The organism is Microvirga sp. GN3 (assembly GCF_055792825.1).
The window spans coordinates 1-50,791 of record NZ_JBVVAK010000056.1 but is presented as its reverse complement, the minus strand read 5'-3'; the positions used below and the strand labels follow the sequence as shown (position 1 = coordinate 50,791).

The 50,791-nt window shown below is 58.1% G+C and carries 44 protein-coding genes and 2 pseudogenes; 23 read left to right on the top strand and 23 right to left on the bottom strand.

The genetic code is table 11. The annotated features are described in order from the left end of the window. Window positions 1-231: 231 nt before the first annotated feature. The 8 genes from ACS5Q1_RS24290 to ACS5Q1_RS24255 form a co-directional block, all read right to left on the bottom strand. A complete protein-coding gene (locus ACS5Q1_RS24290; RefSeq protein ID WP_473100579.1) occupies window positions 232-2,784 on the bottom strand; it encodes a glycosyl hydrolase family 28-related protein in 2,553 nt (850 codons plus the stop codon). Between the two features lie 166 nt (window positions 2,785-2,950). Continuing rightward, the gene (locus ACS5Q1_RS24285) at window positions 2,951-3,397 is read right to left on the bottom strand and encodes a transposase (protein ID WP_473100578.1); all 447 of its coding nucleotides are present in this window, start codon (window positions 3,395-3,397) and stop codon (window positions 2,951-2,953) included. Between the two features lie 61 nt (window positions 3,398-3,458). Next, window positions 3,459-3,758, bottom strand: coding sequence for a helix-turn-helix domain-containing protein (locus ACS5Q1_RS24280; protein ID WP_473100577.1), 300 nt, complete (start codon window positions 3,756-3,758; stop codon window positions 3,459-3,461). Continuing rightward, entirely contained in the window at window positions 3,652-3,984 is a 333-nt protein-coding gene (locus ACS5Q1_RS24275) for a helix-turn-helix domain-containing protein (RefSeq protein ID WP_473100576.1), read from the bottom strand. Before ACS5Q1_RS24275 ends, ACS5Q1_RS24280 begins: the two co-directional genes overlap by 107 nt. 630 nt (window positions 3,985-4,614) lie before the next feature. Further along, a complete protein-coding gene (locus ACS5Q1_RS24270; protein WP_473100575.1) occupies window positions 4,615-5,766 on the bottom strand; it encodes an NAD-dependent epimerase/dehydratase family protein in 1,152 nt (383 codons plus the stop codon). A gap of 30 nt (window positions 5,767-5,796) precedes the next feature. Then, window positions 5,797-7,011, bottom strand: a complete 1,215-nt coding sequence (locus tag ACS5Q1_RS24265) for a polysaccharide biosynthesis/export family protein (RefSeq protein ID WP_473100582.1) — start codon at window positions 7,009-7,011, stop codon at window positions 5,797-5,799. Window positions 7,012-7,103: 92 nt separating this feature from the next. Then, window positions 7,104-9,395: a GumC family protein gene (locus ACS5Q1_RS24260; protein WP_473100574.1), complete on the bottom strand. Its 2,292-nt coding sequence runs from the start codon at window positions 9,393-9,395 to the stop codon at window positions 7,104-7,106. A gap of 42 nt (window positions 9,396-9,437) precedes the next feature. Next, window positions 9,438-10,223, bottom strand: a complete 786-nt coding sequence (locus tag ACS5Q1_RS24255) for a response regulator transcription factor (protein ID WP_473100573.1) — start codon at window positions 10,221-10,223, stop codon at window positions 9,438-9,440. Window positions 10,224-10,690: 467 nt separating this feature from the next. Here ACS5Q1_RS24255 and ACS5Q1_RS24250 point away from each other — a divergent pair, with 467 nt between their 5' ends. The 8 genes and pseudogenes from ACS5Q1_RS24250 to ACS5Q1_RS24215 all read left to right on the top strand — a co-directional run bounded on the left by ACS5Q1_RS24250 (window position 10,691) and on the right by ACS5Q1_RS24215 (window position 18,842). Then, window positions 10,691-11,704, top strand: a complete 1,014-nt coding sequence (locus tag ACS5Q1_RS24250) for a glycosyltransferase family 2 protein (protein WP_473100572.1) — start codon at window positions 10,691-10,693, stop codon at window positions 11,702-11,704. 274 nt (window positions 11,705-11,978) lie between these two features. Then, window positions 11,979-13,052, top strand: a complete 1,074-nt coding sequence (locus ACS5Q1_RS24245; protein ID WP_473100571.1) for an MraY family glycosyltransferase — start codon at window positions 11,979-11,981, stop codon at window positions 13,050-13,052. Beyond that, window positions 13,049-14,251 (top strand): glycosyltransferase family 4 protein, encoded by a 1,203-nt coding sequence (locus tag ACS5Q1_RS24240; RefSeq protein WP_473100570.1) that lies wholly within the window; start codon window positions 13,049-13,051, stop codon window positions 14,249-14,251. Before ACS5Q1_RS24245 ends, ACS5Q1_RS24240 begins: the two co-directional genes overlap by 4 nt. Before the next feature lie 458 nt (window positions 14,252-14,709). Continuing rightward, window positions 14,710-14,823 (top strand): annotated as a pseudogene (locus tag ACS5Q1_RS24235) (antibiotic acetyltransferase); the annotation flags it as partial. A 109-nt stretch (window positions 14,824-14,932) separates the two neighbouring features. Further along, window positions 14,933-15,619 (top strand): YdcF family protein, encoded by a 687-nt coding sequence (locus ACS5Q1_RS24230; protein ID WP_473100581.1) that lies wholly within the window; start codon window positions 14,933-14,935, stop codon window positions 15,617-15,619. 12 nt (window positions 15,620-15,631) lie between these two features. After that, window positions 15,632-16,909 (top strand): hypothetical protein, encoded by a 1,278-nt coding sequence (locus ACS5Q1_RS24225; RefSeq protein WP_473100569.1) that lies wholly within the window; start codon window positions 15,632-15,634, stop codon window positions 16,907-16,909. Between the two features lie 166 nt (window positions 16,910-17,075). Next, window positions 17,076-17,738, top strand: a complete 663-nt coding sequence (locus tag ACS5Q1_RS24220) for a class I SAM-dependent methyltransferase (RefSeq protein ID WP_473100568.1) — start codon at window positions 17,076-17,078, stop codon at window positions 17,736-17,738. Between the two features lie 105 nt (window positions 17,739-17,843). After that, entirely contained in the window at window positions 17,844-18,842 is a 999-nt protein-coding gene (locus tag ACS5Q1_RS24215) for a glycosyltransferase family 2 protein (protein ID WP_473100567.1), read from the top strand. A 19-nt stretch (window positions 18,843-18,861) separates the two neighbouring features. Here ACS5Q1_RS24215 and ACS5Q1_RS24210 read toward each other — a convergent pair whose 3' ends face one another. The 3 genes from ACS5Q1_RS24210 to ACS5Q1_RS24200 form a co-directional block, all read right to left on the bottom strand. Then, window positions 18,862-20,046 (bottom strand): glycosyltransferase, encoded by a 1,185-nt coding sequence (locus ACS5Q1_RS24210; RefSeq protein WP_473100566.1) that lies wholly within the window; start codon window positions 20,044-20,046, stop codon window positions 18,862-18,864. Between the two features lie 73 nt (window positions 20,047-20,119). Beyond that, complete coding sequence (locus ACS5Q1_RS24205; protein WP_473100565.1) at window positions 20,120-21,355, bottom strand: glycosyltransferase family 4 protein; 1,236 nt, start codon at window positions 21,353-21,355, stop codon at window positions 20,120-20,122. Further along, the gene (locus ACS5Q1_RS24200; protein WP_473100564.1) at window positions 21,352-22,908 is read right to left on the bottom strand and encodes a glycosyltransferase family 4 protein; all 1,557 of its coding nucleotides are present in this window, start codon (window positions 22,906-22,908) and stop codon (window positions 21,352-21,354) included. The genes ACS5Q1_RS24205 and ACS5Q1_RS24200 overlap by 4 nt, the downstream gene beginning before the upstream one ends. A gap of 29 nt (window positions 22,909-22,937) precedes the next feature. Between ACS5Q1_RS24200 and ACS5Q1_RS24195 the strand changes: the two genes are divergently transcribed. From ACS5Q1_RS24195 to ACS5Q1_RS24180, 4 genes are read left to right on the top strand one after another with little or no spacing between them, the layout of a single operon-like run. Further along, a complete protein-coding gene (locus tag ACS5Q1_RS24195; protein WP_473100563.1) occupies window positions 22,938-24,320 on the top strand; it encodes a glutamate-1-semialdehyde 2,1-aminomutase in 1,383 nt (460 codons plus the stop codon). A gap of 12 nt (window positions 24,321-24,332) precedes the next feature. Beyond that, on the top strand, window positions 24,333-25,694 hold the full coding sequence (locus tag ACS5Q1_RS24190) for a glycoside hydrolase family 140 protein (protein WP_473100562.1): 1,362 nt from the start codon (window positions 24,333-24,335) through the stop codon (window positions 25,692-25,694). Continuing rightward, window positions 25,691-27,070 (top strand): polysaccharide pyruvyl transferase family protein, encoded by a 1,380-nt coding sequence (locus ACS5Q1_RS24185; RefSeq protein WP_473100561.1) that lies wholly within the window; start codon window positions 25,691-25,693, stop codon window positions 27,068-27,070. Before ACS5Q1_RS24190 ends, ACS5Q1_RS24185 begins: the two co-directional genes overlap by 4 nt. Before the next feature lie 7 nt (window positions 27,071-27,077). Beyond that, window positions 27,078-28,400 carry a DUF4910 domain-containing protein gene (locus ACS5Q1_RS24180; protein ID WP_473100560.1) on the top strand — a complete coding sequence of 441 codons (1,323 nt, stop codon included), beginning with the start codon at window positions 27,078-27,080 and terminating at the stop codon, window positions 28,398-28,400. Between the two features lie 32 nt (window positions 28,401-28,432). Here ACS5Q1_RS24180 and rfbC read toward each other — a convergent pair whose 3' ends face one another. Then, a complete protein-coding gene (rfbC, locus tag ACS5Q1_RS24175; protein ID WP_473100559.1) occupies window positions 28,433-28,966 on the bottom strand; it encodes a dTDP-4-dehydrorhamnose 3,5-epimerase in 534 nt (177 codons plus the stop codon). 361 nt (window positions 28,967-29,327) lie between these two features. Between rfbC and ACS5Q1_RS24170 the strand changes: the two genes are divergently transcribed. From ACS5Q1_RS24170 to ACS5Q1_RS24160, 3 genes are read left to right on the top strand one after another with little or no spacing between them, the layout of a single operon-like run. Continuing rightward, entirely contained in the window at window positions 29,328-30,617 is a 1,290-nt protein-coding gene (locus ACS5Q1_RS24170) for a methyltransferase domain-containing protein (RefSeq protein WP_473100558.1), read from the top strand. After that, entirely contained in the window at window positions 30,617-31,429 is an 813-nt protein-coding gene (locus ACS5Q1_RS24165; RefSeq protein ID WP_473100557.1) for a glucose-1-phosphate cytidylyltransferase, read from the top strand. Before ACS5Q1_RS24170 ends, ACS5Q1_RS24165 begins: the two co-directional genes overlap by 1 nt. Then, a complete protein-coding gene (locus tag ACS5Q1_RS24160) occupies window positions 31,426-32,079 on the top strand; it encodes a PIG-L deacetylase family protein (RefSeq protein ID WP_473100556.1) in 654 nt (217 codons plus the stop codon). Before ACS5Q1_RS24165 ends, ACS5Q1_RS24160 begins: the two co-directional genes overlap by 4 nt. A gap of 37 nt (window positions 32,080-32,116) precedes the next feature. Here ACS5Q1_RS24160 and ACS5Q1_RS24155 read toward each other — a convergent pair. The 3 genes and pseudogenes from ACS5Q1_RS24155 to ACS5Q1_RS24145 all read right to left on the bottom strand — a co-directional run. Continuing rightward, a pseudogene (locus ACS5Q1_RS24155) lies at window positions 32,117-32,932 on the bottom strand (IS5 family transposase); the annotation flags it as partial. A 244-nt stretch (window positions 32,933-33,176) separates the two neighbouring features. Continuing rightward, on the bottom strand, window positions 33,177-34,001 hold the full coding sequence (locus ACS5Q1_RS24150; protein WP_473100555.1) for an IS5 family transposase: 825 nt from the start codon (window positions 33,999-34,001) through the stop codon (window positions 33,177-33,179). Window positions 34,002-34,186: 185 nt separating this feature from the next. Further along, a complete protein-coding gene (locus ACS5Q1_RS24145) occupies window positions 34,187-34,528 on the bottom strand; it encodes a hypothetical protein (protein ID WP_473100554.1) in 342 nt (113 codons plus the stop codon). A 346-nt stretch (window positions 34,529-34,874) separates the two neighbouring features. On the opposite strand from ACS5Q1_RS24145, the gene istA reads away from it, so the two are divergent. Together istA and istB are read left to right on the top strand one after the other, a co-directional pair. Next, window positions 34,875-36,389 carry an IS21 family transposase gene (gene istA, locus ACS5Q1_RS24140; protein ID WP_473100580.1) on the top strand — a complete coding sequence of 505 codons (1,515 nt, stop codon included), beginning with the start codon at window positions 34,875-34,877 and terminating at the stop codon, window positions 36,387-36,389. 13 nt (window positions 36,390-36,402) lie between these two features. Next, window positions 36,403-37,149, top strand: coding sequence for an IS21-like element helper ATPase IstB (gene istB, locus ACS5Q1_RS24135; protein WP_473100553.1), 747 nt, complete (start codon window positions 36,403-36,405; stop codon window positions 37,147-37,149). Between the two features lie 162 nt (window positions 37,150-37,311). Here the strand turns inward: istB and ACS5Q1_RS24130 are convergent, their stop codons facing one another. Beyond that, on the bottom strand, window positions 37,312-38,205 hold the full coding sequence (locus ACS5Q1_RS24130; RefSeq protein WP_473100552.1) for a LysR family transcriptional regulator: 894 nt from the start codon (window positions 38,203-38,205) through the stop codon (window positions 37,312-37,314). A gap of 137 nt (window positions 38,206-38,342) precedes the next feature. Between ACS5Q1_RS24130 and ACS5Q1_RS24125 the strand changes: the two genes are divergently transcribed. From ACS5Q1_RS24125 to ACS5Q1_RS24115, 3 genes are read left to right on the top strand one after another with little or no spacing between them, the layout of a single operon-like run. Further along, the gene (locus ACS5Q1_RS24125; protein ID WP_473100551.1) at window positions 38,343-39,071 is read left to right on the top strand and encodes an SDR family oxidoreductase; all 729 of its coding nucleotides are present in this window, start codon (window positions 38,343-38,345) and stop codon (window positions 39,069-39,071) included. Window positions 39,072-39,086: 15 nt separating this feature from the next. Next, window positions 39,087-39,455 carry an Atu4866 domain-containing protein gene (locus tag ACS5Q1_RS24120; protein WP_473100550.1) on the top strand — a complete coding sequence of 123 codons (369 nt, stop codon included), beginning with the start codon at window positions 39,087-39,089 and terminating at the stop codon, window positions 39,453-39,455. Window positions 39,456-39,500: 45 nt separating this feature from the next. Then, complete coding sequence (locus ACS5Q1_RS24115) at window positions 39,501-39,740, top strand: hypothetical protein (protein WP_473100549.1); 240 nt, start codon at window positions 39,501-39,503, stop codon at window positions 39,738-39,740. Between the two features lie 122 nt (window positions 39,741-39,862). On the opposite strand, the gene ACS5Q1_RS24110 is transcribed toward ACS5Q1_RS24115, so the two are convergent. Then, the gene (locus ACS5Q1_RS24110; protein WP_473100548.1) at window positions 39,863-40,858 is read right to left on the bottom strand and encodes a phasin family protein; all 996 of its coding nucleotides are present in this window, start codon (window positions 40,856-40,858) and stop codon (window positions 39,863-39,865) included. Window positions 40,859-41,286: 428 nt separating this feature from the next. Here ACS5Q1_RS24110 and ACS5Q1_RS24105 point away from each other — a divergent pair, with 428 nt between their 5' ends. Both ACS5Q1_RS24105 and ACS5Q1_RS24100 read left to right on the top strand, forming a co-directional pair. After that, complete coding sequence (locus tag ACS5Q1_RS24105) at window positions 41,287-41,706, top strand: CopG family transcriptional regulator (protein WP_473100547.1); 420 nt, start codon at window positions 41,287-41,289, stop codon at window positions 41,704-41,706. 97 nt (window positions 41,707-41,803) lie between these two features. After that, on the top strand, window positions 41,804-43,069 hold the full coding sequence (locus ACS5Q1_RS24100; RefSeq protein ID WP_473100546.1) for an extracellular catalytic domain type 1 short-chain-length polyhydroxyalkanoate depolymerase: 1,266 nt from the start codon (window positions 41,804-41,806) through the stop codon (window positions 43,067-43,069). 214 nt (window positions 43,070-43,283) lie between these two features. Here the strand turns inward: ACS5Q1_RS24100 and ACS5Q1_RS24095 are convergent, their stop codons facing one another. Both ACS5Q1_RS24095 and ACS5Q1_RS24090 read right to left on the bottom strand, forming a co-directional pair. Continuing rightward, window positions 43,284-44,069 (bottom strand): PRC-barrel domain-containing protein, encoded by a 786-nt coding sequence (locus tag ACS5Q1_RS24095; protein ID WP_473100545.1) that lies wholly within the window; start codon window positions 44,067-44,069, stop codon window positions 43,284-43,286. 577 nt (window positions 44,070-44,646) lie between these two features. After that, window positions 44,647-44,835, bottom strand: coding sequence for a DUF6894 family protein (locus ACS5Q1_RS24090; protein ID WP_473100544.1), 189 nt, complete (start codon window positions 44,833-44,835; stop codon window positions 44,647-44,649). 607 nt (window positions 44,836-45,442) lie between these two features. On the opposite strand from ACS5Q1_RS24090, the gene ACS5Q1_RS24085 reads away from it, so the two are divergent. Then, the gene (locus ACS5Q1_RS24085; protein WP_473100543.1) at window positions 45,443-45,871 is read left to right on the top strand and encodes a hypothetical protein; all 429 of its coding nucleotides are present in this window, start codon (window positions 45,443-45,445) and stop codon (window positions 45,869-45,871) included. Here the strand turns inward: ACS5Q1_RS24085 and ACS5Q1_RS24080 are convergent. From ACS5Q1_RS24080 to ACS5Q1_RS24065, 4 genes are all read right to left on the bottom strand, one after another. After that, a complete protein-coding gene (locus ACS5Q1_RS24080) occupies window positions 45,841-47,829 on the bottom strand; it encodes a S8 family serine peptidase (RefSeq protein ID WP_473100542.1) in 1,989 nt (662 codons plus the stop codon). The genes ACS5Q1_RS24085 and ACS5Q1_RS24080 overlap by 31 nt on opposite strands. A gap of 547 nt (window positions 47,830-48,376) precedes the next feature. Then, the gene (locus ACS5Q1_RS24075; RefSeq protein WP_473100541.1) at window positions 48,377-48,604 is read right to left on the bottom strand and encodes a hypothetical protein; all 228 of its coding nucleotides are present in this window, start codon (window positions 48,602-48,604) and stop codon (window positions 48,377-48,379) included. Between the two features lie 33 nt (window positions 48,605-48,637). Next, window positions 48,638-49,777: a DegT/DnrJ/EryC1/StrS family aminotransferase gene (locus tag ACS5Q1_RS24070; protein WP_473100539.1), complete on the bottom strand. Its 1,140-nt coding sequence runs from the start codon at window positions 49,775-49,777 to the stop codon at window positions 48,638-48,640. Between the two features lie 7 nt (window positions 49,778-49,784). Continuing rightward, the coding region (locus ACS5Q1_RS24065; RefSeq protein ID WP_473100538.1) for a Gfo/Idh/MocA family protein at window positions 49,785-50,791 on the bottom strand (1,007 nt) is incomplete at its 5' end.

Sequence of the window (50,791 nt, the reverse complement as noted above, 5' to 3'; positions counted from 1 at the left end):
TGGGCGGAGCGCCCCTCGAAATTCTCAAGGCGTACATCGAGAACCAGGGACGCGGCTGACGCCGCGTGCGCCTCTACATCCTCTCCCTCGAAGGGAGACCGCTTTCGACGCAAGGTTTGCTAAATCTGCCAGACGATGACGTCCCACTTTTTTGCTTGCGCACCATACAGTCTCCGAAGCGCCCATTGCATGGGCAGCCCCTGTCGCGCCGGAGAGATAGACCAAACCGAGTCACTGAATGCTTTGCAGAAACTCCCGCCGCCTTGGTGCGGAAGGCGAGGAGAATGGAGGAATGATCTGACCTCCAGCGAAGTTGCTCCAGTTGGATTTTATGTTCAGCCATGTCTGAAATGAATCAGTGCGAAATCCGACTGATCCATGTGCGGGCGCACTGCCCCGATCAAACTCATTGCGATATAGAACTGTATTGGTGAGGTGTGTTCCCGACGGAGGGGTCGGTTTGATCGGTCCTAAGGTCCAGATGAGTTTCAGCCCGCTGATTAAACCGAACTTTACGTCGCGGACGGTATTGTGTTCAAAGACAGATGCGGCGAATCTGCCCCCTTGAGTATCCCAGGTATCGAACGCTATGCCGAACCGCGACATAGAAGAAATTGCATTCCTACGGAACGCATTGCCGAAACCACCATAGACCCCCGGATTGGTATCAAATCCGAATGTCAGACCGGTATAGAGGCCGTTGTTCCCGTCTCTGATTTGATTGTTGGCTGCGAGCGTGAAGAACGGCGCTGACACACTGTCATGAGCACTACCAGATGTAGCCGCAACCATAAGACCATGCCGCATCTTGGATATTTGATTATTATCGATCACTATATCGTAACACGTGCCCCATACCAGGACTGAGGTGGAATTCGAATCGTGTTGGGAATGTGTTCCGCGGCCCTCGAAGACGTTGCCGTAAACGACAGCACGTTCCGCGATTGCTGTGAGGAAAAACAGGCTGGTTGTGGTGTCTGGCTGAATACGCCACGGCCGATCCAGATATACTGTTTTTCCCTCTACTGAGACGATCCTGCGTTTCTGACCGATACCACGACCACCGACAACAACAACGTCTTTGCCTCCAGGCGTTTCCTTGATGTCGACGGAGTTGAAGCTAACGCGGTTAGGGAAGGTCGCTGTGGCTTTGCCTTGCAGATTTACGGATCCGAACTCGAAGATGATTTGCTCTCCCTTGTTGCAGTCGACCTCCTCACAATCGCGTGGCGCACTATTGTGCGTCCTGTTCCCTCCGAAATACATGTTGCGGGTACTACCGAAATGGCCCTGAGAGACGAAGAGCCGCCCAATGCCATGTCCATCACTCCGACTCTCATCGGCATTTAAAAGCTGATTATCCACGAGAGCGAGGTCACGGCCGCCCCAAGCGGTGACCCCGCTCTCACCGTCGTTTGTCATCCGAAACGTCGAGCGACTAACAAAGACCTGACTGCTCGATGCTATGAATGTTCCGGATCCGACGATGTCCGTATCTTCAATCAATAACCCATTGGATCTGGCTTCAAGCGCCTGAGCTCCCCACGAGCTCAGGCGCGCGTGTGCGAATCGGATGTTTTTTCCCTGAACAAATATCATGGTGTGCGGCCCATGGTCGACTTGGTGATCGGCCACAATGGCGATGCGTTCGAAGTTTGCATTGTGAGATGCCTCCTGTGCATGCAGAAAGCCATGGCCACCAGCGCGAGATAGCGGAGCTGCGAGTTTCAGCAAACTGCGATCACGACCCTCGCCAAGCCATCGTACATTCGCCGGAACATTGAAGGTTCGCTGGACAGCATAGATACCTGCTGGGAACAGAATGGTCGAAGGTGCCATGGAAGCAGCGGTCTCAAGGGCAGCATCAATGGCAGCGCCATCATCGGTCCTTCCGTCACCTTTGGCCCCGAACTGCCTTACATTGATGGTCCGCTCGGATTGCGCGGCCCAGGGTGTCTGTGCCGTTATTGTCAGACGAAAGGGCCCGCTCCAACCAAACCACCCCCCATGCCCATTGTGAACCCACGTATCATAGGCACCAGCCGGCATGTCAGGTACTGTGAACTCTACACGGTATGGATTGACTGAGCTTGGTTGAATCCACCTGCCGCGGCCTCCTACGGGATGCAAATAGATAAATGATTGAACGGTTCCGTTAGACCGAGCTAAGTTGCGTCCATACACAGCGATGGACTGCCCGGCGACCGCTTGGTCTGGCCCAATCCACCAGCCCTCCGTGCGGTTGATGGCTACTGGCCGCCCGCGGTGTTCTCGATTCTTCGGCCAGAGGATATACATCGACCAGGCTGCAAGGTCCGATGGCAGCAGAACGGAGGCTGATACACTATCAATAGTGAGCGGCTCTAGTGTTCGTAGGGATGCGCCACGCTGTTCAGTCTGGGCAAAAATCTCGAAACTCGTGGTATCTGGATTCCCATCTGCCATCGCCATTGTAACGATCTCATCCGGACCAGCTGTCCTCAAGTTTTCACCAACGATTGGCCCCTTCTCGGAGATTGGTAGCCACGTGATATCGAAACGCTCAATACTGGGAGGCAAGATAGGTTCGGGCTGAGGTGCGCGGGCATCAATTGCGGCCTCGAAAGTATCCGGAGAAGATATCCATTCCTCCCTGGGAGCGACAGCCGCCGGTGCCTGAGCGTGGGCGGGAACCGTGCTGGTGCTGAGGACGCACAGCGTCAGGATTGCTAGGCCGATTCTGAACCACAGCCGTCTGATCCCCCGGGCGAATAGGGAATGCTCAGTCCAAGAAATGCAACGCATCTGCATGGCTCCAAATCATCGAGCCGATCTAGGGAAAAGCATGAGGAGAAATTGATAATGCGCCACCCCAATCAGTTTGAGGCCACCCTTCCTGAGAGGTACTGATTTAGCCCATCGGTCGGACGTTCTATCCGCTCGACCACGTGCCAGAGGTCGCTCATGATCTTCACGAAAGTCCTGCAACGGAGAGGCCAGCGTGCCGAAAGAAGCTGACGGTCATCTCGGGTCGGCGCTGCAGGCGGCCGAACTCGCGGCGCGCCAGACGGCGGAAATCGGCGACTGATCCAGGCAGCGCGTTCTCCATGGCTCGCTTGACGAGGGCATTGCACTGCTCCTCGAGATTGAGCTCAGGTGCATAGGCCGGCAGGGAGGCCATTGCAAAGTCCTGCGGATGGGCAGCAATGAAGGCGGTGGTGACCTGCGACCGATGCGCGTTGAGCCGATCCCAGATCACCAGCAGCGGCGTGCCAATCTGTCCCTGGGAGGAGCGCAGAGCCGAGATCACCGTATTGCTTGCGATGCTGGTGCGGAAGTGACGAGCATAGAGGCGTCCATCCGGCGTGATCGCCACGATGCTCGACACCTCCCGCCGCTTGCTCATCCGCTGGAGCACCGGGGTTAGCCTGCGCCGCGCCTAGGTCGGGCCCGGCCGGGCGCGGAAGCTGTGGCCGGTCTCATCCCAGAGGAGAAGCGTGCGGTGTTCCCGCTGGGCCATTTTTCAAAGCCATCCAGTCCCACTTGGGCCAGACGGCAATCACAAGCTCATCACGCTCTCGTGCTCGGGTGGCGGGGCGCCGGATGCTAAAGCCATGCGCCTTGAGTGGCCGTTCCAGATAACGCGGATGATAGTGGACCCCGAACTCGCGCTCAATCAGGACGCGCAATGCGCTTGAGGGTCCAGCGCTCGGTGGCAAAGCCCGCTGCCATGGCGCCTCGGTCGAGGAGCCACCCGAGGCGGGTCCAAGCCTTGTCATCAAGCGGCGGTGGTCGCCCTGTGACGGATCGCGCTTGCAGGCCGCACGGGCCCTCTTGGGTGAGGGTTGCAGCCCAGCGGCAGACACCGGCGCGACTTGCCCCCACGTGCCGGGCGATCTCGGCCTGAGAGAGATGTCCCTGGCGCAACAGCGTCGCGGCCACCAGGCGCCGCTCCTCCATCTGCTCCGGCGTCAGATGCGTCGGACGCCAAACGTTGCCATCCATCGCGCGCCTCCTCACGAGAACCGACACCGCCCTATGTTACACCGCATTGGTGAAGATCATTAGTGGCTCATATGCAGTCGGATCTGGTATAGTGATGTGTTGATCCTCGTGTTGCAGGGTGTCCCATGTCGCGCCACCGGAAAGATCCGCTGCGCCCGCTGTGGCTGTGTGCCCACGGCATAATGCCGTTGTACACGCCCGTGGGTGGCAGTTGGCTCAACATGGCCGAGTCGATCCAGCGCGTGCTCAAGCGGCAGGCCTCGCCGGGCAGCATCCCACCAGCCCTGCGGGGACCGGGAACTGGTTCGAGCAGACGGTACGCTGCTGGAATGCGCAGCCGACGCCGCTCTTCTGGAACGGCAAACGCCGGCAGCGGCGACGGCGCTCATCACAGGACCACTCCACCGGCTCGGGGGCTCCGGAGCCTGTATGTGCCAGCCACTCCATTAGCTCAGATCACAGGCGAAATCACAATGCCACGTCCAATGGCAGACGACCCACTAGGAGACCACTTTGGCAGAGTGGAAACCTGCAGCTTGCTTCACCAGTTGAGCCAATCCGTGGCTGAACTCGCATCAATGCGCTCGGCAGTGGTTATGTGACAACGCCCCGTTGATGCTGTCTAACACCCTAAAGCGAGGATCCCAGAGCATATTCTTGAGCTGGTGAGACGACGTGGGCGTGTGGGCTGAAGCTGCCAGCATCTCCTAAGGCACGTGCCTGCCGTTTCGCGCCAAACGGCATCCAATACAGGGCGTTGTTCAAGCGGCCTGTCGCTATATGCTCCTCAAGCACTTTCAGACGCATGAAGGTTGAGTTACGGAAGGCACGGTTCCTGAAATTCATCTGCTCGAGACCGCTTCTCAGCCCGCCGATTGCCTGAGATAGGGTAACCTGAGGCTGATGATGAGGCGCCATTCCCCGGAACAGGCTGAAATCGACCCGATATGAACGCTTGTCTGGTGGAGCGTCGGCATTAATGCTGACCCTCACACCAGGAATCATATCGGCTACAGTATGGGCGAGATCGCTGACTTGGTAATTCCAGTCGTCGCTGCCGGCATTGACCGCTAGGAAATCTCCCCCTTCTTCCGGCCGTCGTTCCAGGGCCCAGTCAATTGCACGTGCCATATCGGTTACATGGATCAGCGGTCGCCATGGCGTTCCATCGCTCAAAACCGTGATTTCTCCGTTCGCGAGAGCACAGGCGACGAAATCGTTCAGGACGAGGTCGAGCCGCAAGCGCGGGGACATTCCGCATGCTGTAGCGAAGCGAAGCGCGGTTACGGTCATGCTGCCGCGCTCCATCGCCCACAAGCTCTCTTCCGTTGCTAGCTTTGAGCGAGCATAAGCAGTCAATGGGTTAAGAGGATCGGCCTCGCGCCGCGGCCGGTCTCCCGCAGCACCATACATGCTGCAGCTGGAGGCAAAAATATATTGCTTGACGCCTGCATCTCTTGCCATCTCGGCAAGCCGAATGCTCGCCAAATGGTTGATCTCGCTCGTGGGCACCTCAAACTTGTTGCCCATTGGGTCATTAGAGATCGCGGCAAGCTGGATGACCGCGTCAATTCCAGACAGGATTTCTTTCGAAATTTGACGAATGTCACCAAAGAACTGAACATTCGCTTGGCATTCCGGCAGGAAGCAGGCATCTGTTAAACAGTGGCCGAAAAAGCCGGTATCATACCCTGCAATCCAGGCGTCCGGACGCTGCATGCGTAGGTGTCGGACCAGAACCGGTCCAACATAGCCCATGTTTCCAGTAATCAGAATCTTCATGTTGCTTCTCCTCAAGCCTAGTCCATGTTTCTAGTTGACATCTGCAGAAACTTGGGCAGACGCATCAATCCGGCGCATTTGCCCGCTGGCGCTTTGTTGCGTCACCTCCCGCCGCTCAACTCGCAAGATGTCTCCCGGTTGGATTGTCATGAGATCCTCAACTTCGGTCGATGCATATTGTCCGCCCATCCGGCGTGTCAGGGTGAAAATGTACTTCCAAGAGCGCGGAGTTGTGCGCTCTCCGAGCCTCGTCTGCATTTCAGCAATGATGGAGACAGTCGACGCGATCTTCTGCTCAGTACGCGCGATCGCAAGGCCAAGTTCCTTCAAATTTTGAGTGCTCTCGCCAATTCGCGCATTCCGGACTTCAACGAGCTTCTGATCGATTTCCAGCTGCCGCTGCTTCGCTCGCGCTAGGGCTAGGCGAAGATCGAGCGCATTGCGCTTGACGGCCGAGAGTTCACGTTTGAGGCCGAGGACGCGAGGCTGCACTGTTATCCCGCGCTCGAGGAGATTTTCCGCCGTGGCGAGTTCCTGCGCAAGGAGCGAGACCTCGTTATCATGAAGGGAAATGCTGGCCTGCAGAGAGCGAACCTCCTGGTCATAGCCATCCCGTTGATTGTTCAGTGCTCTTTCCTGGTCCGAGAGAGCTGAGCGGCGCGTCCGGAAAAGCGATGTCTCATCGTTAATGATGCGCTGCCTGATTTGCGGCAAGACAAGATTGTCTTCCAGGACAAGGCTGGCTTCAAATTCCACTCCCTTTATCTCAGCTTCGAGACGAGATCTCTGCGCAACCTGAGAAAATCTCAGGAGGCGAAGGTCGCCAAGATCCGACTCGGCGCCGATAAGCGATACGAGACTTGATTCAGCCTCCGGCGGCGCCCTGCGAGCACCGCCGGCAAGAGCCATCAGTTCCAGGACAATCATTTTTGGCCGGAATTGGAAAGACCCAGGCTTTTCGACATCGCCGATCACAAAGATCGGAGCATATTCGGCCACTTCGACAGTCAAGCCTCGTCCATTCGGACTAAAGGCCGAGACCCGCTCGGCAAGGCGGCGTGTCACTTCAGCACTAGTCAAAGCCTGAACATTGAATTCACCAACGAGTGGATAGTTGATTATCCCTCCAGGACCGACGCGGTATTGCCCGGATAGTCCCTCTTCACCATAAACCCTGATGGCCAAGACATCACCTTCGCCGATCATGTAGCCTTGCTCTGCGGCCTGCGATGAGCCCAAGCCCATCAGGGCGAAGGCAGCGCCAAGAAGCCAGGATGAATAGCCTTTTTTGGAGCGTCTGCCCCACATGGGAGGATTATTCGACACGATCTTCCTCTCTAGACCAACGGCGATGAAGGACAGTCGCTGCTGACCCTGCTCAACTGTTGAGTACTGGCAGTCTTCAGATGGCTTCCTGAAAGAAGTCCTGCCTCCTCAGCGGTCCGACCCTGCTGTCGCCGAACTGGAAAAGAGTTCGGATGATCTCTCAGCGTGTAAATTCCCTCGTAGGTTTTTCTTTGGTCTTCGACACGATTAAGGATGATGCCAGAGACAGGAGCCGCGAAAATGTTGAACTCGTCCAGGGCCGAGAGGACGGCTGTATCGGAGGTCGCGCCCCATCGCACGACGAGCAGCACGGCATCGGCATAAGTTCCGATGAGCGCGGCATCTACCTTCGCACCAATGGGGGGAGAATCCACAATCACGAAATCGTAGCGCTCACGCAAACTCTGAATTAGCATCTTAAAGGCACTGCTCTGCAGGATCTGCTGAGGGTCCTCTTTGATCTGACTTGCCGCGATGAAGTGCGCGCCCGATTTTCCATCTTGCCGCACGACCTCGTGGAGGTCTGTAGCACCAGAAAGGAGATCGCTCAGATTTGAGCCATGAGCATAGCCAAAAGCAGCGGCGACATTCGGGCGGTGCAAGTCGGCATCGACAATGATCACTTTCTTCCCAGTCGCTGCCAATGTCCGCGCTAGGGACACGCAAGTGGTGGACTTTCCCTCCCCCAACCCGGAAGACGTCACAACGATTACCTTCGCCTTGCATAAGAACCGAGAGCTCTGCAGTGCAGCTGCCAGCCTTCTCATGGCCTCGCTATAAGCGGATCTCGGCATAGTCACGATCTGATCCTGGGGCTTAAGACGCTTTCCATCGCGTATGGCCGGTATACGTGCAATGACTGGCAGCCCCACCAACTCCTCAAGCCGCAATCCAGACCGTATGCGTCGGTCGAAGCGATCGACCCCTAAGGCGCACCCGATTCCGGCAATCGCTCCGCCCATCAGACTAAATACAAAGATTGCTAAGAGATTTCGTCCTACTGTTCTTGATGGAACTTCAGCATTCGAGATAAGCCGTGCTTCTGGTGCTACGAATCCTTCCTGTTCGATTGTTTGCTTATATCGGGTAAGAAAGCTCTCGTAGATAACCCGGTTCACATTTGCTTCACGTTCAAGCTGCTGTACCTTAATTAGAGCCCTCCTTTCTTGAGCGGTTTTCTGCCATGTTTCGGCAATCGCTCCCTCTATATCCTTCTCCCGGCGGAGCATCACATCGACTTCGCTCGCGAGGCTCTCGACGATGCGGGCAACCTCCTCATCCATCTGTCTCCGGAGGGACGCCTGCTGAACCTTGAGTGAGGAGAGCTGTGCACTCTGGGTCGCACCGCTACTCTGGAGGTCCTGAACAGTCCGATCAATTTGCGCTGCCAGCTGTCGTAGGTTTTGGATCACCGGGGACTTCAAAACATCGCCGAATCCTTCCACTCCCTTTTCCGAAGCCAAGTATTTGCGCGCGACTTCGAGCCTCGCTTCCGCAGTCGCTCTTTCGGACCAGGCTTGGATCAGTTGGACATTGAGAGCGCTCAGCCTGTTCCCTTGCAGGGTCGTTCCGTTCGCTTCGACCAGTTCTGCGTTTTGACGGAATGACTGAACAGCACGCTCAGACAGCTCAAGTGCGCCACGCAGTTCCTGGAGCTTCATAGCCAACCATTGGCTGACCTCCCGGGTTGCGGATGTCTGAATCGACGCGAGATGGTTAAGGTATGCATTTGCGTAAGCATTCGCTACCTGTGCCGCGAGAACGGGATCCTCTGCGGTGAAGGAAATGAAGACCGTATAGGATCGCCCGTCATTGTCGACGCGCAGGCCTGTTGAAAGATAGTCAATGATTCTCTTCCTTAGTGCCTCCGCTGCTGCATCAGCAGACAGTTCCTCCTGCACCTGCGCTGAGCGGAAGTATGATGCGATTGTCTGCAATAATGAGACTGATTGACTCGGGTCTTTGATGCTCAAAGGATAGCGGCTGCCATCAACCTGCTTCATGACCGCTTCGGCCATCCTCCTCGAAGCGATGACATCGATTTCAGTCCGGAGAAATGGGCTTTCCTGCGAAAGTCGAGAGACAACGACATCCTGAGGAGCAGCTTGAATTTTCCGGGCGTCGAGAGCAATTGCTGCGGTCGCGGCATATTGTTTCTTTTGAGCAGTAGCCAACCCTACGCCTAGTGCGACGCTGATCACGAGGGCGATGCTGATGATCCACTTTCGCCGAAGAACCAGGCCAATTGCTTCGTGAGGACTGATCCGAATACCGCCGGTAGAAGGCTCCCTCAATATTGTCACTGCTAGTCTCCGATCATACACCTCGTATCAGCGATGTGGCTTTCAGATCGTGTCTCCATGACTTGTGAGATATGCCACCTCGGTTCTGTTACGCGCCTTGAGCTTTCTCATAATATTCCGCACATGAACCTTGACTGTGCTCTCTTTCATGTTGAGTTCATAGGTGATGATCTTGTTCGCCTTTCCCTGTCGGAGCGCCCTCAGAACGACATATTGCCGGGCCGTAAACTTTCCATCGGCGCTGCCGTTTTGCGATGAATCCGTTCCCTCACCCGAGTTTTTCCAGGACATCAGATAATTCGCCGGCACATAAATTCCACCGGCCTTGACGAGGTACATGGCTCCGATAGCGATATCCAGGTTGACGCTGGACGGAATGAACCCGCAGACGCCTTTGGCAATGGCGCCCGTGATCTGATTGGCGTCCTCCACATCCGAGAGTATGACCACGAGAGCAGCATTAAGCGTGCTCGTAAGGGGCGCGATCCCGCGCTCGGTCTCGTTGTCCTTCATCTTGCGTCCACCAAGGCACAGGAGAACCAACGATGCTTGGCGATGGAGATGCGACGCCTCGATCCATTCGCGTACGCTCGAGAAGGTAAGGATTGTCGATCCGGGCGCAGCCACTCTCAGCGACCAAACAAGGCAGTCACGCGACAAAATTCGCGGCTCAATGATGGCAAGGGCCAGCTCTGACAGCCGGCCAAGACTCTCGCGGGGCCATCCCTTCTGAGCGTCATAGCTGTCATCTTCAAAATGCGTTCGCGGAAAGATTTCCTGGTCAATGATTTGAGCCTCCAGTGTCAAGTTCTTATATCCCATCGGCATCTATTCCTTCCGGCGATATGATGAGACCAGCAGAACTTGCTGCTGCTTCGCTCCATTCATCAGAACACCTTCGCCTATACAGCGATACGCGTATGCAATGCCCGCTTGGCCCGATGACCCAAGCGGTGGACATAGGTCGTCGAAGTAGTGAAATTATTATCAGCTCAGGTTTTGTTGAATAGACGTATAGTTCGTCTACAATGTATAGTCCAATTACCTAGTTTGGATAAACTTTCAGGTTATGCTCCGAGTCTGCCACTCAATCCCGCCCTTCTAATGGCTCGCAAGATCCCGCGCATCTTCATCCAAAGGTGTAGAGTCATACACCCCTTGTAAGCCTTGCTCCCTATTCCTGCATTGGCCGACTATCCTGTTGTTACGAAAAGCATGATCGGAGCGGCTTCCGACAGGTGTATTCTCGTCAGATCCTACGGGTATGTAGAGGGTCTAAAGGAGTTAGATTCTCAATGGCCAGCATCGATGTCGTCATCCCCTCCTATCAATATGGCCACTATCTGCGCGATTGCGTGAAAAGTGTTCTGGAGCAGGATGTCAAACAAATACGTGTTCTCATCATCGACAATGCATCGACGGACGGCAGCGCAGAGATTGCGCACCAGCTTGCCGCAGAGGACCCAAGAGTCAGCGTTATTGCACATACCGTTAATCGTGGCCCGCATGCCTCCTTCAACGAGGGGATCGACTGGGCTACGGCGGATTACTTTTTACTCCTTTTCGCCGATGACGTATTGGTCCCGGGGTCCCTCTCCCGCGCCATCTCAATTATGGAAGAGAATCCGGACATCAGCTTTACCTATGGGCGCGCCGCTGCCCTTTATGGAGACGCGCACGTCAGCTCCCTTCACATCCCGCTTCAAAAAGCATACTGGCGGGTCATCGACGGTCTGGCCTTCATCGAACGATTTTGTCGCACCGCTGTATTCCACGTTCCTGGCTCCACTCTCGTGGTCAGGACATCTGTTCAGAAGGAGGTGGGGCATTATCGCGCCGAGCTGCCGCATTCTGACGATTATGATGTCTGGTTCCGCTTGGCTTGTCGCGGCCGCGTGGCCGAGACCGACGCAATTCAGGGAATCCTGCGGCATCATGGCTCTAACCGCTCCACAATCCTCGCGAAAGTCCATGTTTGGCACCTCATCCATACGGAGAAAGCGGTAGACTGCTTCTTCTCCAATGACGGTGCCCAGCTTCCTCATGCACCCGATCTGCTTCGCATGGCTAGGCGCAGCTTGGCCGAGCGGGCTTACTGGTCGGCTGTTTCCAACCTGGTACGCGGACGCCTACGGGATTGTCTTGCACTGTCGCGGTTCGCCATTAGCCGCCGACCGGCGACTTTGCTTGTTCCTCCTATCAGCTATCTCCTCAGAAGAGAGGATTCCTTGGTGAGAATTCGGCATATCGCCGCCAGCTTTCTTTCTCAGCTGCGAACGTCCATTTCACACACCGAGCTTCAGAACTGATTTTCCCTCCGGGCTTCCTCTAACGGAGCACACACAAGCTGAACTTCGATCTACGTTCTCTCCTTAAGGTGGATATAGCGCTCCGTTCGGTCGAGAAGGGCAGCCGAAAAGCGGAGAGCAACATTCCCGGCTCGCGAAGTAGACTCGATTTGAGCTTTCCCTTCGTGAGCCATGCCGCAGGCTAGGGTGCGTTGGCACCCATGCCGTGAGGGGCGGCACATGTCCAGGGAACAATCATGGTTGAAGCAAGATGCAGCCTCACCTGACCCACTTCTTGAATGCATTCCTCCTCACGGTGGTGATGATCCTGATGTTGGAGCGAGCCGCCTTTCGCGTGGGCCTCGTCGACCGCCCATCGGCGAGAAAGATCCATCAACGTCATGTTCCCCTCGTCGGCGGTCTGGCCATGTTCGCCTCCTTCTTGGTCGCCTCAATTCTCGTGGATGATTCCCAGAGGGCCCCATGGAGCTTCCTCGCCGGCGCAGGCGCTCTCGTTGTTTTGGGAGCACTGGACGATGCCCTCGACATCCCTGCTATCGTAAAGCTCGTCTTCCAGATTATTACGGCTGCCGTCATCATTGTTCCCAATCAGCATGTCATCGCTAGCCTGGGCGATATCTTCGGAGAAGGTCCGATTGAACTTCGCCTTCTCGCTATTCCCTTCACCCTTGTGTTCGTGATCGGCTTGGTTAATGCCTTCAATTTGCTTGATGGCATCGACGGCGTTGCAGGCGGGTCAGCCGCATGCGCCTTCTTTTGGCTGTCAGTCATAGCATCGTCCAAAGGCCAGAACGGCATCACCGTCCCTCTGTTGCTGCTTCTCTCTGCAACCCTCGGCTTCTTGGCGTTCAACATGCGCCACCCCTGGTGTCACCAAGCCCGCGTGTTCATGGGCGATGCAGGTAGCACGATGCTGGGCGCAGGAGTGGCTTTCTTCACGATCGCAATCGCGAATCGATCTGCAGGAGATGTGAGCTTTCCTGCCCTGCTCTGGCTTTTCGCCGTTCCCGCTCTCGATACGATTAGCCTAATTGTTCGCAGGCTCTGGGCAGGGCGAAGCCCCTTCTCCGCCGATCGTCAGCATCTTCATCATCTGCTCCTTGAGAGTGGAGCAACGCCGGGACAAGCCAGTGTGATCGTTGTGGCCCTCTGCGCCTTGCTTGGATCCATCGGAACGGCCGGGGCCATTTATGGTGCACCAGACAGTCTGATGACTTGGGGCCTCTTAATGCCAGTCACATTGCACACTTGGTTCGTCCTCTTGAGGTCGACCGCGCGAAACTCCGCACCCCTGGTGAATGCACGCGCTCTTGACGTCTCCACGCCACCGAAGGGACATCAGACATGAAGTTCGCCTACTTCGCATTTCCACACGCAGGGGGAACATATTCAGTTTTCCGCAACCTGCGGCATGGGCTTTCTGGATTCGGTGTTGAACTGTGTTGGTTAGCTGCAGGCGAGGCGGCCATAAAAGCTTCGACATTACCTCAATGGGCTGGCGAACAAGAATGCGGATCCGCCGTCGGCCACGAGCAAGATCCTGAGGTTGAGATCGCTAAGGCAATTGTCACAACATTGGAAACGCAAGCGTTTTCTGGCGTTTTCATCAACGTCCTTGGCAGTCAGGTTGAGACGAATATTGCTCGTTATCTGCCCGCGCATCTCTTAAGAGTGATGGTCGTTCACAACATCACTCCTGCCACCTATGCGGCAGCGCGGTCAATTCGAGAACATGTCCATGCCACGGTTTGCGTATCGCCAAGGATCCAAGCGGACCTCGTCAGTAAGTACCGCTTCGATCCCGAATGGACAGTCACCATTCCTAATGGCGTTAATTTAGATATCGTCGACAGATCTAAGAGCCAGAAGAATAAGCCCGGAATTCAAGCTCTTTTCCTTGGCAGGATCGAGGACCAAGCGAAAGGAGTACTATGGCTACCGGAGATCTTGCGCCGACTCCCCGAGGACGTTCGACTTACCGTTGCGGGTGATGGGCCCGATTTGCCACGTCTTCTGAAGAAATCCTCTGATCTAGACAAACGGGTAAAAATTCTTGGCTCGGTACCACCGGCGCAAGTTGGGAAGCTCCTGTCAGAGCACGACGTTTTTCTCATGCCGTCGAGGTTTGAGGGATATCCTATGGCGCTCATTGAAGCAATGGCTGCAGGATGTGTCCCGATTGCCTCACAGATCAGCGGCGTCACGAGCGCCATCATAACCAACGGGGTGGACGGTTTTCTGTTCCCTATCGGAGATATCCGAACGGCTGCGATGGGTATCAGAGAACTGAGGGAGCATCCCGAGCGGCTTATTTCGATGTCCCAGCAGGCGCAAACAAAGGCGCGAGGCGTCTCCAGTCTCGAGGCTATGTCGAATGCGTACTGGGAAATAATCAGACGCTTGGTCCGGGATCCTCCAAAGACTGCACGTCCACTTCTTATTCAGGACTGGTCCATGGCTGATGGCCTAAAACCTGGTTTGAGAACATATCTCCCTATTCCCGTTAAAAACTTTCTCCGCATTACAAGAGAGCGCTTCCTCGCATGAAAGATCTCATGGCTTCGTCGGTGATCCTGTCCTCGGATGACACAGAGCAGGTGGAACGTTACCCCTCAAGCCCGCATTCTCTCACTAACCGTGCCGCACGCGTGGTCTGGAGCATCGTGTGGCTACTTCTGTTTCGCCCGACCCCGAAGATCCTGCACGGATGGCGCAGGTTCCTCCTGCGCTTATTCGGGGCCCGCATTAACCCAAGCGCAAAGGTGTACCCGTCAGTTAAGATCTGGGCTCCCTGGAACCTTGAGATGGGATACGAGAGTTGCCTTTCGGCTCATGTGGATTGCTATTCCGTCGACAAGATAAAATTAGGCGCGCTCTCGGTCGTCAGCCAGTATACCTTCATTTGCACAGCAAGCCACGACATTGACTACCTGCATTTGCCTCTGACGACCGCGCCAATCACCATTGATGCTCGCGCTTGGGTGGCAGCCGACGTTTTCGTGGGACCGGGCGTGACCGTTGGGCGCGGAGCAGTCATAGGAGCCCGCTCGACTGTCGTGAAGGATGTTCCACCATGGAGCGTCGTGGCAGGAAACCCTGCTAGGCTCGTGCGCACACGTACCCTAGTATCGCCACGAGACGAGATACAGCGGGCGCATTAATGAGCATTTCGAACCTTAGGCCAGTGACTCGCTGCCAGCACAATCTCGATGTAGGATGGCACAATTGATGCGCCATGCCCTTGACATGACCCGCAGGAGATATTGCGCTTGGATATGGCTGCTCACCGCTCTACCGTTTATACCGATTGCGGGAACTCTCCTTTATGGAGTTCTTATCCTAATTGCAGAGCCGCTCTTATGGATCAAAGCAGCACCGCGGCCCGTAGATGCTATCGTGGTGCTCGGAGGCGATGGCCCGCGACGTGCTGAGAGAGCGGCTCAACTGTACAAAGAAGGCTTCGCCCCTCTTATCTTCGTCATCGGGAACGGGGATTGCCTGCACATCGCGCTCGCCATAGTCAATGCGGGGGTGCCTGCTCCCAAGATCGGCGTCGAATGCAAATCAAGCAGCACTTGGGAGAACGCGCTCTTTTCTGCACAGATGATGGCGCATATGCACGTTCGCTCTGCCATTATTGTCACAAGCTGGTTTCATACGCGCCGATCTCTGGCGAGCTTCCAATCGGTTTCTCCCGATATTGCATGGCTTCCAGTGGGAGTACTGCCTGATGCCAGACTCGTCGACTTGGCAATAAGTCGGGACGGATGGGCCGTCCTCCTAGAATATCTCAAAATTGCTGGCTACGCCTTGACGTATAACCTCGATTCCTTCGGCGTGTCACTTCCTGAGCAGGATGGTCTTTGCCAAAGCAGTCGAACCGTCAGCGCATCCTTCGCCAATCGGCCGACGTAAGAAGGACTGGGCATGGAGTTTCTGCTTTTCGCCGCATTCCTCACCATCTGCCTAGCATTTCTTGCTCATGGCCTGGTGCAACGCAGCGGCATTTATGAGTATCCATTCCTCGCAGGAGCTACATTCCTAGGCTTCGTTGGACCGCAGCTTCCAAGTATTATTGAGGATCGCTTTCTCCCTGTCGGTGCGGTCACGAGGATGCTCGTCGTCACTATTCTTTGTCTAGCCATGTGCGGACTTGGCTGGGCAGCGGGCCGCCGTCCTTTCCAGCGATCATTCAAATGGCAGCTGGCCGAGACACGCCTTCTCTGGGCAGCCGTTGGCCTTTCGGCATTCGGGGCCTTCTTCTTCTTCAAGATCAGCCGTCTTCCGGAAGAGATCCGAAACACCAACACGCCAAGCGGTATTCTGACTATCTATTTGTTCTTCTCTCGTATGATGGTCTATGGCTTTGCGGTCGCGGTCCTTTGCTGCGTCAGGAGATTCTCGCTGACGGCGATCATCATCATCGTCATCGATACAGTCTTCCTTGTAGATCGCATTCTTGCCTCGGGAAAGCGCACTGAGCTCACTGAATTTGTGCTCGCGCTCCTGCTTGCCACTTTCTTTCAACGCCGCATCGTTGTACCGAAAGTACTCTTTCTGTCAGCTGCACTTGTTGCTGGAGTAGCCTTGACGAGCGTCGAGTTCTATCGGGAGCATTCACGGGGGCCAGGCGGTGTCGATTGGAAGGCGGTCACTCAGATCGACATTCTTGGAAACTTCGAGGCGCTTCTCGACAAGGGTGGGCCGGAAGTTCGCAATGCGACTCTGCGTATTCACTTTATCAATGAGAGTCAGGCATTCGATTATGGCCTCACACATTGGAATTTGATGGTCTATTCATTTGTTCCCGCTCAGCTCGTCGGCCAAACCGTCAAAAACAAGTTGTACATCCGTCTCCCGGATCAGATCGACCGCTTTTATTCCCCGGGCTACGGGACAACCGAAACTGCCATGGCAGATGCCTTTGCATCGTTTGGGTACTTAGGGGCGCTGAAGCTCTTCTTGATATCTTATCTATTGAGTCGCCTTTACCATACAGCTCTTGAAGGCTTCGCCCTGCCGCAGATAGTATACATACTGAGCATCACACCTGCTATGACATCGATCACGCACCAGACACAGTGGATCTTTACAGCGTGGATTCAGATGGCGTTTCTCCTGATTCCCTTCCTTTTTCTAGCGCGCGTCCGACAATCCAGGGGACCCGTTGGTGCTGTGTTTCTTCAGCGAAGACATGCTTCTTGATGATGAACAAGAGGCTACGGAGTCTGGACTACCGGTCGGTTCGCGCTACCGCTTATGAATGAGAGGCCATCATCCGATGCGCTCTCGAAAGCAGACCTTCCACAGTTTACCCTAACTATAAATGGGTCAATGTGCACTTGAGCCAACGCTTAAAAGGATGCTCCCGATGCAAAACGAGGCGTCAGTTTCTGTCAACCTGCACTATAACCAGACATACTTTGCTGAGCAACGGAATTGTGGCGAGTATTCTGCCCTCATTGACATCTTCAAGTTCTGTTCGGAGGTTCGCCCGACGGATCACATCATCGATTTTGGGTGCGGTGGCGGATATATGCTCGGCAACTTATCTGCCAGAGATAAGATTGGCATCGAAGTCAATGACAGCGCCGCTTCGGTAGCCAGAAGTAGAGGTATAAAAGTTGTACCGAGTCTCGACGACGTTGAAGACGGATGGGCAGATGTCATTATCTCACATCATGCTCTCGAACATGTTGACGATCCCTTAGGAGTTGTTCGTGCCATGAAAATGAAGTTGCGATCGGGAGGAAAAGTGGTGCTCGTCACACCTGTCGAGTCTTATCGGCGCCGCTTCGTCGAGGAGGATTTCAACTTCCACCTGTTCACCTGGTCCCCCAGCAATCTGGGGAACCTATTAAAACGCGCTGGCTTCGAGAAGATTGATGCCGCTCCCCTTCATCACCGGTGGCCCCCCTATTGGTATATCCTAAAGAATGTTCTAGGACAGCGTCTCATGCACGTTCTGTGCCTTGTCCATGGAAGGCTGCGCACTGATATCAGCCAAGTCAGAATTATCGCCTATAAGGCGTAGAGGTGGGCTTTTGGCAACTCGCTGCCGCTGGGCGTGATACAAAGTCTGTCAATTGCCGACTCGATCGTGCCCCAAACAACACAATCCGAACCGCAGAATCGACGCATGACATTGGCCCCTTGCTCGGTCACCGCCATCATCCTCACATACAATGAGGAAAACCATATTGCTCGATGCATCAAAAGCCTTGCGGACGTCGTCGCACGCGTAGTTGTCGTCGATAGCTACTCTACAGATCGCACATTAGAAATCGCTCGCAACCTGGGCGCCGACATTTTCCAGAACCCTTGGACGAACCACGCTACGCAGTTTCAGTGGGGGCTCGACAACGTCACCGTTAATACTGAATGGACGATGCGTATTGATGCCGACGAATACTTGGAGCCGGAATTGCGCGATAGCATCCGACGTTTCCTCCCGCTGTCCGGAAATGTGAATGCGGTTCACTTTCGCCGCAAGATGGTTTTTCTCGGAAGGCCCATCACTCACGGCCGGATCTATCCGACCTTGGTGCTCCGCCTCTGGCGTACGGGGCACGGCCGGATGGAACAGCGCTGGATGGATGAACATGTAATTGTTGAGAGCCCGGTGACAGCCACCCTCGATGGAGACTTAGTTGATGAGAATCTCAATGATCTTGGATGGTGGACGGCAAAGCATGCGGGCTATGCCACGCGGGAGGTTTACGATCTTATTGCTAGTTACGAGACGGAACGCCACACCTCTTCGGCCAAGGCGCTCACCGGCCAGGCACGTCGCAAGCGCTTCCTGAAGGAATACTTATATGCTCCCCTCCCCTCAGTTCTGCGCAGTACGCTATATTTTCTCTACCGTTACTTTATCGGGCTCGGGTTTCTCGATGGTAAGGCTGGATTTTATTTCCATTTTCTGCAGGCATACTGGTATCGTACGCTAGTCGATGCAAAACTCTACGAACTCGAGCGTCGGGCTGCGGCGTTGGGCCTTCCGCCCTACCAGCTCTTGGTGCGCGAGCGTGTATTCAGCGAGACGCCGAGTGGCGAGAGCATCATTCACGAACCACGAAAGAGCTGCTCGCACCAACGCCGCCCTGATCTGAAGCGTGACCCTACAGAGTGTGCGTGACGGGACTCACGAGATCCGATCAGAGGGACTTGGCATTACTATCGCAAACATCCACGGTGTTCGGCCGCTCTGCCTGCCCGAGAAGCCAGCGGTAGACTTGCTCAAAATGCTCTGCAACCCTATCCCAATTGAACGTATCTGCCACCAGCTGGGCTCCCGCTTTTCCCATGCGCTGGAGCTCTTCAGGGCGCAGGGCGAAGAGCCTTGTAAGGCCTTGGGTGATACTTTCGATATCCGTACCGATGTGAAGCGCTGCTCCTCGTTCGAAACCTTCTGGGAGATTGCAGTCCGATGTGATCAGGGCGGGTAAAGAATAGGCCCAGGCCTCGAGGACCGCCATGGGCTGTCCTTCGCTAACGGATGGCAGAATGAATGCATCCGATGCCTGCAGAGTTGCATCCTTATCATTACCATACTGCGGCCCGATGAAGTGGACCCGCTCTTCAAGGGATAGGCTCTTTACCAACTCAGCCAGCTCCCGCACATAGTTGTCTTCCCCGCTACCGGCAATCACTATATGCCAGTCATTTTTCTCGGCTATAGCGGATCTAAAAACCCCATTGCAAGCAGGAATGAGTTTCGAAAGACCTTTTTTAGGATGCACTCGCCCGAGGAAAAGAAGAACTTTGGCACGGGTCGGTAATGCAAAACGCCATTGTGGAGATGGAAGCAGCGGTACAGCCGATTCCGCTCCGTTCGGTATGACACAAACCGGATTCCGCAATCCATAGGCCCGAATCGCCTCAAGCTCCTGCTGACACAGCGCATGGAGACATGAGGCTTGCTTTAGGTGGTCGGCCTCGAAGAGTCGCTCCGCAATGCACTTTTTCCAGCGGCTGTTTTGCAACGCCCACAGATCAAGCATGCCATGAGGACTGACAATGTAAGGCGCACCGCTCCGTTTCGCCCAGTTCATGGCTGCGACGGATTGATACATCCAAAGCCCATGCACATGCAGAAGATCGAGCGCTTTACCCTGCAGAGCACTTGGAAGGGTTGGCGAATAGCCGAAAATCCTTGGCCCGTGGACCTGCGTCAAGGTCAACGGAACATCCGGCCAGCCTTGTAGAGCTGATAGGCTATTCGCTTCGTGAAGGCTGAAGATCTCAACGTTCATTTGCGCAGACCGATGCAGCCTTCGGCTCAAGGACCGGATCACCACTGCCGGTCCCCCGCTTCCCGCCGAGAGCGAGCCAATCAGCATGCCAACTTTCACAGGCGCCTGTACAGGCATCTGATCGACTCGGTCCGGGGTAAGCGCTGCTCTCGTGGTCTGGCTATACGGACGCATTGATTGGCTCCGAGCTGATGGCTGCGGTAAGGCGGCGCCCGTAATTGTCCAGATCATAGCTTTGGGCGTGAGCTGCCGCATTGACTGACATGGCGACTCGTAGCTCCTCGTCGTAGGCAAGGACGCGAATGGCTTGCGCAATCGCATCAACGTCGCGGATCGGGACGACGTATCCGTCGACGCCATGCCGCACGACTGTACCCGTGTTCAGTGTCGTGATCACCGGCAAGCTGGCAGCCAGCGCCTCGTAGACGACCGTCGCGGAACCTTCGCAGATCGACGGCAGCAGGAACACGTCGGCCCATTCGTAGTGTTCAAGGATTTTCGACCGAGGCACTGCCCCCCTCAAGTCAACTATTGATGAAAGTACAGACTGCATCTCGGGGCGGAGGCTACATATGCCCACCATGCGGAACTCTGCAATTCCCTTGGTCAATCGAGCGGCTTGCATCACGTAAGGCGTCCCCTTGCGCAGACCGACCTCTCCGATCGTCAGAACACGTAGGGGTGCTTCACGCCGTAGTTTGGGCGGCAGCTTGAACGAGGACCCTACCCCGTAAGGAACCACCACGCACCGATCGACTGGCCCGCCTTGGCGGGCAATGCTCTGGCGAACGAAACTTGAACCACAGAGAACGACGTCTGCAGCATTCCACTCGGCTGCTTCGAGAGCATTGTATTCTGCAATGCTCGCGTCGAATCCGATACGCTCCTGCCATTCGGGAAAACGATCCTGCTCCTCGTCAAAAAGCTGGCTTACGATGCTACGTGGCGCATTCGTCTGTTCGACGATCGTCCGCAATCCTGCCGCACGGGCAGCTTCCAGCACCCCCAAGCATTCCCCGCTATAGCCGAAGATGGCCCTCGCCCTGCCAAACCCACCCTGGGTTACCAGTTCAGAAAAGACCCGGCCGGACCAGATTTCCACGGCCGTCCGCTGCGCCAATGTCTTGGCGCTTGCACGCCTGGCAGCGCATTCGATTCCGAACCGAGAGAAGCTGGTTATTTTCTCCGGCGGTATGCCATTGGGAAGCCGCCCAACAAGCCTGCTGAGGGCGCGAGGGCGCAGGCTCGCTGGGATCGCGCTAAGCGCTCGCGGCCATCCTTTCGATGCGCAGATATCCGTGTAGAGATGCTCTAATCGCCCTTGAGCATGGAGGACACGTGGAACCGCATAATGCATACGGGCTCCGAGCTGACTGACGATGACGTTGCTTCTCACTGGCCGAACTCCTGCCGCGGAGAGGATATCGGCCGCTTTGATGAGTGTGAATGCAGATCGTTCAGCAGCTTCGCCCAATCTGCGAGTCCGCGGGTCTCGCTGAACTCCGACTCGAACAGTGCTCTCGCCCGTGTTCCCATCGCTCTCCTTAGCGGCTCGGACGCAGCGAGTCTGAGAATCTCTCGCTCGAGATGCGCTCCATCTCCGATGTTGATGGCAGCGCCGCAATCCGCACGGGTGATGATCCGAGCGATTTCTCCCTCCTCATGTCCGATAAAGAGAGTCGGCCTTCCTGCTGCAGCAATGCCATAGAACTTGCTAGGGATGATGTAGGGTTCCATCTCCGGCAAAAGCGACACGAGGTGGATATCCGAAGTCGCAAGGCTGTCGGACAGGCGCTCCCGCGGTTGCAGAGGTTTCATCAGGATATTTTGTAGCCCTAGGCGCTCGACTTCACATTCGATCCATTTCTTGTGGTACCCACTACCCACGAAGAGAAAGACAATATCCGAGCGATGGGAAAGGCGCTTCGCTGTATCGAGCACCGTAGCAAACTCATGAGCCCGGCCCATGTTGCCGGAATAGCCGATGACGACCTTATCCTGCAGCCCCCATTCTTGACGCAGCTTGCTGTCGCGCGGTTCCGTTGGCGTGATGGCTTCTCCATCGGACCAGCCAAGGATTACTTTCCGCTGATCCGGAAGGATTCCCCTGGCTCCAAGATACTCGGCCATCTTGCCGGTCACAGGAATGTTCATGTCCGTCCAACGGAACGAAGCATCACGGAGCCACAAAGCGATCCGGGACCCGATGCTCTCCTTCCGCAATAGGCCTAAATCAATAGCGACCTCAGGAAATAGATCCATGATCCAGTTGATCTGCTTCGCGCCCCTCGCCAGCGTCGGAAGAAGAACGCTCACTGACAAGAGAGGCGGATCGGTACAGACAATGCATACGTCGTCCCGACGGCACAGGCGAAGCAGTTCACACATCACTGCCAAGTGAAAGGTGAGATAATCGAGGGCACGACCAATCAGGCCAGCTCGGCCGAACCGGGTTGTCCAGATACGGTGGATTGTAATACCGGCCAGGGCCTCTCGCTTTGCCATGACACGGCTTGGATCGTCATGGTGGACACGTCCTGTAACGATATGGATCGGTCCATGACTGCTCCGGGCAAGCCCATGGGCGAGACTTGTCACCATCCGACTGGTCGCCGACTCGTCTGGGTAGAAGTACCGGTTTACAAGTATGATCTTCATCGCCCTGCCTGAGCTGGAAACGTCTTGAAAGCTGACGCGGGCTCCATTCTCTAAACGCAGAGCGGTACGGACTAGGTTGGCAATGGTGGTAGGCGGGATATCTAAGAGCAGGCGGCTCCCCCCTTCGCCATTTGTCATCCCGCCATGCCCTCCCCATCTGGTTGCGCCATCCCCCAGAGGGTGATCATCCAATTTCAGCACTCCCGAACGGGGGGACCCGCGGTACGATCGGAGATGTTTGGAAGCATTCACATGATAGATTGCCTTTCCTTCGGTCCCGTCGCGAGCCACCGTCCAGCTCAATCATGCCGGAGCTTCGCATGAGCGCACAAAACTATCGTTCGCAGGCTTTCGAGCAGATGAAAGCTCTGGCTCATCACATGATACCTGGCGGCTGCCACACCTACGCCAAGGGTGACGACCAGTATCCGGTTTTGGCGCCCGGCTTCATCGCCCGAGGCCTCGGATGTAGGGTCTGGGACTTGGACGACCGCGAATATATTGAATACGGCATGGGGAATCGCGCCGTAGGTCTTGGGCATGCCTACCCTCCCGTGATTGAAGCGGCACAACGTGAGCTGGCGCGCGGATGCAATTTCACCCGCCCATCGCCGCTGGAGGTTCAGTGTGCCGACCAGTTCCTAAGGCTTATCGAAGGCGCCGAAATGGTGAAATTCAGTAAGGACGGGTCTGATGCGACGTCTGGAGCAATGCGCTTGGCACGAGCCTATACCGGGCGCGATCTCATCGCATGCTGCAGCGATCACCCGTTCTTCTCGACAGACGATTGGTTCATCGGCACAACCGCCATGAATGCGGGAATCCCACAGGCTATCCGCGATCTCACCCTCTCGTTCCGCTATAACGATATGGAGAGTGCAAGAGCACTCTTTGACCAGCATCCCAACCAAATTGCAGCTCTCATCCTGGAACCGGCCCGCGCCGATGAGCCGGACCCTGGCTATCTTCATGCTTTGCAGAGCCTGTGTCACGCTAACGGGGCACTTCTGATCTTGGATGAAATGATTACGGGCTTCCGTTGGCATGCTCGCGGCGCCCAGAATCTCTATGGCGTCACCCCGGATCTATCCTGCTTCGGCAAGGCGCTTGCCAATGGTTTCTCCGTTTCTGCCCTCGCCGGGAGGCGGGAGATTATGCGTCTGGGCGGACTCGTACATTCGGATCGCCCACGCGTTTTTCTTCTCTCCACAACACATGGCGCGGAGACGCACGCGCTTGCTGCAGCCATTGCGACAATGCACGTCTATGAGAGCGAGCCAGTCATTGAGCATTTAGTTCGCTGCGGTACTCGCCTGAAATCAGGAATCAACGAGATTGTATCCAGACGAGGGCTAAACGAGCACTTCAAGGTTGCCGGACGACCCTCGAGCCTGCTCTACACTGCCCTCGACTCGCTTGGAGCGCCATCACAGGCCTATAGAAGCCTGTTCCTCCAGGAGATGGCACAGCAGCATGTGCTCGCACCATCTTTCGTCGTCAGCTATTCCCATACGGACGCAGATATCGATTTGACGCTCGAGGCTGTTGACGCTGCGCTGGAGGTTTATGCCCGCGCGCTCGACTCAGGCGTTGAGCGTTTCCTCGTCGGAAGGCCATCGGAAGTGGTCTACCGGCGCTATAATCGTCCGGATGCGGAGAAAGAATTCAAGGCTTCTACATCGATATCTCTTAACGGAACATAGCAGAGGATGGCGATGACTGTTCTTAATCTCGCCAGAAGATGCTCATCGTTGTCCGCTTTGATGTTCGCCGTGTTTGTCGCGTCATTCTTCAATGGAAGCGCGCGCAGCATGGGAGATGTGCACTTTCCGTTGCATGTAGAGCCTGGCAAACATTATCTTTCTGACGCATCCGGCAAACCATTCCTGATCCAGGGCGATTCAGCTTGGTCACTGATCGCACAGCTGACGCGAGAGGAAGCAGAGCAGTATCTGGCAGATAGGAAAGCCCGGGGCTTCAACACCCTTCTGGTATCCCTGATCGAGCATCAATTCGCCACCAATGCGCCTGCCAATGCTTATCATGAACGGCCCTTTCGGAACCCGGGTGACTTTGCTACCCCGAACGAGCAATATTTTGCCCATTCTGATTGGGTTTTGAAGCGCGCGGCGGATTATGGCTTTCTCGTTCTTCTTGCCCCTTCCTATGTCGGAGCGGGAGGAGGCGAACAGGGCTGGTTCATGGCTATGTTGGAAAACGGCCCGGATAAGCTGCGAGCATATGGGCGCTTTCTCGGCCAAAGATACCGTGATTACAGCAACATCATATGGGTTCACGGGGGCGACGAATGCTCTTCGGAGAGAGAGCACACGAGGGCGATCGCAGAGGGAATTCGCTCTGGAGCTCAAAATGTTCTCCACACCGCACATTGCTCCCGCGATACTCCGCCGGTTGAGTTCTGGCGCGGCGAGTCGTGGCTGCAGATCAATACTTTATACACCTATGGCTCTGTTCTCGCCGGTGCGCAGCGGGAATTTAAGCGCGCGAGGCAGATGCCTTTTTTTCTCATCGAAGCTGTTTATGAGGACGAACACTCCGCCGGCGAGCAACTCGTGCGCAAGCAGGCCTATCAGGCTCTCCTGTCGGGCGCAGCAGGCCAAGTCTTCGGCAACAACCCAATCTGGCATTTTGGATCGGGAGGCCTCTATCCCGCACCAGCCACGTGGAAGGACGCCTTAAGCGGACGCGGGTCGCTGAGTATGTCTTACCTTGCCGCACTCTTTGATGAGCTACCTTGGTGGAATCTTGAGCCAGACAGCGCAGGCAACTTTCTAAGAGGGGAGCAAAGCAGCGTAGGAGATCCGCCGTTTGCGGCTATCACAAATGATCATACGCTTGCAATCGTATATACTTCTAATCGCAGAGCAATCACGGTAGATCTCGCTCGTCTCGCGGGTAAGCACCTCATCGCGCGGTGGTTCGACCCGGCGGCAGGAACCTTTTCCGGACCCCTCAATGTCCCGTCTGCCCCTGTTGGACCTACAATTTTTCAACCGGCCAGCCGAAACAGCTCAGGCACAACTGATTGGGTCCTTATCGTGGAGACCTCTCCATGAAACGATTTCGCGTGCTTTTCTTTCCGTCCATTAAGCGATTGCGCACGAAGCATAAACGGCTCTTACGCACAAGAATCGGCCTCTTCGGAATATTCGGTGCCGGCAATGCAGGTAATGACGGGTCTCTCGAGACGATGCTCCTCTTTCTTCGCCAAGCGCGGCCGGAGGCGGAACTCGTCTGTATATGCACTAATCCTGGTCGGGTTCACAAAAGCCTTGGTGTCAGAGCCCTTCCTATTGGTTTTCAGCAGCCCCGTGATCTGATTCACGCGCGCCAGAGGGGTATTTTCGGAAGGCTTTCGCGCGAGGCACGAAACTTCGTACGCGCATTCACAATCTGCCGAACGCTTGAGGCGCTCATTTTTCCGGGCACAGGTATCATTGATGACTTTGGCGAGAGCCCCTTTGGCGTTCCCGCCGCACTCCTTGGATGGTGTCTAGCAGCCAAGCTAGCAGGCACACGGATCAGTTTCGTGAGTGTTGGAGCCGGTCCAATCCGCAACTCTGTCAGCCGATTTCTCATGAAGCGCGCAATGAGGCTGGCCGATTATCGCTCTTATAGAGATCCCACTTCCAAAAACTTCATGGGGAGCATCGGACTCAATATCAGGGAAGACCAGATCTTCCCGGATATCGTCTTTAATCTTCCTACACCTGAAGTGAATCACCCGCCGTCCTTTTCAAAGCCATGGACAGTCGGCATCGGCGTCATGACCTATTATGGCTGGCGTCATGACCTTAAAAAAGGAGAAGCCATTTACAGCAACTATATTCGGAAGATGGAAAAATTCACAGCTTGGGTGCTTGATCAGGGCTACCACGTGAGAATTCTCATGGGAGATGTGGGAGACCAGAAGGCCGTTAATGATCTCCTAGCAATGCTGACAATCAGAAAAGAAAATCTTCCACCGGAGTCCATCATCGCAGAACCTATTTCAAATCTGCACGAACTCATGGAGCAAATTGAGGCAACACAGCTCATTGTAGCAACCCGCTTTCATAACATCGTCTGCGCACTCAAGCTAAACCGACCTGCCATATCAATCGGCTATTCCAAAAAGAATGACACTCTTCTCGCCGATGTAGGGTTGAGCGAGTACTGCCAGTCAATTGATACGCTTGATGTTGACGAGCTGAAGAGGCAGTTTACAAAACTGGCTGAGAGGAAAGAGTTCTATCAAGCGTCCTTGATAAAAGTGAATAGATGTTATCAATCCCGCCTCAATTGGCAGAATTCCATTCTTCTATCCCATCTCCCACAGAATGATGAAAGTATTGCCACACGGTCGGCAAAGCACCGTGACGAAGGAGCGAGCCGGATGCCTGTGAATTCAAGGCTGAACCGTGAGAGAGATCAATCTACATTAGGTGAATGAGCAATCCATGCGGTATCTCTCCAGCTTCTCCGAGGCCGGCAACCCATCTGACGTGGGACAAGCAATCTATGCTCTGGCCTCCGAACTCTATCCAATCTGCCGAAGTATTACGGGGGATGGCGTACGACAGACCCTCGCGTCTTTGTCTCAGCATATCGACCTGACCGTCCATTCCGTCCCCACAGGAACCAAGATCTTCGATTGGCAGGTTCCGAAGGAGTGGACGATACGTGATGCCTTTATCAAGAATGCGGCGGGTGAGCGCGTCGTCGATTTCAAGGCTTCGAACCTTCATGTCCTGAACTACAGCGTTCCCGTCCATGTACGAATGCCTTTGGCCGAGTTGAAGCATCACATCTTCACGCTTGCTGATCAACCGGATCTTATTCCTTACCGAACTTCGTATTATCATGAGCGCTGGGGCTTCTGCATGGCGCGTTGCCAGCTTGAAGCACTTCCAGACGGTATTTACGAGGCAGTTATCGATTCCAGCCTTGAAGATGGCCATCTGGTCTATGGCGAGTTCCTGCACAGGGGAGCAACAGGGGAAGAGTTCCTCCTATCGGCACATATTTGCCACCCGTCCCTTGCAAACGACAATTGTTCTGGACTGGCTCTTCTCACCTATCTTGCTAGGCAACTTTCGACGCGCAAGACCCGTTACAGCTACCGTTTCCTGTTTGCGCCAGGTACGATTGGGAGTATTGCTTGGCTTTCGGCCCACGAGGCGGAAGTCGACCGTATCAGGCACGGTCTCGTCGTATCGTGCGTCGGCGACGGAGGCGGTCCAACCTACAAGCGCAGCCGGCGCGGGGATTACATGATTGATCGTGCAATGTCCCACATTCTCAAGTACGAATGGCCTGCAGCGAAGATCCTGGATTTTTCACCTTATGGCTATGATGAGCGCCAGTTCTGTTCCCCAGGGTTCAATCTTCCGGTCGGGCTATTCCAGAGAAGTCAATTCGCAAGTTTCCCTGAATATCACACCTCGGCCGACGATCTGGATTTCATCAAGCCGGAGCATCTAGCCTCATCTTATGCCATCATCTTGAGCGCCATAGACCTTATTGAGAATAATCATCATCCGCTGAATCTTCTTCCAAAATGCGAGCCACAACTTGGTCGCAGAGGGCTTTTTTCGACCTTCGGAGGAGACCCTGATGGACCGGCCAAGAGCATGGCACTCCTATGGGTGCTCAATTTGGCGGACGGAGAGCATTGCCTTTTGGATATTGCGGAGCGGGCCAACATGCCGTTCAGAATCATTGCCGATGCGGCGAGTCGGCTTTATGACAAGGGGCTGATTTCCTGCGCTGACGAGAACTAAGCCTGCGCCGGTCCATTCTCGAGAGGGTGTGCCTATAGTCGCATGAAGTCGGTCCAGTTTCGGTCTTTCTCCGAGATCACTGCGACCGGAAGAGGCCATTCGATCGCAAAGGCCTGATCATCATACCGAACGCCACCTGCCGATTCCGGCCTATAGGGCGTCGAGATGAGGTAACTCACCTCCGCTTCATCGGACAGGGTTTGGAACCCGTGCGCAAATCCCTTTGGGATGTAAATACGCCGTCGGTTCTCCGCTGTCAGCTTGAATCCCTCCCAATGACAAAAAGTTGGTGAATCAGGCCGCAGGTCCACGATAACATCCCACACCTCACCCTTCGGGCAGGTCACGATCTTAACCTCCTCATAAGGAGATCGCTGGAAATGCATACCTCTCAGGGTCCCTCTTGCGGTAGATCCAGACAGGCTGTGCTGCGGAAATGACGTTTCAAGGCCGCGTTGAGCGTATTCATTTGTGCAGAACGTTCGCGTGAAGAAGCCGCGGTGATCGCTCACGGGTTCGACCTCGATGATCCAAGCGCCTTTAAGGCTACTTTCATGAAACAGCATTGGCGGCAACCCCAGGCATCGGCGCGAGCGCAACGCTCATGATGGAAACTGCCCCCATCCTCGCAAGATGACCGAAAGGCGTAGTCTCAACCTGAAAGCATGAGGAGCACCCACTTCACGGTTGGTTATCGAAGTCGCGAAGGGTGTGGAAGTCAAACCTTCGCGCCTCTCCGTCAGTCAGAAAAGCTCGTTTGTCGATACCTTCTCACCCGCAAAGGGAAGATCCTGAATGCGAGGGTTCCTGGTAGGCTCCAAGAAGGGAGTTGGTGGAGGGCCGTGATCTGGGTAGGAGTCGGTACCTTCAATCCAGCAAGTCCCACACCCGCGATCCTACTGCTGAGAGAGCACCAGGAGGTCTCGTATGAATGTCAGGACCATGACGCCGTATCACAAGCCGGTCGGTCGGGTTTCCGGAATCTGCCGGCTGTGTGGCGGCAGTCACATGCGCACCTTCGTCGATCTCGGCATGTCTCCTCTTTGTGAGAGCTTTGTCCCGCCTGAGCAGCTCGATACGATGGAGCCTCATTATCCACTCCACGTCCTTATCTGTGAGGACTGTCTTCTTGTTCAGCTCAAAGAATACGTCGCCCCGGAGACCATTTTTCGGGAGTATGCCTACTTTTCGTCGTTCTCAACGAGTTGGGTTGCTCACGCAAAAGCCTATTGCGAAATGATTGCGCCGCGCCTTGACCTCAGTTCGGAGAGTCTCGTCGTCGAACTAGCAAGCAACGACGGCTATCTTCTCCAGCATTTCGTTGCGATGGGGATCCCTGTTCTCGGCATCGAGCCCGCTGTCAACGTAGCGCAAGTCGCGATCAACAAGGGCATCCGGACTCGGTCAGACTTCTTCGGCCAGCAGCTGGCCGAGGAATTAGTTAATTCAGATATGCGAGCGGACCTGATCGTTGGAAACAATGTATTAGCTCATGTCCCGGATTTGAACGACTTCGTCGCCGGAATGTGCAAGCTGTTGAAGCCAGAAGGGGTCATTACTCTCGAATTTCCCCATCTCGAGAGGCTTATCGCGGAAAACCAATTCGATACGATCTATCACGAGCACTTCTCTTACTTTTCCTTCGTGACGATCGAACATCTTGCCGCAAGGCACAAGCTGAAACTGGTCGATGTCGAGGAGCTTTCAACTCACGGCGGATCATTGCGGATCTATCTTGCGCACGCGGGATCGCAGCATATTCCTTCTCAACGCGTGGAGGACCTCCTCACGAGGGAGACATTTCTCGGTTTCCGCGACCTTCAAATATATGCCTCCTTTGCCGAACAGGTGAAATCCACCAAACGCCGGATCTTGTCGTTCCTGATTGCCACGAAGTCCGCGGGAAAGAAGATTTGCGGCTATGGAGCTCCAGGCAAGGGCAATACACTGCTCAACTATTGCGGCATCGGTGTCGACTTCCTGGATCTGACAGTTGACCGCAATCCTTACAAGCATGGCCGCTACACACCCGGCATGCACATTCCCATTTTTCCCGTCTCGGCCATCGATGAGGCCAAGCCCGATTACGTCTTCATCCTGCCGTGGAACCTGAAGAACGAGATCATCGATCAGATGCGGCACATTGGCGATTGGGACGGTCAATTCATCGTCCCGATACCGGATATCGAGGTCATTAACCCGAAGGATCTACGCTGATGAAAGTCGTACTTTTTTGCGGCGGTCTGGGAACCAGGATCCGCGAATACTCAGAAAATATTCCAAAGCCGATGATTCCCATCGGATATCAGCCAATCCTGTGGCACGTGATGCAATACTACAGCCAGTACAGTCATCGCGATTTTATCCTGTGCCTGGGATATAAAGCAAATACGATCAAGGACTTTTTCATCAATCATCGTCAGCAAAACTTCGCGGACTGCGTGGTCTCGCGCGGGGGAGCCGATGTCGAGATCCTTGGCGAGCAGCCAGAAGACTGGCGCGTTACCCTGATCGACACCGGCATCTGGCGGAACATCGGTGAGCGACTTTGGGCCGTAAGGGACCATGTGCAGGATGACGAAATCTTCCTGGCCAATTATAGCGATGGCCTGACGGACGCAAACCTCGATGACATGGTCGAACGGTTCAAGAAAAGCGGCAAGATGGCCTGCTTCCTAGCGACCCGGCCGCCTTTGACATACCATCTAGCAGATATTGCTTCCGATGGCAGCGTCCGTGAGTTTCGCACCTCTGACCGCTCAGACATTTGGATCAATGGTGGCTACTTCCTCCTCCGCAGAGGGGTATTCGATTATATGCGCGAGGGCGAGGAATTCGTTGCAGAGCCGTTCCAGAGGCTCATTGAGGCTAACCAACTCCTGGCGTACAAGCACGAGGGCTTCTGGCGATCCATGGACACCCTCAGGGATCGCCAAATTCTTGAGGATATGGTCGAGAATGGTTCCATGCCATGGCGGGTGCAGGATAGGAATGCTCCTGCGTCCATTCGGACGAAGGCCCTGCGATGAAAGTACTTGATCTTGCAAGACCGAGCCAGCACCTCTCAGTGCTGTGTCTGGGAGCGCATTCTGATGACATTGAGATCGGCGCAGGCGGGACGATCCTTCATTGGATTGCGTCAGGCATTCAACTTAATATCCATTGGTGTGTGTTAAGCGCAACTGGCACTCGGGCAGCTGAAGCGGAGATCTCGGCTGCCTCTTTTCTTGTAGGCGCAAGCCGAACAAAGATAACCCTTGCACATTTTAAAGATGGCTTCTTCCCGTATCAGGGAAGTGACATTAAGGTCTTCATCGAGGGCATCAAGCATCAGATAAGCCCTGACGTTGTCCTAACACATCGCGCCGATGATGCGCATCAGGATCATCGAGAAGTCAGCCGATTGACTTGGAACACCTTCCGTGATCATCTAATCCTCGAATATGAAATCCCGAAATGGGACGGTGATTTGGGTCGTCCCAACATCTATGTTCCTCTTCAGGCTGGAATTCTGGAACGAAAGATCGAATTGCTTCTTGCCCATTTCGGTACGCAGCGATCCAAGGACTGGTTCGAGGCGGAAACATTCCGGGGGCTCTCCCGTCTTCGTGGTATGGAATGCAGATCTCACGAGCGTTATGCGGAGGCTTTCTTCGCCCGGAAGATCCTCCTGGGCTAAGAGGCTGGTGAGCGATTATCTTTCCCTTTTTTGAGGTGAGGCGTCGGAGCAGAATGCGGCTCATGGCGAGATAGAGCAGCATCTCGCCGGTCTCGACCAAGCGTTCGTAGTCCTTGGCCAGCCGCCGGTTGGTGGTCAACCAGGCGATCGTTCGCTCAACAATCCATCGTCGCGCAAGCACCTGGAAGCCACTTGGGCGCGTCGGCGGCTCCGCATCTACCCGCGTCCAGACGCCGCCGGACCACCAGTGTTGTGGGATAGACAGCCTCCAGCCCAGTGCCTTCTGAAGCCAGCCCCGCAAACCGCGATAAGCCGTGTCGGCCCACATCAGCTCGATGGCCGGGAAGTGATGCTGCAGACCGTCCAACAGGATCTCGGCTCCGGCGCGGTCGTGGATGTCGGCTGGGTGCACGCTGTTCTTCAGCAGATTGCCTTGCGTATCAACGGGCAGATGACGCTTGCGGCCCTTGACCTTCTTGGCGCCCTCATACCCACGTGGTCCGCCCACCTCAGTGGTCTTAACTGATTGGCTGTCGATGATCGCCGCTGTCGGCTGAGGATCGCGGCCGATCTTACAGCGATAACTCTCGCGCAGAACCTGGGTCACGTGCTCGCAGGTGCCATTCTCGCGCCACTGAGCATAGTGGTAGAAGACGGCACCACGCGGCGGATCCTCATGCGGCAGCAGCCGTCATTGGGCGCCGGTGCGCAGCAGATAGAAGATCGCATCGACGATGCGCCGTAAGGGATAAATCTGCCGCCGTCCGGCCGGATGGCTGCGGGGGACAAGGGGCGCGAGCAGCGCCCATTCGGCATCATTGAGATCGCTAGCGTAGAGGCAGAAGGCATCCATGGCGCTGGCTCTCGCGGGACAGCCCATATTTGCCTCCGCAGCCCGGCACCCAACCTATTCTGAGCAGGCACTTGGATCGAGCAAAAATCGTTCACCAGCCTCTAATACCGGCGCGCCTATAAGGCAACTTGTGAGATGTAGGGATAGGTACACAGGGATTGGACCCGTCCGGTTTCGGCTGTGAGCGCATCTCGGGCGCGACTGCAGGCCTCTAAGAGGCTGACTCAAAAAGACTTGTGATCCTTCAGGTCCTTGCGAGCCGCCTGGTCAGCATCCGGATATGGGCGATGAAGACCCAAGCCACCGCACTTTCAATGGAGGCTTCAAAGTCCTTCGCTAGGCGCCGGCAGCGTCCAAGCCAACCGAAGGTTCGCTCCACGACCCAGCGGCGCTTGAGAACCGCGAAGCCTTTGACCGCATCCGAGCGTTTGATGATCTCGATCGTCCAGTGCCCGAGAGTGGCGAGAGCTTCGCGCAACTTGTCTCCCGCGTAGCCGCCATCGGCAAAGACATGGCGCAGCCACGGATAGAGGGCGCGGACGGACGTCAGCACCTCTACGGCTCCGTCCCGGTCCTGGATATCGGCGGGATGAACCCTTAACCCGACCAGATGGCCCTGCGTGTCGGTGATGATGTGGCGCTTGCGGCCCTTGATCTTCTTGCCGGCATCAAAGCCGCGCGGTCCGCCGGCTTCGGTGGTCTTCACGGACTGGCTGTCGATCACGCCGGCCGAGGGGCTCGCCTCGCGGCCGGCCCTCTCGCGCGAGGCGGCCACGAGAGCATGGTTGATCCGCTCAAAGGTGCCGTCGCGTGACCAGGCATAGAAGTAGCCTTGCACGGTCGAATAGGGCGGAAACTCCTTTGGCAGCTGGCGCCATTGGCACCCGGTCGAGGCGAGATAGAGAATGGCCTCAACCACGGCTCGCAGGCAGGTCATACGCGGACGCCCGATCCGCCGGGCGGCGGGCATGAACGGCTCGACCAGCGCCCATTCGGCATCCGTGAGATTGCTTGCATAGCGCAGTCCGTCTCGCCGATACTGTCGGCGAGTGGCCTCGGTCCAAACCATCGTGACCTCCATCGAATCTTTGCAAATCCGACGGAATCACAGCGGCTTGAGGCCACTCAACCTTTTTCAGTCAGCCTCTAAGACAGCCTCCTCGTCGGTCAGCAGGCGGAGAGAGAACCGCTCGCGCAGATAGAGCCAAATCCGCTCGACCAGGTTCAACTCCGGCGCATAGACTGGCAGCGGCATCAACGTGAGATTGGCTGGAATCTGGAGGACCGGTCGTCATGCCTGCCGGCGCCGTCGAGCACCATGACCGCGTGCATGGTCTCCGACAGTCTGGTGACAAACTGCTCCAGGAATATGTCCATGGCTGCGGCGGAGACATGCGGGATCACCGGTGCAAAGTCCTCCCCCGCGGCAGGCCGCACGGCAGCAAAGATGTAAGCCGAGGCAAAGCGCTTGTCGGGATGAGCGGCTGCGGCCGCCTCTGCGGCCATGAGAAGCCCCCTTATATGGGCCGATACGTCAGTCAAGTGCTGGTCGCAGGTGCTGCCGTGATCTCCGAGGTTGAGCCCGATGGCGCTCATGCGAACCGTTCGTCCGCATCACCTTATATCCGGTTGGGCCTAAGCCCTGACCATAATCCCGCATGCATCGGGAACGGGCTCCAAGGTGAGCGCGACCATTCTTTTTCGCGGCATTGTTCCAGCCAGGTGCGGATACCGACGCAATCCGTCCATGTGTACCGACTTGAAGTCGTCCACGATTCCGATTTGATCCCGTCCGCCCTTCCGACTTGAAGCCGTCCATCCTTCCGATTTGATCCCGTCCAGGGATCGGTCTGAAGAACCGTGCTGCACCGGGTCATCCGATTGGGGCATTGCGACCTCTCCACCAGAGAGGGACGCGATGCCGGCAAACAGAGAGATGACCATGCGACAGATGCGGCAAGTGCTGCGGCTCCACGCGAGCCAAACCAGCGATCGCGAGATCGGCCGGATTGTGGGCGCGGCGCGCTCGACCGTGCGAGACGCCATCCAGCGGGCCAAGGCGGCCGGGCTGATCTGGCCGCTGCCGGAGGATCTGACCGACGCTGCCCTGGAGGAGAAGCTGTTCGCCCGCGCGGGCGCTCGGATCGGCACGCGCCGTCGGCCGGAGCCGGATTGGGCCCACCTGATCCAGGAGCTCAAGCGGCCTGGCGTCAGCATCGCCATCCTGCACGAGGAATATCTCGCGGATCATCCGGACGGCTATGGCTACTCGCGTTTCTGCGACCTGTTCCGCTCCTTCGAGCGCCGCCTGACGCCGACCATGCGCCAGCATCACGTCGCGGGCGACAAAGTATTCGTGGATTACTCGGGCAAGAAGCTGCCCATCGTCGATCCGCTCACCGGCGAGATCCGTCACGCCGAGATCTTCGTCGCCGTGCTCGGTGCCTCCAACCTGACCTATGCCGAAGCGACCTGGACCCAGACCCTGCCGGATTGGATCGAAGCCCATGTGCGGATGTTCCGGTTCCATGGCGGCGTGACCAAGCTCATCGTCCCGGACAACCTGAAGAGCGGCGTCCACAAGGCCTCGTTCTACGATCCCGAGATCAACCGCAGCTACGGCAAGATGGCGGCTCACTACGAGGTCGGAATTCTTCCGGCCCGACCGCGGCGCCCGAAGGACAAGGCCAAAGTCGAGGCTGGGGTCCGCTTCGCCCAATTCTACATTCTCGGCCGCCTGCGCCACCGCACCTTCTTCTCGCTCCAGGAGGCCAATGCGGCCATTGCCGAGGCCCTCGAGCGCATGAACAGCGTGCCCATGCGCCGGCTCGGCGTCAGCCGGCGCCAGTTGTTCGAGACCATCGAGAAGCCGGCCCTCGCACCATTGCCGGCGGAGGACTACGTCTTCGCGCACTGGCAGTTCGCCCGGGTCGGGCTCGATTATCACATCGACGTCGAGGGCTTCTTCTACTCGGTGCCGTTTGGCCTCATCGGCCAGCAGGTCGAGGTGCGCGTCCCCCAGCGCACGATCGAGGCCTTCCACAAGGGCGGGCGCGTCGCTGCCCACGCGCGGCGTTATGCGGGACGGGTGCACGGCACGCAGGCCGAGCACATGCCGAGCTCGCATCGCCGCTATGCCGCCTGGTCGCCCGAGCGCTTCCGTTCCTGGGCGGCGGCGATCGGCCCGCACACCGAGGGACTGATTGCCGCCATCCTGGCGACGCGCCGCCATCCCGAGCAGGGCTTTCGCACCTGCATCGGGGTTTTGCAGCACATGCGCGGCATCCCGAAGGAGCGTGTCGAGGCGGCCGCGGCCAAAGCCCTGGCGATCCGGGCGCTGACCTACAAGAGCATCGTGTCGCTTCTCGACACCTACCGCGAGCGCGCTCCCGCCCCGGCCGCCGACACGCCCATTCTCACCCACCCCAATGTCCGCGGACCGGGGTATTTCCACTAACAGGAGACCGACCATGTTGACCCATCCCACCCTCGACCAACTCCACGCGCTGGGCCTGCACGGCATGGCCAAAGGCTTCAAGGCGCTCAGCGCCAATCCCGAGGCTGACGCACTCGGCCATGCCGAATGGCTCGGCCTGATCCTCGATCATGAAGTGACGACGCGGCAGCAGAAGCGCTTCGAGACCCGGGCCAGGACCGCCAAACTGCGCCACCCTGCCAGCGTCGAGGATGTCGACTTCCGGGCCCCGCGCGGCCTCGACCGGTCGCTCTTTCTCAAGCTGGCGTCCTGCGACTGGATCCGCGAGCGGCGCAATCTGTTGATCACTGGCCCGTGCGGCGTCGGAAAGAGCTGGCTCGCCTGCGCCCTGGGACACCAGGCCTGCCGCGAGGACCTGTCGGTGCTCTACCATCGTGTGCCGCGGCTGTTGGCGGCGCTCGATCTCGCCCGCAGCGATGGCCGCTACTCTCGCCTGTTACGCACACTCGCCCGGGCCAGGCTGCTGGTGCTCGACGACTGGGGCCCTGAGGCGCTCACCGGCGAGCAGCAGCGCGATCTGCTGGAGATCGTCGAAGATCGCTACGATGCCGGTTCATTGCTGATCACCAGCCAGGTGCCGGTCGAGAACTGGTACGCGATGATCGGCAGCATGCCGACGCTGGCGGACGCCATTCTCGATCGGGTCGTGCACAACGCCTACCGGATTAATCTGACCGGCGAGAGCCTGCGCAAGACCCGCCACACGCAAGCCGACGCTTGACCCGCGCCATCACCTCAACCACCATCCATCAACGACCCGAAGAGCGGCGCCAAGGTGGACGACTTCACCTCGGAACCATGGACGGCTTGAAATCGGAATGCCTGGACGGCTTCAGATTGGACGAAGTGGACGGCTTCGTCGGTATCCGCATGAGCAAAGAGATTAAGGTCGCCTCTGACGCAGGTAATCGATGAGGACACGCAGTTTGAGCGGCACATTCCTGCGGGTCGGATAGTAGAGGTAGAAGCCGGGGAACAGTGGGCAGAACTCTTCAAGAAGCGGGATGAGTTCAGCCCGGGCTATATAGGGCCGGAAGGTTTCCTCCATCCCGAAGGTCAGGCCTGCCCCGGCGCAAGCCAATCGTATCATCACCCTCATGTCGTTGGTGGTCACGCGAGGGTTCACGTCGACAGCGAAATCGCGTCCGCTCTCGGTGAACTCCCATCGGTAGGGGGCGACCTGCGGGCTTGGCCGCCAGCCGATGCAGTGATGCTTTGGCAGATCCCGGGGATGGGCAGGTGCGTCATGCCGGGCGATATAATCAGGGGAAGCCATCACCATCTGGCGCTGCTCGTCCGAGACCGGAATGGCGATCATGTCCTGCTCGATCACCTCACCGAGCCGGACACCGGCATCGAAGCCCTCGGCCACGATGTCGAACTCCTCGTCCGTGACAGTGATGTCGAGGTGGATGTCGGGGTAAGCCGCGAGGAACCCCGCGAGCAGCGAGCCGCTCAGGAACCTCTCGGCGATGGAGGAGACCGTGAGGCGCAGCATGCCGCTGGGCTGGTCTCGCAATTCGCCTACGGCTTTGATGGCCGTGCTCACATCCTCGAGCGCAGGGCTTACCGCTTGATAGAGCCGCTCCCCGGCCTCGGTGAGACGAACGCTGCGGGTCGTGCGCTGAACAAGGGCCACACCCATCCGCTCCTCAAGGCGACGGATGGCTTGGCTGATGGCGGAGCGCGTAACCCCTAGGCGCTCGCTCGCCGCCCGGAAGCTGCGCGCTTCCGCGACCGTCACGAAAACGGTGATGCCGGCAAGATCTGTTTCCATTGGTGACAGAAACTTACCAGTTCATTCACGATTGGCAAGTCGATCACGCAAGCCAACCAAACTATCTTTCGCCCACGGGCTGAAGGCCAGCACGGGGTCAAAGGTCCGCACACAGGTTCGGACGAAAGGAAGAAGTCATGTCTGAGAGAAAGATCGTTCTGGTTACCGGCGCCTCGAGCGGAATCGGTGAGGCGGTGGCTCTGGAGCTTTCTAAAGCCGGTCACACGATCGTCGTGGGGGCACGCCGGACGGACCATCTGCACGACCTCGTCAGTCGGATTGAGGCAGCCGGCGGTGTCGCGCGCGCCCACCGGCTCGATGTGACGTCGCGGGATGACTTTGCCAGGGTCGTGTCTGCCACGCACGAGGAGTTCGGCCGCGTCGATGTGATCGTCAACAACGCGGGCATCATGCCGCTCTCGCCTCTCAACGCTCTCAAAGTGAGCGAGTGGGACCAGATGGTGGACGTGAACATCAAGGGTGTTCTGAACGGGATCGCGGCCGTGCTACCCACCATGGAAGCAAGAGGGTCCGGCCACATCATCAATGTCGCGTCCATCGGGGCGCATCGCGTGTCGCCGACGGCCGCAGTCTACTGCGCGACCAAATACGCGGTCTGGGCGATCTCGGACGGCCTCCGGCAGGAAATGGATCGGCTGCGGGTCACGGTGATCTCGCCCGGTGTGGTGACGAGCGAGCTGGCGGATACGATCTCGGATGATACGGCGCGCGAGGCTATGAATGAGTTTCGCAGGATTGCCATTGATCCGGATGCGATTGGTCGAGCGGTCCGCTACGCGATCGAGCAACCCTCCGATGTGGACGTAAGCGAGATCATCGTTCGTCCGACCGCAAGCCCGCACTGAAGAAAGGAGCCTTCAATGCCACGCATTGAACTCGCTCTCGTCCTTGCTGTTGCAATGGCTGCCGCGCCAGGGGCGCTCGGGCAATCCTCGAATACCAATCAACCCCGATCCAAGGATGCAACAGACATGACAACTCACCCTTATCTCGGCATGTGGGTCACAAGGGACGGCCACATTCGCCACGAGCTTCTCCCGAATGGGCGTTATGATGAGGCGCGGGGCTCCCGCAAGAGCGCCTATCAGGGGCGCTATGAGATCCGCGGCAGCAAGATCGACTACTGGGACGATACGGGATTTACGGCTGACGGTGAGTTCATCGACGATGTCCTCCACCACGGTGGAATGCTGTTCTACAGAGAAGGACAGAGGAAGCCGCGTCCCTGACGTTCGCTGTGATCCCTGCCACGCATATTGCGTGGCAGGGATTCAATGTCCGGTTCCGGCACTCCTGAGACCAAAGCTTTAGGGCAGCAATCCTCACGTAGCCAGACCTTCCTCAAGGTCAGCGAATTTCGCTGCCTGACCCTGTGCAGACGTTCCGGCGGTAGCCGCAAGCACGGCCTGTTCACCTGCAAGGCTGCCGAACGCCGTCGGGACCCCCGCGCCTTGATCGCCGAGATGCAGGCATCCTTGAAGGTGTTCTTCTGGCGTGAGATAGCCGTCGGATGACGACGCCCCAGCAGGTGCATGCCCCCGGCTCAGCGTCTGCGTCCCTCCGAGGTCACCCTTGGATTGCGAAAAAGCTCCCGGCGTGGGGCCGGGAGCTTTCGCCTATCAGGATCAGGGCAGGATTAGGCAACCCGGTTGAAGCGGTTCGCCGTCCTCTCGGCCTGCACGGTCACGGTGCGGGTGGCCTCGTCGGTGATCTGGATCGTGAGCTCGGCGATGCGACGGCTGTTCTCCATCGTCAGCTCCAGGTTGTCGCGCAGGAGCGAGGCCTGCACCTCAACGAGGTCGCCCATGGAACGGCAACGGGCGAGATCGGTCAGACCCTCGATGTTGCGCCGCATGTGCCGCTGGCTCCGCTCGAGCACCTCGCGCGAGACGTCCTGGAGTCCGCGAGCCAAGGCTGTGCCGGAGTGGGCGACGGCCCGCAGGTTGTGCGAGGCCTCCTCCGTCAGGCCCTGGGCATCGCCGCCGGGACGGCCGAGCATCTGCATGGCTTGGTCGGTCGAACGCCGGGTCAGGTCGGTGACCGCCTCGAGGCTGCTCTCCACTGCCTCCTGCATGGCGCGTGCCATGGTCTGCGCGCCTTCCACGCCGGCCCGGAGGGTCTCCGCGACGTCCTCCGTCACCCGCTGCACGGTCTCGGCCTGCTCGCGGGAGCGTCGGGCGTCGGCCCGCCTGGTTTCGTCGATGCTAGCCATGTCTTCCTCCACTTTCTCGGCTACGGCTTGGGCCTCCTCGTCGCTCAGGATCTGGAGAACGGCGGGGAGAAGCTCCTTCCGGTCGTCCCGGATGTGCTGCTGGAAGGTCTTCCTCAGCTCGGCCACCCGGTCGAGGAATTCACTGCCGTTCTTCGGCAGGCCCTCCAGCTCCGCGAGCTGCGTGGCCGTGTCCTCGTTGTCCTTGGCGGCGTCGCGCAGGAGGTCCAGCATCCCGTGCCGTCGCAGCACCGGGAAGAGGTGCTCGTCCTGAAGCCTCGCGAGCAGTTCCAACTCCTCCTTGAGTTCCTGGAAGAGCCTCTCGCGGGTCTTCACCGCTCCGTCGGACGTGGCGAGCAGCTTCTCGAACAGTTCGTTCGCCTTGTCGGGCGGCGCTTTGCTGTATCGTCTGTTGGTTGCCATCTTCTCCTCACAAAAGCTGAAATGCATGGCCCGGCGCGTGGCGCCGGAGCCACTGGAAACTCGAACACTGGAACTGGGAACCCGTGACACCGGATGGGACACGGCCCGGCGCAATTAGCATGGGTTAGTCCGCAACCCCGGCGATGACCATCGGGTTCCTACCTCGGGATGTCCCGATGCAGCCCAGGGACGAGAGGTCGCAGGCTCAAACCCATGCAGGGTAGTTGGCCCGGTCGCGTGCGAAGGCCTCACCCCCAAGGCGTTCCGGCATTCGCCGCCACGGCCTATGCTTCCGCATGGGTACTTTGCTTGGTGACATCGACCTGATGCAGCGAGCTCGCCTCGTCGAAAGCTTAGATCGAGGCCTTGATCCCCACCGTGGCCACACCTATTTACCATCCATGTGGATGGTAAGGGGATGGTATGCCATGGCGAGCAATGTCCACGAACTCCGGCCCAAGGTGGCAGACAGCGAGAAGATCACGATCAACCTTGGTTATGTCGACCTGGGCCATATCGACCTTCTGATCCAGGAGGGCTTCTACTCCAACCGGACCGACTTCATCCGCACGGCCATTCGCAACCAGCTCGACCGCCATAACGACGCCGTCACGAAGTCCGTCGCCCGACACCAGCTCGACCTGGGTCTCCGTCACTACAGCCGCCAGGATCTTGAGGCTGTGCAAGCAGCCGGAGAAATGCTGCACATCCAGGTGCTCGGTCTCGCCAGCATCGCCAACGATGTCACGCCCGAGCTGGCGCGTCAGACGATCGCCTCCCTTCACGTCCTTGGCGCCTTGCACGCCAGTCCTGCCGTGAAGGAGGCACTGAAGGACCGCATACGCTGACCACCGGGTAGCACCCGTCTCACCGTCTCTCGAGCCTGCCACCCCCTCCCGGCCGGAAGGGGCGGGCTCCGTTTCGCCCGGCAACAGGACCGAACTCATGAACGCACGACTGAATATCGACATGCTTGAGGCAACCCGTCTGACCCGTGAAGGCCGGCTCGCCGAAGCCATGGCCATCCTTCAGAGAGGATTGTCGGGCGGCCACCCGTCAGCGACCTCAGGCGACGCCGGCAAAGATGCCGACCAGCGTCCATCGGGGCGTGCTACACGGATCCTCGACATGGTGCCGCCTTCTTCCAGGGGAGAGGCCTGGACTCCACCCAAATTCACCCCTTCACACGTCGTCCCGAACGTTCCCGGTTTGGATGGAGGCTTGGCCCAGCCTCAGGTGCCGCAAGCGTTGCGCGGTTTCCTCGACCGCATGGGCCAATCCGGCTCCGCGCTCGACCTTGATGGATTGGTTGGACCCATTCCAGCCCGTGCACCGGCCTCGCTGCCGGAGGGAGCCCGCTTCGAAGAGCGGATGTTTGCCAACCAGGCGGGCAGCCGCGCCTACAAGCTTTACATCCCAAGCGGCTACACGGGTCAGCCTGTGCCGCTCGTGGTGATGCTGCACGGCTGCACGCAATCGCCGGACGATTTTGCCGCCGGGACACGGATGAACGAACTGGCCGAGGAGCAGACGTTTCTCGTCGCTTACCCGGCGCAGGCCCAGTCCGCCAACGCGTCCAAGTGCTGGAACTGGTTCAACGCAGCCGATCAACAGCGGGATCGGGGCGAGCCCTCGCTGATCGCCGGCATCACCCGTCAGATCATGCGTGACCTCTCTGTTGAACCCGGACGCGTGTATGTCGCCGGGCTGTCCGCCGGTGGGGCCGCAGCGGCGATCATGGGCTCGGCTTACCCGGACCTGTATGCCGCCGTGGGCGTCCATTCGGGCTTGGCATGCGGGGCGGCGCGTGACATGGCCTCGGCCTTCGCCGCCATGCGACAGGGTGGGGCGCCTCATCACAGTGGGGCCAAGCAAGCGGTGCCGACCATCGTGTTCCATGGCGATCGCGACACGACCGTCAATCCCGTCAATGGGGACCAGGTCTTCGCCCAGTCGCGGGCGGGATCCGATCTTCGGACGACGGTCAGCCGCGGTCAGGCTCCTGGTGGGATCGGCTATACCCACACAGTGGCGTGCGATGACAGCGGCCACCCGATGCTCGAGCATTGGGTGCTTCACGGGGCGGGCCATGCCTGGTCCGGGGGAAGCCCGAGCGGGTCCTATACTGAGCCCCGAGGACCCGAGGCCAGCCGTGAGATGATGCGCTTCTTTCTTGAGCATCCGAAACCGACCGCCGCATCTCCCGTGTAAGCACAACGAGCCCGCCAAACCACGGTGAGGGCTGGCGGGCTATGAGTGGATATCTCCCATGCTGGTAGACCTAGATTGCGCCAATCGGGTTTAATTTGTCTCGTTCCAAGGACCCGGCATTCCAGAGTGCCCCATGGTGGAAGGTCATGCTTAAGCCCCGGTCCTCTCAGAGGACCGGGAGCCGAATGCCTCTGCCGCTTGCCTGTCCAAACCGTCAGGTTAGGAGCCAGTAGTAGGTCACCTGATAGTAGTCGTGCAGGTCCTGCTCGCTCGCCCGATCCGGCCAGTCCTGACCGCGACCACCGGAGAGGCTCGGCGCACTCCGAAGCTGCTCTGCCGTGATCTGGATACGATATCCTCCCAAGCTGAGGTCATAATCGAGCATGCGCCAGGGGACAGCGTACTCGCTCGTGCCCACGCCAAAAAAGCCGCCAAACGACATCACCGCATAGGCCACCCGTCCGCTGATCTTGTCGATCATCACCCGCTCGACGGTGCCGATGCGCCTGCCGCTGCGGTCGTACACGGCAGTGCCTTCCACCCGGTCGCTCTCGATCAGCGGCTTGCCTGAGCGCTGACCAGGATAATCCCTGCCGGTCCTGCCACGATATGGCGCACGCTCCTGGCTTCTGCTCAGACCACCAATGAGCCAAGCCATCCCAAGGCCGACTGCTCCCACTGCCAGCAGCGATGTGAGCGGGGCCTCAGTGAATTGGTGCTCGACGGCCTGTGTGGCTCGCTCATAGTAGCGCTGGGCCTGCGGATAGTGGTCGCCTGCTTCACGGACATACCGCTGGCCTTGATCGTAAGCCTCACGGGCGACATCGGAGGCACGGCCTGCAAGATCAGCGGCGGTGTTCCTCGCCTGATCAACCAAGCTTTCGCCCCCGCTTCCTTGAGGGTTCCCTTGGGCCGTGTCTCTATTGCCACCCGGCTGGTTTGCAGCGTTGGACGGCACGTTTCCAGCTTGCCCGGCTCCCATTCCCTGTTTCTCGTCCATGATCACTCTCCATGACGATCTGACTTCTTTGGGGTGATGTGCTTCCAACTCCTGTGACCAGCCTATCGTTCTACGTACCCTGGGCTTGGATGTGGTGCATAAGATGTACGGCTCCAAACACGCAATTGGACAAGACCGCGGCATTGTTGCCCTTGAACCATCGCGGCAAGACAGAGGAATAGGCGGGCTGTCGGGACTTGGCTGGGCAGAAAAGTCCAATTCTCTTTGGACTGCTAAGATCCAGTCTGAAGTTAATCTTGCCATACTGGGAACGGGCTTACGTGAAGTTGGCGGCAACCGTCTCACTTACGAAGACACGGCCGCCATCCGCGAATATGCCTGTCCGAGCAGAAGCGTGGGCGATCACCAAAAAGCCGCCAGTAGCCGACTTCTGCATGGGGGTTGACGGTCCAGAACCCGGCCGGCTGCGGGAAGACAGATAGCATCTCATCCTCCTCCAACCAGAGGATCACAGGCGTGCCGTCCCGCGGCGCGGTGCCGATGGGGACCAACCCCCAGCTATGGTCTTTCCTGACACGGTCGCTTTAAGCCTGCGCGAATTCCAAGCGGCAAACCGTCATGGGAACGGCCGCAGAGAGAACCTGATCGCCATCGTCATCCCTGCTGACTTGGACCGTACACGCCCGATCTCAGCCGCGCACCGAGCGGCCCCGTATTCGGCAGCATCGCGGCTACCGAACTCAAGACCGCCGTTGTCAGGGGTGACCTCCCCGTCTTCCAGCACGTCGAAGAAGAAACGAGGCATGGGTTCCTCCCAGCAGGTGCGTACAAACCTGTCGGGCGGCCGTTTGTTCGCTGGTCTAAAACAGCCTTGTCAGAAATTTCGCTTGTTGAGCTGGGAATGTCTCTTAGTGGCACATCTCGGAAAAAACGCTTTGGTCTGCTCATGAGGCGGCGAGCGGACCTTTATTTCATCTGCTGTTCGTTACTCATTGACCCGCAGCCGACTTTCAGACAATTCCATGCGTGACAGGGATGTCCACGAATAGACGCTTGCCTGCCCTGTTAATTGGCTTCACCTGACCAGGGCGTCCCTGCGCTGACAGGGCCGGCCTCATCGGCAGGCAAGGCGTCAGGACACGCTGTCACCCAAAGGGGCCTTGATCGTGCAGACAACGCCCGTAGCACCGTAGGCGACGTCGACCTCGCTTCTCCGCGGCGGCCTCCGGTACCGGGAATCCCTCGACCGGCAGCTTCCCCACGCGCCCCGTATCGACGCTGAGTTCGATCGAACGGCTCCGAACCCAAAGGTATAGTCAGGCGAGATTGCCTAAGCCTGGCCATTATTCTGCCTTCGGGGAGACACGATAAGAACCTGCGATGGAGGTCCGCTTGCGCCAGGAACAGAACCCATGTCGCTGGATGAGCCTTTCCCCCTAAGCCAGTTTTCCCCACGGTTGCAATGTGCGATCCGCAGCGAGTTCGGGGGGCGCTGTCCCACCCAGCGGGAGGTGGCTGAGGTCACGGATGCCCAATGGCTCTCAACGCCTTCCATCGGCCCAACCATCCTGAAGAGAATTCGGGCTCTGGGGCAATGTGACGAGCACCCGATCCGGCAGATGACGGATGCGGAGTTGCTCCAGCGCCTCATGGATGTGCAGGAGGAGCTCAAGCTGATCCAGCGCACCGTCAGGATGACGATCCCGCAACGCGCGCGAGATGGTCGCCCGCGTCATCGGCCGCTGGCGCCTTCATCGGAGCGCATGGCAAGCTCGGAGGATCATGCCCGAACCGGGAGGTCTGTCGCAGGTCAGGGCATTTCCACGCTTTCCTCCTTGTAGGGTACAGTAGATGGTTGCTCCGGAGCCGCTGCGATCGCTGGAGGCTCCGCTGCCTGCTCACACAGGCCTGCCATCTGGATCAGGCCGAAGCCGAACGTGGGATCCCGCCCGGGCTGTCCCAGATCGAGGGTGCTCTCCTCTAGGCGGGCCTGAACCGCTTTCATGTCCAGCTCGGGATGGGAGGCCAGCAGGACTCCCGCGGCGGCGGATACAAACGGCACCGCATAGGATGTTCCTGTTCTGAGGGAACCAGTACCCTGGGCCGAGGCCGTCCAGACATTCACCCCAGGTGCCGCAAGATCAACATACAAGCCACGCGTCGCACGCCGGTACACATTCAGCTCGTGATCGACCGCTGTCACGGCAACAACCCCGGGATAGGCAGCCGGATAGGAGGGCTCGGCACCGGCGCCGTTATTGCCCGCGGCTGCAATGATCACGATACCCTTGGCCTGGGCGGCGGCAATGGCTTTCTGGAGAACCTCGTTCGCAGGACCAGACAGGCTCAGGTTGATCACCCGTACGCCACGCTCGGCCAGGGCCTCGATCGCCGTGACCAGCGCCATCACGTCCGTCCGGTCGGCGGTGCCGCCGTCGCGGTAGAAGGCGTCGACTGCAATGATCTTGGCCTGTGGCAGCAGGCCAGGGGTTTGGCTGTCCGGCCGCCCGACGAGGAGCGCCGCAACGGCCGTGCCGTGATCCGGCAACGAGGCGATCGCGCGGCGGGTGGGCAGGGCCACAACCTCGATCGCCTGTCCCTGCAGGGCGTCATGCGCGACATTGATGCCGGTGTCGATCACGCCGATGAGGGGAGCGGGGCCGCATTGGGCGGCGTTCGACCCCGACCACTTCACGAGCGAGGCCCAGTTCCCGGGCCCGGTGGACGGGCACTCGGCGCCCATGCAGGCCGGACTGCCCTCATCGAGATAGTAGAATTGGTCGAAATCCACTGAGGCCTGAGCGTCAACCAAGCGGACCCTGTGCCGGGCCTGTGCCACGGAGACACCGCTTGGTACCTGAAGCCGGACCACCGGAGCCGTGAGGCTGCCCTGCGTCTGGCTCTTGATCCGGAAGCCTTGGGCGGTCAGCCGAGCCAAGTCCGCCTGCGATAGGCCCGACGCCACGATGGAGCGCGACGATCGCCGCGGCTTGGGACGGCGGTCGATCTCTTCGACAACAGGAGCTACACGCACAGGCTGGGCCTTGATCGAAGCCGCAGTCTTCGCCGCCTGCACCGAGGCGGCAGCCTTGGCTCGGCTGGGTGCCTGCGGGGCGGATGCCGCGGCCTTGCTCCGGCTTGTGGAAGTCTTGCCGGTGCTCGCCTCTACCTTGTTATTAGTACGTTGGCTTTTGCTCGGTGCGTTTCCGGCACTCGCTGTGTTGGCTTTTGAATTGCCCTTGCTGTTGCTTGCGCTTGTGCCAGCGCTCGCTCCCTTGCTGGAATTGGCGTTCCCGTTGTTGCCCGGGTTGGCCTTGCCGCTGTTGCCACCGGCATTGTTGTTGCCCTTGCCCGCACCGCCGCCAACGCTCGCTCCGGCGCTGTTGCCGCGACCGACACTGCCATCGGAGCCGCCATTGCCGCGGCCGAGTCCGCCTCCGGCACCGTTCCCGCGGCTGGACCCGCCGCCTATGCCGCCCCCGAGCCCTCCAGCGTTGGAATTGCCTTTGCCGCCGCCGTTGCCATTCCCGTTCCCTGCGCCACTGCCGGCCGCGCCGCCGCTCTTCCCGCCTCCGTTCCCGTTGCCGCCACTGTTGCCAGCACCGCCGCCGACGCCGTCCCCATTGGCGTTCCCGTTGCCCCCGCCGTTGCCGTTCCCACCGCCATCGCCCTTGGCGAGCGCAGATCCGTTCAAGATGGGCAGGCTGGATTCATGGCCGAGATCCAGTTGGACGCGGACGGGAAGGGCAATGGCAATGCCTGCTACCGCAGTGAGGATATGTCGCCACCAGCGTGCCATGCATTTCTCTCGTGCCGGCAACTCAGCCGTGAATGCACCAGTTGCAGCGCGATCGGAACGTAAAGGCGAAACTCAACCTGGAAGGTTGATCGCACGATGCACTGAACTGCATGCCTTGTACCGTACCTGAGATGAACAGGAGCGAACCAATCACGAAATGTGTCTGATCGTAAGCTTGGCAATAGTTGCGGTGTGCTCAAGGGCGTCGAAGCGGATGCCTTCGTTGTGCCAGCGATTGCTGCCCGATCGTCAACGACGGCTACGAAAACGCAGGAAACGGAATCCGATCATCGCACCGATCCCTGCATTGTCGTCCAGTGCCGGCACTCCTGAGACGTAAGCGCATAGTCTGCTTCGGCGGTTGAGAGCCGACATTCGTTGAGCGGCCGGAACGTGAAAATTTGACCCCGAGCGGACCTTCGTTGGAGCCGTCACCACATCTCCAAAAATGATGTTTAAGCTCGCACCCGTACAGTGAAAGGGGCTGTATCGGACACCACAATAGTTAAGGATGATGCTTCACCTGGACCAGATGAATGAGCAGGAACTAATCGCGGAACTTCATCGTCTCGCGGCCGAATGCGAGAGGCTCGACTTCAAGGTCGCGAACGTCACCCAACAGCGCCGGTTCTGCAAGGATCGCCCTGACGCCGGACGGGCCACGCCGGACGAGCAGACTCTCCTCATCGAGATGAATCGACTGATGGATCGCAGACGAGCCACCGAAGGGCACCTGATGCGGGTCCGAGGACAGCTCCGTCCCCTGAGGCCACATGAGTAATCGTGCCGCTCTTTCTAAGGGCGGCGATCAAGCATGAGCCGCTAAGGCGGCCCGCACGGCAGCGGTAACCTGGTCTTGCATCTGCTCGGTCAGATATGGGTGCATCGGCAGGCTGATAACCTCAGCCGCAAGGCGATCAGAAACGGGTAAGCCACCCGCAGCCGTGGGATAGTGCCTGTAGGCCACCTGCCGGTGCAGAGGCACCGGGTAGTAGACGGCCGTTGGAACTCCAGCCTCCGTCAGGGAAGCCTGAACAGCGTTGCGATCACGGCCCGGCAGGCGCAGCGTGTACTGCGCCCAGACCGAGGTCGCACCGTCCAAAATCCTGGGCACAGTGGCAAGATCGCCAAGCTGCTCGGTGTAGCGTGTGGCGACACGGTTGCGGGCGCTGATCTCTTCGGGGAAGATCTTGAGCTTCTCAATCAGAACGGCCGCCTGCACGGTATCCAACCGGCTGTTCATGCCAATCTGCACGTTGTCGTACTTGTCTGTTCCCTGACCATGAATGCGGAGCGAGCGGATGACGTGTGCCAATTCTGCATCATCCGTGAACACCGCGCCGCCATCGCCATAGCACCCGAGAGGCTTGGCCGGGAAGAAGCTCGTCGCAGTGGCCTGCCCGATCGTACCAACCGGGCGCCCTTTGTAGCTGGCCCCGAAGCTTTGCGCCGCATCGCACAGAAGCCACAAGCCCTCGTTGGCCGTAGTGGCCTCGATGAGGTCGTAATTGGCCGGTTGGCCGAAGAGGTCGACTGCGATGATGCCGACGGGATTGAGACCCCGGTCTCTCGCTGCCGTGATGGCGGATTGAAGGCTCGTGACATCAAGGTTGAAGGTGTCCTCGCAGACATCGACGAACACGGGCGTCGCGCCGAGTCCGGCGATGGCCTCTGCGGTCGCCGCGAACGTGAAGGCTGGGCAGAAGACAGCGTCCCCGGCCTTTACCCCCTTGGCCCTCAGGATCAGGGCCAAGGCATCGGTGCCATTGCCACAGGAGATGCAGTGACTGGCACCGCAGAACGCGGAGAGATCCGCCTCAAGTCGGGCGACCTCCGGGCCCATGACATACAGGCCGTGCTCGAGCACCCGGAGGATCGCCGCGTCGACCCCTCGTCCGAGGCGCCGGCGCTGAGCGGCAAGGTCAATGAAGGCAATCTGGTTCGGCATGTTTGGGCTAGAGTTCGAGCCAAGGAGCGACACGGCCCGCACGCTCGGGACCAGCCCAGCGAGTCTCGGCCGGGTTCATCATTGCGCTCGCCTGGGCCAGGACCCGCGTCACTCGGAGTCCTTCGGCGCCGTCTGTCCTGGGTTCGCGCCCTTGGGCAATGCAGTCGAGGAAATGCTGGCATTCCCGTTTGAGCGGTTCGTGCTCCTCCACCGCAATCGCAAGTGGTTGGGCTCGGATTGCTGCCGGTACATTGCCAGCCACATCGACCACGTGCGGGTATAGCAGCAACTTGCGCCCCCATGGCGCACCATCATCGAACACAATCATGGCCTCTGACCCGATCACGGTGAGGCGATGCTCCTTGACGGGATGAAGCCAGGACAGGTTGATCTGCGCCTGTTCGCCAGCCGGGAAGGACAAGTGCAGGGTCACCGCATCGGCGATGGTCCGGCGCAGGTGGTAGCCGCCGACCGCGTGGATCTCGCTTGGCGCGGCGCCGACGAGGCTGAGAATGACCGAGACATCATGGGGCCCCAAACACCAGAGCACATCCTCCTCGCGGCGGATCGCCCCCAGGTTCATCCGGGTGGCCTGAAGGCGCAGGATACGGCCAATGGTGCCAGCCACGATGAGGTTCCGGAGCTTCGCAACAGCAGGATGGTAGTGGAGAATATGGCCGACCATGAGCCGTCGGTCGAGGCGCCGTGCCAAGGCGGTCAGCTCCTCAGCATGCCTGAGCTCGAGCGCGAGCGGCTTTTCGACAAAGACATGCTTGCCGGCCAACAGGGCGCGCTTGGCAAGGTGGTGATGGGTTGAGGGTTGGGTCGCGATCGCCACCGCTTGGATCGAAGGCTCGGCCAGGATCTGCTCAAAGGACAGAGCTCGGCTACCGTGCCGGGCAACGACAGACTCGACGGCCTCGGAGTGATGATCAGTAACAGCACCGAGGCAGCCCTGTTCGGCAAAGCAGCGGGCCAGGTTCTTGCCCCAGGCTCCGCAGCCGATCACCGCAA

Bases quoted from the DNA above. Each gene is read 5' to 3' on its own strand.
- ACS5Q1_RS24290 (WP_473100579.1), bottom strand. From the start codon at position 2,784: ATGCGTTGCATTTCTTGGACTGAGCATTCCCTATTCGCCCGGGGGATC.
- ACS5Q1_RS24280 (WP_473100577.1), bottom strand. From the start codon at position 3,758: ATGACAAGGCTTGGACCCGCCTCGGGTGGCTCCTCGACCGAGGCGCCA.
- ACS5Q1_RS24275 (WP_473100576.1), bottom strand. From the start codon at position 3,984: ATGGATGGCAACGTTTGGCGTCCGACGCATCTGACGCCGGAGCAGATG.
- ACS5Q1_RS24270 (WP_473100575.1), bottom strand. From the start codon at position 5,766: ATGAAGATTCTGATTACTGGAAACATGGGCTATGTTGGACCGGTTCTG.
- ACS5Q1_RS24265 (WP_473100582.1), bottom strand. From the start codon at position 7,011: ATGGGCTTGGGCTCATCGCAGGCCGCAGAGCAAGGCTACATGATCGGC.
- ACS5Q1_RS24255 (WP_473100573.1), bottom strand. From the start codon at position 10,223: ATGCCGATGGGATATAAGAACTTGACACTGGAGGCTCAAATCATTGAC.
- ACS5Q1_RS24250 (WP_473100572.1), top strand. From the start codon at position 10,691: ATGGCCAGCATCGATGTCGTCATCCCCTCCTATCAATATGGCCACTAT.
- ACS5Q1_RS24240 (WP_473100570.1), top strand. From the start codon at position 13,049: ATGAAGTTCGCCTACTTCGCATTTCCACACGCAGGGGGAACATATTCA.
- ACS5Q1_RS24230 (WP_473100581.1), top strand. From the start codon at position 14,933: ATGCGCCATGCCCTTGACATGACCCGCAGGAGATATTGCGCTTGGATA.
- ACS5Q1_RS24225 (WP_473100569.1), top strand. From the start codon at position 15,632: ATGGAGTTTCTGCTTTTCGCCGCATTCCTCACCATCTGCCTAGCATTT.
- ACS5Q1_RS24220 (WP_473100568.1), top strand. From the start codon at position 17,076: ATGCAAAACGAGGCGTCAGTTTCTGTCAACCTGCACTATAACCAGACA.
- ACS5Q1_RS24215 (WP_473100567.1), top strand. From the start codon at position 17,844: ATGACATTGGCCCCTTGCTCGGTCACCGCCATCATCCTCACATACAAT.
- ACS5Q1_RS24210 (WP_473100566.1), bottom strand. From the start codon at position 20,046: ATGCTGATTGGCTCGCTCTCGGCGGGAAGCGGGGGACCGGCAGTGGTG.
- ACS5Q1_RS24195 (WP_473100563.1), top strand. From the start codon at position 22,938: ATGAGCGCACAAAACTATCGTTCGCAGGCTTTCGAGCAGATGAAAGCT.
- ACS5Q1_RS24190 (WP_473100562.1), top strand. From the start codon at position 24,333: ATGACTGTTCTTAATCTCGCCAGAAGATGCTCATCGTTGTCCGCTTTG.
- ACS5Q1_RS24185 (WP_473100561.1), top strand. From the start codon at position 25,691: ATGAAACGATTTCGCGTGCTTTTCTTTCCGTCCATTAAGCGATTGCGC.
- ACS5Q1_RS24180 (WP_473100560.1), top strand. From the start codon at position 27,078: ATGCGGTATCTCTCCAGCTTCTCCGAGGCCGGCAACCCATCTGACGTG.
- rfbC (WP_473100559.1), bottom strand. From the start codon at position 28,966: ATGCTGTTTCATGAAAGTAGCCTTAAAGGCGCTTGGATCATCGAGGTC.
- ACS5Q1_RS24170 (WP_473100558.1), top strand. From the start codon at position 29,328: ATGAATGTCAGGACCATGACGCCGTATCACAAGCCGGTCGGTCGGGTT.
- ACS5Q1_RS24165 (WP_473100557.1), top strand. From the start codon at position 30,617: ATGAAAGTCGTACTTTTTTGCGGCGGTCTGGGAACCAGGATCCGCGAA.
- ACS5Q1_RS24160 (WP_473100556.1), top strand. From the start codon at position 31,426: ATGAAAGTACTTGATCTTGCAAGACCGAGCCAGCACCTCTCAGTGCTG.
- ACS5Q1_RS24150 (WP_473100555.1), bottom strand. From the start codon at position 34,001: ATGGTTTGGACCGAGGCCACTCGCCGACAGTATCGGCGAGACGGACTG.
- ACS5Q1_RS24145 (WP_473100554.1), bottom strand. From the start codon at position 34,528: ATGAGCGCCATCGGGCTCAACCTCGGAGATCACGGCAGCACCTGCGAC.
- istA (WP_473100580.1), top strand. From the start codon at position 34,875: ATGCGACAGATGCGGCAAGTGCTGCGGCTCCACGCGAGCCAAACCAGC.
- istB (WP_473100553.1), top strand. From the start codon at position 36,403: ATGTTGACCCATCCCACCCTCGACCAACTCCACGCGCTGGGCCTGCAC.
- ACS5Q1_RS24130 (WP_473100552.1), bottom strand. From the start codon at position 38,205: ATGGAAACAGATCTTGCCGGCATCACCGTTTTCGTGACGGTCGCGGAA.
- ACS5Q1_RS24125 (WP_473100551.1), top strand. From the start codon at position 38,343: ATGTCTGAGAGAAAGATCGTTCTGGTTACCGGCGCCTCGAGCGGAATC.
- ACS5Q1_RS24120 (WP_473100550.1), top strand. From the start codon at position 39,087: ATGCCACGCATTGAACTCGCTCTCGTCCTTGCTGTTGCAATGGCTGCC.
- ACS5Q1_RS24115 (WP_473100549.1), top strand. From the start codon at position 39,501: ATGTCCGGTTCCGGCACTCCTGAGACCAAAGCTTTAGGGCAGCAATCC.
- ACS5Q1_RS24110 (WP_473100548.1), bottom strand. From the start codon at position 40,858: ATGGCAACCAACAGACGATACAGCAAAGCGCCGCCCGACAAGGCGAAC.
- ACS5Q1_RS24105 (WP_473100547.1), top strand. From the start codon at position 41,287: ATGGCGAGCAATGTCCACGAACTCCGGCCCAAGGTGGCAGACAGCGAG.
- ACS5Q1_RS24100 (WP_473100546.1), top strand. From the start codon at position 41,804: ATGAACGCACGACTGAATATCGACATGCTTGAGGCAACCCGTCTGACC.
- ACS5Q1_RS24095 (WP_473100545.1), bottom strand. From the start codon at position 44,069: ATGGACGAGAAACAGGGAATGGGAGCCGGGCAAGCTGGAAACGTGCCG.
- ACS5Q1_RS24090 (WP_473100544.1), bottom strand. From the start codon at position 44,835: ATGCCTCGTTTCTTCTTCGACGTGCTGGAAGACGGGGAGGTCACCCCT.
- ACS5Q1_RS24085 (WP_473100543.1), top strand. From the start codon at position 45,443: ATGTCGCTGGATGAGCCTTTCCCCCTAAGCCAGTTTTCCCCACGGTTG.
- ACS5Q1_RS24080 (WP_473100542.1), bottom strand. From the start codon at position 47,829: ATGGCACGCTGGTGGCGACATATCCTCACTGCGGTAGCAGGCATTGCC.
- ACS5Q1_RS24075 (WP_473100541.1), bottom strand. From the start codon at position 48,604: ATGTGGCCTCAGGGGACGGAGCTGTCCTCGGACCCGCATCAGGTGCCC.
- ACS5Q1_RS24070 (WP_473100539.1), bottom strand. From the start codon at position 49,777: ATGCCGAACCAGATTGCCTTCATTGACCTTGCCGCTCAGCGCCGGCGC.